Annotated in this window: 47 protein-coding genes and 1 riboswitch (2 of these 48 cut by a window edge); of the genes, 4 read left to right on the forward strand and 43 right to left on the reverse strand. The window is 51.9% G+C overall.

Features of this window, described 5'->3' with window-relative positions; genetic code table 11:
• From I2H39_RS02165 to I2H39_RS02245, 17 genes are all read right to left on the reverse strand, one after another.
• A protein-coding gene (locus I2H39_RS02165) for a TIGR03915 family putative DNA repair protein (RefSeq protein ID WP_195625705.1) crosses the window boundary here: on the reverse strand, window positions 1-84 show its 5' portion. The gene continues 702 nt to the left of window position 1, outside the view; the window shows 84 of its 786 coding nt (coding positions 1-84); the start codon lies at window positions 82-84; its stop codon lies beyond the left edge, outside the window.
• 19 nt (window positions 85-103) lie between these two features.
• A complete protein-coding gene (locus I2H39_RS02170) occupies window positions 104-1,651 on the reverse strand; it encodes a putative DNA modification/repair radical SAM protein (RefSeq protein WP_195625706.1) in 1,548 nt (515 codons plus the stop codon).
• A 284-nt stretch (window positions 1,652-1,935) separates the two neighbouring features.
• On the reverse strand, window positions 1,936-2,952 hold the full coding sequence (galE, locus tag I2H39_RS02175; RefSeq protein WP_195625707.1) for a UDP-glucose 4-epimerase GalE: 1,017 nt from the start codon (window positions 2,950-2,952) through the stop codon (window positions 1,936-1,938).
• 149 nt (window positions 2,953-3,101) lie between these two features.
• The gene (gene sigK, locus I2H39_RS02180; RefSeq protein ID WP_002564498.1) at window positions 3,102-3,731 is read right to left on the reverse strand and encodes an RNA polymerase sporulation sigma factor SigK; all 630 of its coding nucleotides are present in this window, start codon (window positions 3,729-3,731) and stop codon (window positions 3,102-3,104) included.
• A gap of 70 nt (window positions 3,732-3,801) precedes the next feature.
• Window positions 3,802-5,694: an LTA synthase family protein gene (locus tag I2H39_RS02185; protein ID WP_330640945.1), complete on the reverse strand. Its 1,893-nt coding sequence runs from the start codon at window positions 5,692-5,694 to the stop codon at window positions 3,802-3,804.
• 136 nt (window positions 5,695-5,830) lie between these two features.
• Entirely contained in the window at window positions 5,831-7,171 is a 1,341-nt protein-coding gene (locus I2H39_RS02190) for an MATE family efflux transporter (protein ID WP_138311091.1), read from the reverse strand.
• 185 nt (window positions 7,172-7,356) lie between these two features.
• The gene (locus tag I2H39_RS02195; protein ID WP_138311092.1) at window positions 7,357-8,535 is read right to left on the reverse strand and encodes a phosphoribosylaminoimidazolecarboxamide formyltransferase; all 1,179 of its coding nucleotides are present in this window, start codon (window positions 8,533-8,535) and stop codon (window positions 7,357-7,359) included.
• A gap of 16 nt (window positions 8,536-8,551) precedes the next feature.
• Window positions 8,552-9,265 carry an IMP cyclohydrolase gene (locus I2H39_RS02200; protein WP_138311093.1) on the reverse strand — a complete coding sequence of 238 codons (714 nt, stop codon included), beginning with the start codon at window positions 9,263-9,265 and terminating at the stop codon, window positions 8,552-8,554.
• Between the two features lie 70 nt (window positions 9,266-9,335).
• Window positions 9,336-9,425, reverse strand: a riboswitch (ZMP/ZTP riboswitch).
• 100 nt (window positions 9,426-9,525) lie between these two features.
• Window positions 9,526-10,914, reverse strand: coding sequence for an ABC transporter permease (locus I2H39_RS02205; protein ID WP_138311094.1), 1,389 nt, complete (start codon window positions 10,912-10,914; stop codon window positions 9,526-9,528).
• Window positions 10,901-12,739, reverse strand: a complete 1,839-nt coding sequence (locus I2H39_RS02210; RefSeq protein WP_195625708.1) for a CARDB domain-containing protein — start codon at window positions 12,737-12,739, stop codon at window positions 10,901-10,903. Before I2H39_RS02210 ends, I2H39_RS02205 begins: the two co-directional genes overlap by 14 nt.
• Entirely contained in the window at window positions 12,726-13,499 is a 774-nt protein-coding gene (locus tag I2H39_RS02215) for an ABC transporter ATP-binding protein (RefSeq protein WP_227146591.1), read from the reverse strand. The genes I2H39_RS02210 and I2H39_RS02215 overlap by 14 nt, the downstream gene beginning before the upstream one ends.
• A 291-nt stretch (window positions 13,500-13,790) precedes the next feature.
• Window positions 13,791-14,918 carry a mandelate racemase/muconate lactonizing enzyme family protein gene (locus tag I2H39_RS02220; RefSeq protein ID WP_227146594.1) on the reverse strand — a complete coding sequence of 376 codons (1,128 nt, stop codon included), beginning with the start codon at window positions 14,916-14,918 and terminating at the stop codon, window positions 13,791-13,793.
• Window positions 14,919-16,319 carry an alpha-glucosidase/alpha-galactosidase gene (locus I2H39_RS02225; protein WP_195625709.1) on the reverse strand — a complete coding sequence of 467 codons (1,401 nt, stop codon included), beginning with the start codon at window positions 16,317-16,319 and terminating at the stop codon, window positions 14,919-14,921.
• 30 nt (window positions 16,320-16,349) lie between these two features.
• The gene (locus I2H39_RS02230; protein WP_195625710.1) at window positions 16,350-17,270 is read right to left on the reverse strand and encodes an amidohydrolase family protein; all 921 of its coding nucleotides are present in this window, start codon (window positions 17,268-17,270) and stop codon (window positions 16,350-16,352) included.
• Window positions 17,271-17,275: 5 nt separating this feature from the next.
• Window positions 17,276-18,121: a carbohydrate ABC transporter permease gene (locus I2H39_RS02235; RefSeq protein ID WP_138311099.1), complete on the reverse strand. Its 846-nt coding sequence runs from the start codon at window positions 18,119-18,121 to the stop codon at window positions 17,276-17,278.
• A gap of 2 nt (window positions 18,122-18,123) precedes the next feature.
• Entirely contained in the window at window positions 18,124-19,017 is an 894-nt protein-coding gene (locus I2H39_RS02240) for a sugar ABC transporter permease (RefSeq protein ID WP_138311100.1), read from the reverse strand.
• A 53-nt stretch (window positions 19,018-19,070) separates the two neighbouring features.
• Window positions 19,071-20,426 carry an extracellular solute-binding protein gene (locus tag I2H39_RS02245; RefSeq protein ID WP_138311101.1) on the reverse strand — a complete coding sequence of 452 codons (1,356 nt, stop codon included), beginning with the start codon at window positions 20,424-20,426 and terminating at the stop codon, window positions 19,071-19,073.
• 210 nt (window positions 20,427-20,636) lie between these two features.
• Between I2H39_RS02245 and I2H39_RS02250 the strand changes: the two genes are divergently transcribed.
• The 4 genes from I2H39_RS02250 (at window position 20,637) to I2H39_RS02265 (ending at window position 25,475) form a co-directional block, all read left to right on the forward strand.
• A complete protein-coding gene (locus I2H39_RS02250; protein ID WP_138311102.1) occupies window positions 20,637-22,409 on the forward strand; it encodes a sensor histidine kinase in 1,773 nt (590 codons plus the stop codon).
• The gene (locus tag I2H39_RS02255) at window positions 22,402-23,919 is read left to right on the forward strand and encodes a response regulator (protein ID WP_138311103.1); all 1,518 of its coding nucleotides are present in this window, start codon (window positions 22,402-22,404) and stop codon (window positions 23,917-23,919) included. The genes I2H39_RS02250 and I2H39_RS02255 overlap by 8 nt, the downstream gene beginning before the upstream one ends.
• 207 nt (window positions 23,920-24,126) lie before the next feature.
• The gene (pyrB, locus tag I2H39_RS02260) at window positions 24,127-25,050 is read left to right on the forward strand and encodes an aspartate carbamoyltransferase (protein WP_138311104.1); all 924 of its coding nucleotides are present in this window, start codon (window positions 24,127-24,129) and stop codon (window positions 25,048-25,050) included.
• Window positions 25,044-25,475: an aspartate carbamoyltransferase regulatory subunit gene (locus I2H39_RS02265; RefSeq protein ID WP_138311105.1), complete on the forward strand. Its 432-nt coding sequence runs from the start codon at window positions 25,044-25,046 to the stop codon at window positions 25,473-25,475. The genes pyrB and I2H39_RS02265 overlap by 7 nt, the downstream gene beginning before the upstream one ends.
• A 98-nt stretch (window positions 25,476-25,573) precedes the next feature.
• Here I2H39_RS02265 and I2H39_RS02270 read toward each other — a convergent pair whose 3' ends face one another.
• The 26 genes from I2H39_RS02270 to I2H39_RS02395 all read right to left on the reverse strand — a co-directional run.
• Entirely contained in the window at window positions 25,574-25,948 is a 375-nt protein-coding gene (locus I2H39_RS02270; protein ID WP_138311106.1) for a VOC family protein, read from the reverse strand.
• A 67-nt stretch (window positions 25,949-26,015) separates the two neighbouring features.
• Window positions 26,016-27,305 (reverse strand): serine--tRNA ligase, encoded by a 1,290-nt coding sequence (gene serS / locus I2H39_RS02275; protein WP_138311107.1) that lies wholly within the window; start codon window positions 27,303-27,305, stop codon window positions 26,016-26,018.
• Between the two features lie 63 nt (window positions 27,306-27,368).
• Entirely contained in the window at window positions 27,369-29,060 is a 1,692-nt protein-coding gene (locus I2H39_RS02280; RefSeq protein WP_195625711.1) for an amidohydrolase, read from the reverse strand.
• 46 nt (window positions 29,061-29,106) lie between these two features.
• Window positions 29,107-30,024 carry a hypothetical protein gene (locus I2H39_RS02285; RefSeq protein WP_195625712.1) on the reverse strand — a complete coding sequence of 306 codons (918 nt, stop codon included), beginning with the start codon at window positions 30,022-30,024 and terminating at the stop codon, window positions 29,107-29,109.
• 398 nt (window positions 30,025-30,422) lie between these two features.
• Complete coding sequence (locus I2H39_RS02290) at window positions 30,423-31,289, reverse strand: pyridoxamine kinase (RefSeq protein WP_195625713.1); 867 nt, start codon at window positions 31,287-31,289, stop codon at window positions 30,423-30,425.
• Window positions 31,290-31,302: 13 nt separating this feature from the next.
• Window positions 31,303-31,926: an ECF transporter S component gene (locus tag I2H39_RS02295; protein WP_138311111.1), complete on the reverse strand. Its 624-nt coding sequence runs from the start codon at window positions 31,924-31,926 to the stop codon at window positions 31,303-31,305.
• A 165-nt stretch (window positions 31,927-32,091) separates the two neighbouring features.
• Window positions 32,092-32,742, reverse strand: coding sequence for a thiamine diphosphokinase (locus tag I2H39_RS02300; RefSeq protein ID WP_138311112.1), 651 nt, complete (start codon window positions 32,740-32,742; stop codon window positions 32,092-32,094).
• Window positions 32,739-33,404 (reverse strand): ribulose-phosphate 3-epimerase, encoded by a 666-nt coding sequence (gene rpe, locus I2H39_RS02305; RefSeq protein ID WP_138311113.1) that lies wholly within the window; start codon window positions 33,402-33,404, stop codon window positions 32,739-32,741. The genes I2H39_RS02300 and rpe overlap by 4 nt, the downstream gene beginning before the upstream one ends.
• Window positions 33,405-33,406: 2 nt before the next feature.
• Window positions 33,407-34,285, reverse strand: coding sequence for a ribosome small subunit-dependent GTPase A (rsgA, locus tag I2H39_RS02310; RefSeq protein WP_195625714.1), 879 nt, complete (start codon window positions 34,283-34,285; stop codon window positions 33,407-33,409).
• A 9-nt stretch (window positions 34,286-34,294) separates the two neighbouring features.
• Window positions 34,295-36,463, reverse strand: coding sequence for a Stk1 family PASTA domain-containing Ser/Thr kinase (gene pknB / locus I2H39_RS02315; protein ID WP_195625715.1), 2,169 nt, complete (start codon window positions 36,461-36,463; stop codon window positions 34,295-34,297).
• The gene (locus I2H39_RS02320; protein WP_138311116.1) at window positions 36,457-37,203 is read right to left on the reverse strand and encodes a Stp1/IreP family PP2C-type Ser/Thr phosphatase; all 747 of its coding nucleotides are present in this window, start codon (window positions 37,201-37,203) and stop codon (window positions 36,457-36,459) included. Before I2H39_RS02320 ends, pknB begins: the two co-directional genes overlap by 7 nt.
• A 2-nt stretch (window positions 37,204-37,205) precedes the next feature.
• Window positions 37,206-38,294, reverse strand: coding sequence for a 23S rRNA (adenine(2503)-C(2))-methyltransferase RlmN (rlmN, locus tag I2H39_RS02325; RefSeq protein WP_138311117.1), 1,089 nt, complete (start codon window positions 38,292-38,294; stop codon window positions 37,206-37,208).
• A gap of 23 nt (window positions 38,295-38,317) precedes the next feature.
• Window positions 38,318-39,685 carry a 16S rRNA (cytosine(967)-C(5))-methyltransferase RsmB gene (rsmB, locus tag I2H39_RS02330; protein WP_138311118.1) on the reverse strand — a complete coding sequence of 456 codons (1,368 nt, stop codon included), beginning with the start codon at window positions 39,683-39,685 and terminating at the stop codon, window positions 38,318-38,320.
• A 66-nt stretch (window positions 39,686-39,751) separates the two neighbouring features.
• A complete protein-coding gene (locus I2H39_RS02335) occupies window positions 39,752-40,453 on the reverse strand; it encodes a zinc metallopeptidase (RefSeq protein ID WP_330641157.1) in 702 nt (233 codons plus the stop codon).
• A 2-nt stretch (window positions 40,454-40,455) separates the two neighbouring features.
• On the reverse strand, window positions 40,456-41,442 hold the full coding sequence (gene fmt / locus I2H39_RS02340; protein WP_195625716.1) for a methionyl-tRNA formyltransferase: 987 nt from the start codon (window positions 41,440-41,442) through the stop codon (window positions 40,456-40,458).
• An 11-nt stretch (window positions 41,443-41,453) separates the two neighbouring features.
• Window positions 41,454-41,939 carry a peptide deformylase gene (gene def, locus I2H39_RS02345; RefSeq protein WP_195625717.1) on the reverse strand — a complete coding sequence of 162 codons (486 nt, stop codon included), beginning with the start codon at window positions 41,937-41,939 and terminating at the stop codon, window positions 41,454-41,456.
• A gap of 19 nt (window positions 41,940-41,958) precedes the next feature.
• Entirely contained in the window at window positions 41,959-44,325 is a 2,367-nt protein-coding gene (gene priA, locus I2H39_RS02350) for a primosomal protein N' (protein ID WP_138311122.1), read from the reverse strand.
• A gap of 149 nt (window positions 44,326-44,474) precedes the next feature.
• Window positions 44,475-45,266: a class I SAM-dependent methyltransferase gene (locus I2H39_RS02355; protein WP_195625718.1), complete on the reverse strand. Its 792-nt coding sequence runs from the start codon at window positions 45,264-45,266 to the stop codon at window positions 44,475-44,477.
• A 36-nt stretch (window positions 45,267-45,302) separates the two neighbouring features.
• Entirely contained in the window at window positions 45,303-45,740 is a 438-nt protein-coding gene (locus tag I2H39_RS02360) for a hypothetical protein (RefSeq protein ID WP_330640946.1), read from the reverse strand.
• 554 nt (window positions 45,741-46,294) lie between these two features.
• Window positions 46,295-47,617, reverse strand: a complete 1,323-nt coding sequence (locus I2H39_RS02365) for an MATE family efflux transporter (protein ID WP_138311125.1) — start codon at window positions 47,615-47,617, stop codon at window positions 46,295-46,297.
• A 212-nt stretch (window positions 47,618-47,829) separates the two neighbouring features.
• Window positions 47,830-49,152, reverse strand: a complete 1,323-nt coding sequence (locus tag I2H39_RS02370) for a M18 family aminopeptidase (protein WP_138311126.1) — start codon at window positions 49,150-49,152, stop codon at window positions 47,830-47,832.
• Window positions 49,153-49,224: 72 nt separating this feature from the next.
• Window positions 49,225-50,631: an amino acid permease gene (locus I2H39_RS02375; RefSeq protein ID WP_195625719.1), complete on the reverse strand. Its 1,407-nt coding sequence runs from the start codon at window positions 50,629-50,631 to the stop codon at window positions 49,225-49,227.
• A 106-nt stretch (window positions 50,632-50,737) separates the two neighbouring features.
• Window positions 50,738-52,174, reverse strand: coding sequence for a UDP-N-acetylmuramoyl-tripeptide--D-alanyl-D-alanine ligase (murF, locus tag I2H39_RS02380; protein WP_195625720.1), 1,437 nt, complete (start codon window positions 52,172-52,174; stop codon window positions 50,738-50,740).
• A gap of 1 nt (window position 52,175) precedes the next feature.
• The gene (locus tag I2H39_RS02385) at window positions 52,176-53,690 is read right to left on the reverse strand and encodes a UDP-N-acetylmuramoyl-L-alanyl-D-glutamate--2,6-diaminopimelate ligase (RefSeq protein ID WP_195625721.1); all 1,515 of its coding nucleotides are present in this window, start codon (window positions 53,688-53,690) and stop codon (window positions 52,176-52,178) included.
• A 97-nt stretch (window positions 53,691-53,787) separates the two neighbouring features.
• Window positions 53,788-55,458, reverse strand: a complete 1,671-nt coding sequence (locus tag I2H39_RS02390; protein WP_138311130.1) for a formate--tetrahydrofolate ligase — start codon at window positions 55,456-55,458, stop codon at window positions 53,788-53,790.
• A 176-nt stretch (window positions 55,459-55,634) separates the two neighbouring features.
• Window positions 55,635-57,671, reverse strand: the 3' portion of a protein-coding gene (locus tag I2H39_RS02395) for a DNA translocase FtsK (RefSeq protein ID WP_138311131.1). It continues 1,017 nt past the right edge of the window; the window shows 2,037 of its 3,054 coding nt (coding positions 1,018-3,054); its start codon lies beyond the right edge, outside the window; it ends in the stop codon at window positions 55,635-55,637.

Raw genomic sequence — 57,671 nt, forward strand, 5'->3', positions numbered from 1 at the left:
TTCATGACCAGCCGGGTCCGCCCAGGCATCGTATACGCCGCATAGAATCCCTTCAAGCCAGTCCTCGCACATATAAACCGTCATATCGCCACCTCCTGTATCCTTACAAGCTTCCTGTCACCGCAGCATACTGGTCATCGCCTGTCACAGGCATCTCCAGATGCATGTCGTCAAACAGGGATAACTGGCGGAAGCTGTCCCTGTTCTCAATGTCCCAGGCTTTGCGCCTCTCATCTCCCACAAGACAGGCCGTGATATAGTCCTGGTCCAGTCTGGCGCCTTCCATCATGCGTCCTTTGCAGGTGATGAAATACCTGGCCCGTTTCAGGACCACCCCCATCTTCTTTAAATCCTCAAACTGCAGCCCGCCCTGCTTCCTGGCGTTTATAATCCTCTGGGCCGACTTCACCCCCATGCCTGGAACCCTGAGAAGCTCACCATAGGAGGCCCTGTTGATTTCCACCGGAAACTGCTCCAGGTGGCGCAGGGCCCAGTCGCACTTGGGGTCCAGAAATACATTGAAATTGGGCTGTTCCTCAGATAATAGCTCTTCTGCCTTAAATCCATAGAACCGCAGCAGCCAGTCCGCCTGGTAAAGCCTGTGTTCCCTTAACAGGGGAGGTCTTGCAGTCACGGAAGGAAGACAGCTGTCGTCGTTGACCGGCACATAGGCGGAATAGAATACCCGTTTAAGGCCGTAATTCTCATACAGGGCCTGGGTGACAGCCATCATCTGGTAATCGTTCTCCTGGGTGGCTCCCACAATCATCTGGGTACTCTGGCCCGCAGGTACAAAGGGCGTCCTGGCATACTGCCAGTCGGGAAGGTTCCGGCCTCCGCCCCCATCCCCCTGCCTGTCCTTCTCTCCATTACCCGGAAAATAATCTCCCCCGCCGGACATCCCGTGGCTGCCAGACAGCAATGCGCCCGGCTCTGCCAGCTCCGGCCGAATCAGGGCAGCGCCTCCTGCAAAACCAGCCCGTTCCGTGGCATAGGGTTTCTTAAATTCCCTGTCATATCCCAGGAGATGGCCGGACACCGTAATGCCCTGCTGCACCTGGCGCATGGGCTTTAATATCTTATCCCTGGTCTTCCCTGGAGCCAGGTTCTTAAGTCCCTCTGCCGTGGGAAGCTCCAGGTTGATGCTCATACGGTCAGCCAGGAAGCCCATGCGCTCCACCAGCTCAGGGTCAGCCCCAGGTATGGTCTTCACATGGATGTATCCGTTGAAATGCCACTGGTTCCTGAGCTTGTAAAGTGTCTCATAAATCTGTTCCATGGTATGATTGGCCGTATACAGGATGCCTGAACTCAGAAACAGGCCCTCAATGTAATTCCTGCGGTAAAATTCAATGGTAAGCCTGCACACTTCATCCGGTGTGAAGGCAGTCCGCACCACGTCATTGGAACAGCGGTTCACACAATATTTGCAATCATAGATACACTGATTGGTAAACAGAATCTTAAGAAGGGAAATACATCTGCCGTCCGCCGAAAAACTGTGGCAGATTCCGGACTCCGAGGTGTTTCCTATGCTGCCCGCCTTTCCCTTCCTCCTTACTCCGCTGGATGTACAGGCCACATCATACTTGGCTGCATCCGTAAGTATCTTTAACTTTTCCTGTACGCTTAGATTTTCCTGTATCAGCATGTTATCACCATCCAGAACATATGTTTGTTCTGACAGTATAACACAATGCCGGGATAAATGCAACCAAAAACGAACATTTGTTCTTTTTGGCTGCATCCTTTTATCCTTCCCGGAATTACATACCCGGAAATTCTCAGCCCCGGGCAGCGGACACAAAACCATAATAAAAAGGCCCGGAGCCGTTCACGCCGAATTTTTCGACATGAAACCGGCCACAGGCCTTCTATATATTCATAAAATCAATGCATGCATCAATGGAACCTGATTCTGTCCCCGTCCTGTCCTTAATCCCTATACCCATCCGGATTCATGGACTGCCACTTCCAGGAATCAGCACACATATCCTCGATGCCTTTCTCTGCCACCCAGCCCAGCTCGCGCTTTGCCTTGGCTGAATCGGAATAACAGGTGGCCACATCCCCTTCCCGGCGGGGCTGAATCTCATATTTTAAAGTCCTGCCGCAGGCTTTCTCATATGCATGGAGCACATCCAGCACACTGTAGCCAACGCCGGTTCCCAGGTTATAGATGCTGACGCCCTCTTTATCCTTAAGCTTAAGCACTGCCTTTACATGGCCCTTTGCCAGGTCCACCACATGGATGTAATCCCTGACCCCGGTGCCGTCCGGCGTGTCATAATCATCGCCAAATACATTCAGATGATCCAGCTTTCCCACTGCCACCTGGGCAATATAGGGAACCAGATTGTTGGGGATTCCCTTGGGGTCCTCTCCAATCAGTCCGCTCTCATGCGCGCCGATGGGATTGAAATAGCGCAGAAGCACTACGTTCCACTCCGGGTCCGCCGTATGTAAATCGGTCAGTATCTGCTCCAGCATTCCCTTGGTCCGTCCGTAGGGATTGGTAATCTCTCCCTTGGGGCAGTTCTCGGTAATGGGTATCTCAGCCGGGTCCCCATACACGGTGGCCGATGAACTGAATACAATGTTCTTGACTCCATGGCTGCGCATCTCATCGCAGAGAATCAGGGTGCCGGTGATATTGTTGTGGTAATACTCCAGGGGCTTGCGCACAGATTCACCTACTGCCTTAAGGCCTGCAAAATGGATGACCGAATCAAACTCTTCCCTGTCAAACACTTCCTTAAGGGCAGGCTGGTCCAGAAGGTCCGCCTCATAGAATTTTACCTTCCTGCCTGTTATCTTCTCCACTCGTTCCAGTGCCTTCTCGCTGGAGTTATAAAGGTTATCTACTACCACCACATCATAACCCGCTGTCAGCAGTTCCACACAGGTATGGCTTCCGATATAGCCGGCGCCACCAGTCACTAAAATAGCCATGGTATCTCCTCCTTACGAACAATTGATTGCTGCAAAAAGGCGGAACAGGTTAAGCTGCTCCGCCTGCTATGACTAGTATAAAGGGAAAGCTATCATAAAACAATGCACAATTCTTCTATCTTTTTACAATATTTTTTGAATGGCACCCTTTAACCGTGTTTTGCAAACTCTGTCCGTATCTTCTCTATGGCCTTTTTCTCAATCCGGCTCACATAGGAACGGGAGATGCCCAGTTTACCGGCAATCTCCCGCTGGGTATGTTCCTTACCACGGTACAATCCGTAGCGCATCCCCAGAACTGTCTTCTCCGTCTCTGTCAGACAGGACTCAAAGGCCTCATACAGCTCCTTTACATCCTGTTTTAAAATCATGGTATCCAGCGTCTCTTTATTGTCCATCTCTATCACATCCACCAGACTGACGGTTTCCCCGTCCTTGTCTACTCCGATGGGCTCAAAAAGGGACACTTCCTTGGAATACTTCCTGCTTGCACGCAGAAGCATCAGTATCTCATTTTCCACGCATCTGGCTGCATAGGTGGCCAGTCGTGAGCCTTTATCTACGTTAAATGTATTCACTGCCTTAATAAGGCCTATGGTTCCCACGGACAGCAGGTCCTCCATGTCGTAATCAGAGCCCTGATACTTTTTTACCACATGGGCCACCAGACGCATATTATGCTCAATCAGCATATCCCTGGCAGACTGGTCGCCCTCTTTGCAGCGTTCCAGATACTCTTTTTCCTCTCCTGCTGATAATGGTTTCGGAAAAGTCTTCAAAGAAAGCCACCCTGCATATTCTTAATCTTATTCTATGCGGGGGCAGCTTGCCAAGTGCTTTTACAAGTTTTTATTGGCTGGTACTATTTTCAGGAGCAATGACGAACAACTCCTTTAACTTCTTCCGGTCCAGGCTGTGGTTGTACACAAGGGCCTCATAATCCAGTATCATGTCCTGATAGGGACAGCGCTCCGACTCTGCCTTGGCCCAGTAATAATAGGTTCCCTCCCTGTCATAGCAGCCCAGGAAATGAACCACGGGAAGGTCCTCCTTCATGGCAAGGAGGAACCGGTTGTATGGCGTCAGCTCCAGATTGGCCCTGAGCAGGACCTCAGAGGACAGGTAGACCGCCCCAAGGCGCCCCATGTCCTCAGAAGGCATGCTGTAATTGGTCCATATGATGAAAGGAGTCTCATACCACATGAGATGGTCCTGTACCGGAACCTCGGAACTGGGCATACCGGCTATGTCATCGTAAAATTCATCCTCAATGCTGGGCTGGTGGTCCCCGAACATGACAATCATAGTGGGCTCATCCAGCCCGCTGAAATACTCCACCAGGTACTGGAAAGCCTGGTCTGACCGCTTCATAAGGGACAGGTATTGGTCTGTCTTGGGATATTTACCCTGGTACCCTCCGGTAAGCCATACCTCCTGCTCAAAGTTTTCATAGGTTCCCTCATATCCGCCGTGGTTCTGCATGGTCACATTGAATATAAACAGCTTGTCCTCAGGATGTTCCTTTGCCTCCACCATCTGGACCAGCTTCTCGTAATCCGCCTGGTCGCTTACATAATTGCGCAGTTCCCCGCTGCCTTCATAGAAGTCCTGGTCCAGGAACTGGTCAAATCCCATATTCTGATAGCATTCCACCCGGTTCCAGTTCTGCCCGGGATAAGGGTGCATGGCCACGCTGTAATACCCCTGGTCCTTCAGGGTGCTGACCAGGGAATAGGTTCCCGGCTTTACATTGAACTGGTAGGCAATGGAGTTGGCAGGCAGCAGGGCCATGGAGTCCCCTGTGAGGAACTCAAACTCGGAATTGCTTGTCATGGACCCAAACACAGGCATACACAGGCTTCCCCTGACCGTATTTTCCTCAAGGCTGTCCATAAAAGGGAAATATTCTGTATTGGTGGTAAAATCGCCTGCTGTTTTCAGCTCTGACAGACTCTCGTTCATGATGCATATCAGATTGACCGGCGTCACCGGCTGTTCGTCCTCCGGCTGGTTTTCCGTATATGTCCGGGCATTTCTCCGGCCCGCATATGCGGTTTCCTCCTCCAGGCGGCTGTATATCTCCTTAAGCCTGGCGCTGCTGTATCCCTGGGGCGGCTTCTTTACCACATACTGGAGTGAAACCGCTGTGGACAGCACATAACCGTATTCCTGGTATGTCCCATTGATGGCCCACATGTTGATGCCAAGGCCCCAAGAAGGAACCAGGAAGGCAAAGAACCAGGCCCCATAACCTGCTATGGCTGCGGCCATGCCTCCTCCCACAGCCAGGCGGAGCTTCCAGCCCCTGACCCGGCGCGGCGCAAACCACAGAAACACGTTCATAGCCAGGAGCAGGACAAAGGCAGTCTTCATCTGGTGAGTGATAAAAAACTCATAGTTGCCCGATACGGTCATGGCTGTCCTGAATGCCATCACATCCCAGAGCATGATGGGGCGTCCCCTGAAGGCCACCACAAAGGTCTCTGCCAGGGAAATGACATAGAGAGCACAGGAGGCTGCAGGCACAGCGATTCTGGTCCTCCCTGTGACGGCAAATAAAGCCAGGTACAGCACGTAATTCCAACCTATATTCAGAGCCGCCATATAAGAAGGAACCGTGGCCAGGTTCCCCGTGACGTACTCAAACATGAAGTATGACGCCGCTGGGGCCATTAACAGACACACGGTTCCCGCTATATACCATATATTTTTTATAATCTTAATCTTATTTTCCTTTGTCACTATTGTCGCCTTTTTGTCAGAATTTTGTTCATAAATCTTAATAAACTTATCCTAACATAAAGGATTTGATGATTCAAGAGTCAAATGCTTCCAAGAAAGACATTTCACAAAACCTTCACATTTTCCGTCTTAATATTCATCCGATACGTATACGGAATTTTCCCGTTACAATCCTTCTGTAAAATATCACGGTCAGCAGAGTCGCCGCAATCCATCCAAAGGGCCAGGCCATCCAGATACCCGTGCTTGCGAAATGTTCCGTAAGGATATTTGCCACGATAATACGGAGAATCAAATCCGGCACAGTGGCCAGCACAAAATAGGTCATGGCTCCGGAACCCCGTATAATGCCGTCTGTCATGAGTTTAATGGAAATCATAAAATACATGGGACTTACAATGCGCAGGAACTCCATGCCGGACTGTATGGCCTTGGTGCTTTCCGCCCCCAGGAACAGTCCCATCATCTGGCGGCTGAACACAAAATACAGCAGGAAAAACGGAACCGTGGCATACAAGGACAGTTTGACGCCTGTCTTAAAGCCCATGGGAATCCTCTCCCTCTTTCCCGCTCCCAGATTCTGGGCCGTATAGCTGGACAGGCAGCCTCCCAGGGACATAAATGCATTAATGGCAAAGGTATTGAGCTTGATGGCGCCGGAATAGCCTGCTATGACAGCGGAGCCGTACCGGTTCACGATTTCCTGGACAAACATGTTTCCCACAGACAGCACACTCTGCTGCATGATGCTGGGCACTGCGATGGCTGCTATCTGCCCCAGCAGAACAGCGCTGAAGAGCACTGTCCTTCGGCCGGTCTTAAGAGCGCCCAGACGCCTGGACAGGGTACCCAGAGCCAGGATGGCGGAAACGCCCTGGGCAATAAAAGTAGCCCATGCCACTCCGGCCACTCCCAGGCCCAGCCGGGCCACGAACCAGTAATCCAGCGCTATATTTCCCAGGGATGAGCCGATAAGGAAATAAAGGGGCGTCCTCGAATCCCCCAGGGCTGTGAAAATGCCTGTACATACATTGTAGAGGAACAGGAATGTCAGCCCGTATACGTAAATCTTAAGATACAGCTCCCCGTCCTGGAATATGTTGTCCGGGGTATGGATTACCCGCATCATATCCCCGCAGAAGGCATATCCCAGCACAGTCAGAACCAGGCTCATGGCGCCGCAGGCAATAAATGCTGTGTAGACGGCTGTCTTCATCCTGCCTATGTCCTTTGCCCCAAAGAGCCTGGACACCACCACGGAAGCACCCAGATTGCTTCCCACCGCAAATGCCATGAATATCACCGTGATGGGATAGGATGCCCCCACGGCCGCCAGTGCATCCTCACCTGCAAACCGGCCCGCAATGCTGCTGTCCGCGATATTGTAAAACTGCTGGAACATGACGCTTATGAACATGGGCAGCGCAAACCGCCACAGCGTCTTTTTCGGATGCTCCGCCGTCAAATCTGTAATCATGATACCCTCTTTCCTCCCAATGACAATTTATGTTCCATTATACCCTTGGTCCGCCATTAGGGCAACCGGAAATATAGAGGGACTGCAAAGAAAAATACGGCAGAAAATTGGTAAAAGAAAAGCGCCCGGGGCTTTCCCTTTTAGGGGATTTGCCGCAGGCGCAGTATTTTTACCTGATAAAACCATTAGTGGTGGAACAGACGGATTCCCGTAAATGCCATCACCATTCCGTACTGGTTGCAGGTCTCGATGACCTGGTCGTCACGGACAGAACCTCCGGGCTGCGCCACGTATTTCACGCCGCTCTTGCTGGCCCTGTCAATGTTGTCACCAAAGGGGAAAAAGGCGTCGGAACCCAGGGCCACGTCTGTCATGGTGTCCAGCCAGGCCCTCTTTTCTTCAGCGGTGAATACAGGAGGCTTTACCTTGAAAATCTTTTCCCATCTTCCGTCAGCCAGTACATCCATGTAATCATCCCCCATATACACATCAATGGCATTGTCCCTGTCAGCTCTCTTGATGCTGTCCGCAAACGGAAGGTTCATTACCTGGGGAGCCTGGCGCAGATACCAGTTGTCCGCCTTGCTGCCTGCCAGGCGCGTACAGTGTACCCTGGACTGCTGCCCCGCGCCGATGCCGATGGCCTGTCCGCCCTTTACATAGCATACGGAGTTGGACTGTGTGTATTTCAGGGTGATGAGGGAAATCATCAGGTCAATCTTGGCAGAATCCGGAAGGTCCCTGTTCTCAGTGACTATATCCTCCAAAAGGTCCCTGTTGATTTCCAGGTTGTTGTGTCCCTGCTCAAAGGTAATACCGAATATCTGCTTGCGCTCCAGGGCCTCCGGCTCATAATCCGGGTCAATCCGGATGACATTGTAATTACCGTTTTTCTTGGACTTGAGGATTTCCAGGGCTTCCGGTTCATATCCCGGAGCAATAACGCCGTCAGACACCTCGCGCTTAATGATTCTTGCCGTGTCAGCGTCGCACACATCGGACAGGGAGATAAAGTCCCCGAAGGAGGACATGCGGTCCGCTCCCCTTGCCCTTGCATAGGCGCTGGCCAGAGGTGAGAGTTCCCCCATGTCATCCACCCAGTAAATCTTCCTCAGCGTCCCGTCAAGAGGTAGGCCCACTGCTGCCCCTGCAGGAGATACATGCTTGAAAGAAGCCGCTGCCGGAAGTCCTGTGGCTGCCTTCAGCTCTTTCACCAGCTGCCAGCCGTTTAACGCGTCCATGAAATTGATATAGCCAGGTCTGCCGCTCAGTACTGTGATGGGCAGTTCCCTGTCACCTTCCATGAAGATTCTGGAAGGCTTCTGATTTGGGTTACAGCCGTATTTAAGTGCCAGTTCTTTCATAATGATACCTCTCTCCTTATTTGTTTTTATTTACGATTCTTGTCTCGTACGTACCGTCGGAAATATTGATAAAGCGCACGAACAGTGACACCTTATTATCCTGGTTCAGGCTGTTCCAGACCAAATCCGTAAAGGCGCCGATATCCCCGCTTATACCCACCTTCTTAGGTTCTCCCTCAAAGCTGGGGAGGGGATTGCCGTCATGCATATAGGTGTGGATAAAACGTCCCTCTCCCGCTGCCGGCGACTCGTAGGCATAGGTAAAACGCAGGCAGGAATCCGGATTTCCGTTATCGCTCTTTAAAATGGACATGGCATAGTTATAATTGCTGTTTTCAATGTGCATGATACCGGAGATTCGCGGTGTATAGTTAGGCGCATCAGGCTCGAATTCCCTGCATCTTAAGGACTGCTCAAAGGTCATCTGGCGGTCCATTCCGCCGTAGATGGTGTCGGTCTGGTCTCCGTTGGTCACAATGGTCTTGTTTCCAAGGACCCGTACAGGGGCATATATAATCAGGCTTGGATCCTCCAGCTTGGCGGGATCGAATGCCTGGGTGCGGATTCCTTCCCCGTCCTCCACAAATACGCGGTTGCGGCTGTTGGCGCTTCTGCCCATGATAAAATAAGCGGTTACTGCCTTTGTTCCATCATCAGAGCGCCCGATGACGATTCCCCGTCCGGGATACGCATTGCCTTTCAGTTCCTGTTCCAGTGACATCTGATTCATACTGATTCCTCCATTCGGCTTAATAGGCTGCTGAAACTCAAAAGAGCCGGCTCCCGGACACGCAAAAAAATATGCATGCCCAGGCGGTCGGCTCAAACTAGTTCATGGTACTGCGTGCTCCCTGTGGTTGCTCCACTATCCGCCAGTCACACGCCCTACCATTAATATATATCTTTTTTTCTAATATTGCAACCCTTTTTTAGAAGTTTTACTAATCAAGAGTGTTGAGGAAAGCAGTCTCCGGTGCCGGCATATTTCCCCTATTCATTCCGGATGGCTGCCAGGGGACTCAGCTTCATAGCGCGCATGGCCGGCATAAATCCGGCTGCCATGCCCACAAATATGGCAAAGACCACGGCTGCAACGGAAAGCCAGGGCGGTATTCTGGAAAGATTGCCTGTCAGGCCGTTCATTTCCTCCAGGTTGACAAACCGGTTAATGACCACCGAAATACCGTAACTGAGCAGGATTCCCACAACGCCTCCCATGAAACCGATAAAGCCGGATTCAATGAGGAACATGTTCCGGATATTTCCCATATCGCAGCCCAGCACCTTCATAACTCCGATTTCCTTGGTCCGCTCATAGATGGACATCATCATGGTGTTGGCAATACCGATAGCCGCCACAAACAGGGATACGGCTCCGATTCCGCCGAGAACAGCCTGTATCATGCTGGACTGCTGTTTCGTGCTCTCCATCCAGTCTGCCTGGCTGCTGACCTGGAATCCCATGTCCGCTATCTGCTTCTGGACCTCCTGGACATATTCCATATCCTCCACAAATATCTGGGCCCGGTTGTAGGTCAGATAGTTCAGGGGCTTTCCCTTTTTGTTGGTGGGCTGGCCCGGTATAACGGTTCCCTTTTTAAACACCTTGCGCAGCTGGGCCTTCAGGCCGTCGATATCCGTGTACACGTTATAGGAATAGGAATTCCAGTCATCCGGACCGCCCTCCACCATTCCGGTTGCATTCATCATATACTTTTTCGGCGGTTTCACCGGAGTCTGGCCGTCCTCCGAGGAACTAACGGAACCATTTCTGGTCTGGAAATAGGCATCCACGTCAAAAATTACGAAAAGGGGCTTATTCATAAAGTCCACATCCGGCATCTCGCCTGTGTCCCAGTATCCGCGGCCTGTCTTGGAATTGTAAAAATTCTGCTGGACCGTGTTGCCCACCACCATGCCCATCTCCCCCGGTTCAGGAAGCCTGCCCTCCCCCAGGGGTATCTGTTCCAGAAAGGACTGGCTTACGCCCATAAGGGACAGATACTGGGCCTCATAGGCTCCCTGGCGCATAACCACATTGATTTCCAGGACCGGTGATACGCCGGACACATGGGGCAGACGGCTAAATTGTTCTATGACATCGTCCGTGATGTAGGTGGGGTCCGAGGATTTACTGCTCCCGCCCCCTCCAATCATCACTGCATTGCCATAGGAGGAACCGGAGTACACATTGATGGTGGTCAGGCTTCCCCAGGAGGAAATCTGTTCCATGAACATCTGGTCCAGTCCGATTCCCAGGGATACCATGACCACGATGGATGCCGTACCGATAATAACGCCCAGCACGGTCAGTACTGTCCTCAGCTTCCTGCGTCTTAGGTTGTTAATGCTCATGATTACGAGGTCATGAAATCTCATCGTCCCCATCCTCTTCCCTTGCTGCCTTGCGTTTCTTCCTGATTCGGAGGACAACTGCAGCTGCAATACCGGCTGCCGCCACCGCACCGGCAATTATCAGGAACTTATATCTGCCCCAGAAGGAAGGGGCCGCCTCCGCATCCATGCTGCCTGCATCCATAGCCATTCCCATGTCATCCCAGTCCTGTTCCATCTCCTCCATAACCATGAGGGTCAGCTCCTTTTCCACCGGTTCAGCGGGCACGCCGTTTTCATCCTCATATTCAATGCGGATGCGGACGGTTCCCTCATCCTGGGTGGGAGCCACTCCTGTCAGCATGGTATCCACGTTGCCTATTTCACCCGGCTTGATGTTTCCCACATAGGCGTCCGTGGTCTTGATGGAATCCGCCTCAAAGGTTACGGTCACATTGTAAAGGATGACCTTTCCCGTGTTGTTGATTCCGAACATGACATTGGACTCAGACCCAACGGTCATGCTGTCGGGCATAACGTCAATGGTGCTGGTGCTCAGACGGGCATACTGTTTCACAGGTATGTCCACCACAATGCTTTCCTCTGCGTTCTTGAACTCAGGGCTGTCATACTTCTCCTTCACCGTGATGGCGTAGGAGCGCTGGTCCACTCCTGCCCTGGCCGTGAATCTGGCCCTGACCTCGGTGGTCTGGCCGGGAGCCATATTGTCCACCACCAGGGAGGATGTTCCTGACTCCGTGGTAAACACAGCGCTGTCCGATACCTTTTCCGACTCCAGGTTAAAGAGGATATTGCTGGCAGGAACCGAGGTGGATGCATTTTTCATGTTGAGAATCAGTTCAAACTCGTCCCCTGCATAGATTTCCTCCGGAACCGTGTGATAGCTCTCCACAATCAGCCTGGCCCTGGTCCTGTCATTGGCGTTAAAATCTCCCAGGTCGTCCTCTTTATCCTTGGACACAATATGTACATAAAAAGTTCCCTCCTCCGTGTGCAGGTCTCCCTCTGAGCTCAGGCGGAAGGTAATGGTGTATTTGATTGGATAATAGCCTGTGTAGGAATCCTTGCGGATAGCCATGCTGTAAGGAGCGGACACAGTCTCTCCGGGCTGCACCCGTTCAAACGTGCGGTCATAGTTGCCGTCATTGATTTCAAAGGGGAACTTGGCGTCGTCCTCTGACAGCTGCATGCTGACCGTCACATCCTGGGCAGTGGTCTCCCTCTTGTTGCGGAAATTCACGCTGTAATCCATGACATTGGGATAGACGCCCCTGGGCGTGGGCTGGCCCTCACCCACCACAAAATAATTGCCCTCCTTCTTATCCTCCTCATCATCTGCACCGGAGGTGGATGAGGTGGAAATCCATACATTGATGTAGTCCGTGTCGGAACCGCCGTCCCATTCAAGCAGCACAGGGATGCTGTAATATCCCTGAAGGGCGTCGCGGCGCACTCTGGCTGACAGGGACACACTCTTTACATTTCCTTTCTTGATGGTCCCCACGCTCTTGGCCACAAAGGTGGTCTCCATGATTTCAAAGGGGTAATAGTCCACAGAGTAATCCCCGTTTCCCCTCTCCTCTATCTGCTGGAACTCATTGGTCTCCAGGAGACTGATGCGCAGGTTCTCCATGTCCTCGTCCGTTGCCCTGATACGGAAAGGAATGGACATGGATTTTCCTATGGTTCCTTTCGGTGATTTTGTAGTAAATACATAGTCATTTTCACTGGCATTGGTGTTATAGCCCAGTTTATAATCGCTGGCCGCTGCGCTGGACGGAGACATCCCGGCCAGCATACAGGCCGCCATAAACGCCGTCAGGCCTTTGCACCACTTATTTGCTCTCATTCTCATTGCACTCCTTTTTCTCTGCATTCCCCTCATCTGACGCTTCCCTGCCGCCTGTCTCGATTCCCACAATCCGGCCGTCCATAATCCGGATTCTCCGGTCCGCATAGGAGGCCAGATTGTTGTCATGGGTTACCATAACCAGCGTCTGGTTCTGCTCCCTGACAATCTTCTGCATCAGGCGCAGCACCTCCATGGTAGTCTTGGAATCCAGGTTTCCTGTGGGCTCGTCGGCAAATATAATCTGAGGGTTCACAACCAGGGCTCTGGCAATCCCCACCCGCTGCTGCTGTCCGCCGGACATCTGGTTGGGCATATGCTTAGCCTGTCCCCCCACTCCTACCAGGTCCATGAATTTTCTGGCTTCCTTAAGACGCAGTCTCCTGGAAACACCCCGAAAGGAAAGGGGGAGGGCCACATTTTCCAGGGCATTCATGGTATTGAGAAGGTTGTATGCCTGGAAGATGAATCCCACCTTTTCACGGCGGAAGCTGACCAGCTGCCGCTCCGTCATCTTCTCTATATGGACCTTACCAATCTCAATCTCTCCCTTAGTCGGCTTCTCCAGCCCGGCCAGCATGTTGAGAAGGGTGGATTTGCCGGAACCGGAGGCGCCTACTATGGCAACGAACTCACCCTTATATATGTCAAAATCCAGTCCGTCCAGGGCCCGGACTTTGATATCTCCTACCTTGTATATCTTATATAAATTCTTGACCCGTATGACCACGGGCCGGTTTTCCAGCTGTTCCTCTGCCAAACCCAGGCTCCTTTCCGGGGCGTAAACGCGCTCCAATCTGGATAACAGCCCCTATGGACAGACTGTTACTAATTTTGTTCAGTATAGCACAGAGACGGTGTTTTGTTCTTCTGTTTTTCTTTAATCTTCCTTTAATAATTCCTTACACCCCACCTGTTTTCAGTAGCAAATGTAACACGAAAACAGGTAATTGTAAAGTAAATCAGACCAGAGTACGGCAAAAAGACCGGACTCCCGCTGCTTTTCAGCCGGGGTCCGGTCCTGGATGTTTCCAGTGTTTTAAAATATGATTTAAGCGTACCTGACATAGGACAAAAGATATCCCTTTTTCTTCAGCCATTTCATATCCAGCCGGAAGGGAAGGCCCGGAATGTCCGGCAGGTAAAAGCGTCCCTCCCTGCGCTCCACGGTCACTTCCATGCAGTCCAATACAGGCTGGTTGCATACCTCCAGGAATTCCTCCATGGCCTCATCCCCTGCCGTGGCAATCAGCGGACAGGCAAGAAGGGGAAGTCCGCCTGAAGAAAAACGTATGTTGTTTTGGACCGCCATGTCCCGCACCTGCATCCATTCCCTTACTCCTGCAAAGGAGGAGGGAACCGGCTGAAAATGGCGGACTCCTGCATCCAGATAAGGTGTGAACATATAGTGGTTGCGCACCGACTCACCGGCGGCCACGGGAATGGGACAGCTTTCTGCCAATTCACCGTAGCCCTTAAAATCAAAACCGTGAATGGGTTCCTCAAACCATGCAATATCATATTTCTGAACCTTATCCGCAAATACAAGTGCCTCCCGTACCGTAAAGGAATGGTTGCCGTCAATGGCCAGCTCCGCATCCGGACCAATGGTCTCCCTCACCAGCCGGACGCGCTCCACGTCATACTCCTGCTTCGTGGCAAAATCCGTGCCCACCTTCATCTTCACCGTCTTATGTCCGCAGCCCATGAAATGCTCCATTTCCCTGGCAAGACCGGCGCCGCTTAGGTGTGTGCTTCCGCCGCTTCCGTATACCGCAACGCTGTCCTTCAGAGCTCCCAGGAACCGGTGGAAGGGCATCCCTGCGCGCTTTGCCAGGATGTCGGTGAGAAGGTACTCAAGCTTTCCCACCTCCCCGGCTGTCTCGCCGTCAAAACCGGAATTGCGGCACGCCCAGTATACCTTGTGCATCCATTGGCCGAAGCTCTTTTCCTCCCCGGTCATGATGAGGGGAAGTATGGTCTTTTCCATGATGGATGAGCAGGGACACACGCCCCTCACCCCGTCCTTCGTATAAAGCTCCACATATTTACTTATCTTGGAATGGGTAAAGGGCCCTCCGGTTGCATCGTAAAATGGCTCCTTCTGGGGTACCGGCGCAAGGTTGATGATAAATGCATCTGTGAAGGCAAGCAGTTGGCTGTCATACTCCATGTCCATCTATTCCCATCCTTTTGGAAGATATGCAAGCGTGTTCTTCAGCATGTCGTCCACCAGAAGCCTGACATCCTCTTCCCTGCAGTTCTTTCCCTTTACAAGCGGGTCGTTCATAAATGCCCTGACCACCTTCTCCTTATCCGGCTTAAGGGCTGCTTCCATAATCAGCTCATGGTTTTCCAGATGGGGCATCAGAAGTTCCTTTACTTGTTCAGGCACAGCTCCTGCAACCACCGGGTAAATGTGGTCCTTTTCAAAGACAGCATTGGTCTCCACCAGGGCGTCTGCCGGCAGGTTGGTAATCTGGCAGGCCGTATTGGGGATATTTACATTGCTGACAACCCTTGTAAGGCCGCAGAGGGCCTTGATTAAAAGAATCCCCTCTTCACCGGTGGGCTCCAGCTTCACTTCCTCACTGCCGGAAGCCAGTCTGCTGCTTCTCTCCAGCCTTTCCTTCAGGTCATTCTTCCTCCACTGCACCGTGGTCAGCCCGAATTTCCAGGATGCAACTGTCTCCGGGTCATTCAGGTACTCATTTCCAGGCATGAACTCAGCCAGATGCCGGTCGCCTGCAGCAGCAATGAGGCCGTACCTCTTAAACAGGTCCATTTTAACCCGGTTGGCGCATTTAAAGGAGGAATTCATCCAGTTTTCCCCTTCCACCTCATACCCCTGGTCAAAATGCCTGTCAATATAATCCCTGTACACAGGGAATAAATCAATTCCCTTATAGGATGCGCTTGAAAACCAGGTGAAATGGTTGATACCCAGCACATTCACATGGATGTCATGCCAGTCAATATCTGTCTCTCCGCAGCTTTCCTCGCAGATTCCTTTAAGGACCTTCTGTGTGCCAAATACCTCATGGCAGCACCCGAATGCCTTAATTTCCGGAAATACATGATACAATGTCTTTACGCACAGCGACATCGGGTTGGTATAATTGATTACCCATGCCTTTGGCGCGTACTCCTTTATGGCCTCGGCAATGTCCACGAACATGGGAATGGTGCGCAGGGCCCGGACCATTCCGCCTGGTCCCGCCGTATCGCCTACCGACTGGTAGATTCCCAGGCGCTCCGGAAGATGGACGTCGGACTCCATCTCGTCAAAGGTACCCGGAAGAATGGAGATGACAACGAAATCACAGCCGGTCAGGGCGTCCTTAAGGCTTAAGCTGGTCTCAAATTTCCAGTCCCCCTTGGCGTCATCCCTCTGCATCAGGCGGTTGCCGATAATCTCATTGTTCTTTGCCGCCTCACTGTCAATATCATACAGCCTTATGGTGCCGCTGATTTGGTCCTCCAGGGCCAGGTCTGTCATAAAGGTCCAGGCCCATCCCCTGGAACCGCCTCCAATGTATGCAATCTGAATATCCGTCACCTTATTATCACTATACTTCATATTATCCTCCTTGTTATGAGCACTTTATTCTTACTGAAAATACACCTTCTCAGCATTTCTGTACATGATTTGTTCTTTTTCCTCCCTGGAAAATGCATCACTGCAGGTAATATACTGAATCAGATGCTGATAGCTGTCCTCCTTCAGCACCGAAGGTATATCTGTTCCAAAGATGAGACGGTCTGCCCCTGCTATCTCGATTCCATGCCTCAGATACCGCACCGCATTGGGATAGGGGTAGGCGTCAGGGCCGCAGTTATGGGGCAGGGCCGCCAAATCAAACCACACATTGGGCAGGGCCAGCTTCCTGAGCCCTTCCACCAGCTTATCCTCATCCCTCATGGACACGGCCAGCAGATGGCAGACCACAAACTTCATGCCCGGATGCTCCATTATCACAGTTCTGAGCCGGTCAGTCTGCCAGCTCTCGCTGCCGCATTTGCCGATGTCAATGACAAACACCAGACCATGCTCGTCCGCATAATCATATTCAGCCTTCATGATATCCCCGTCCAGGGGCAGCGTAAAGTGACTGGCCATGAGCCCGGAACCCGTGCTGACCTCAAACTTTACAATGGAAAAACCCAGTTCTTCAAACAGGTGTCTGCGTATCTGTTCCCTGCTCCGGCAAAAGGGGTCGTAGGAGGCGGCTGCCCGGAACCGGTCCGGATATTTCTTAACCGCATCCATGGAATAAAGATTCTGGAAACCAAAGTAATTTCCCTGCAGCAGCACTGCCTTCTCCACTCCGTTCTCATCCATCTTCCGTAGAATATCCCCGGCCGTCACCACTCCGCCGGAGAATTCATCCGGAAGCATCCTGAACCGTTCTCCCGAAGCATATTCCGCCATGCCGTCTCCGGCATAACGCAGCTCCCCGCCTGCCCCTGTTCCGGCTATGTACTGTACCAGATGGACGTGTCCGTCTATTATCTTCATTTCATGTTCCATATGTATTATCCTTTCAGGCCGGAAGTACTGATGCCCTCAACCAGATATTTCTGGAAAAACAGGAATATAAGGATGGACGGCAGGATGGATAGGGTAGCCATGGCGAACATGGCGCCGTAATCCGATGATGAGCCCGGGTCGCAGAAAAGCTTAAGCGCAAGGCTGACCGGGTACATGCTGGATTTGCTGACATACAGCAGGGCCGACAGGAAATCATCCCATCTCCACATGAAGGAGAATATACAGGCCGTAACCAATGCCGGCTTAATAAGAGGCAGCATAATGCGTGTAAAAATACCTGCATAGGAACATCCGTCAATCTTGGCCGCCTCATCCAGCTCCGTGGGAATGCCGCTGATGAAGTTGGAAATCAGGTACACGAAGAATCCCTGTATGGCAAAGAAATACGGAACAGTCAAAGGCATGTAGGAACCCACCCAGCCCAGCTTCTGATACCACAGATACTGGGGAATCATCAGCACCTGGGCGGGAAGCATCATGGACAGCAGCATGGCTGCAAACAGAATGCCCCTGCCCCTGAACTTGAACCTGGCAAACCCGTAGGCCACCAGGGCGGATGAGGCTACGGTTCCCAGGGTGGCTACCACTGAGATAAAGATGGAATTCTTAAAGAACGTGGCAAAGGAAATCTTTCCAAACCCTTTCCATCCCGTGGAATAATTGCTGACTATGAATTTCTCCGGTATCAGGCTGCCTGCTGTGGAGAATATGGTGCTGTTCTCCTTAAAGGAACTCATGACCATCCATATGAGGGGATAAATCATGATAATTCCGATGACGAAAACAATCACATGGTATACTGCTTTTTTCACCACTCGCTTCTCTTTCATGATTAAAGACCTCCTTCATATACCCAGAACCGTTTTGTGGCAAACAGGAACAGGGTTATCAGGCCAATCACAGCCAGCATGACCCATGCCAGGGCTGCACCGTATCCTGTGTTGTAGAATTCAAAGGACTGCTTATACATATACACGGTATAGAGCAGAGTGGAATTCATGGGTTTTCCCTGGGTAATGATATAGCACTGGGTAAAAGCCAGGAATCCGTTAATCATCTGCATGACCAGGTTGAAAAATATGGTAGGTGTCAGCAGGGGCAGGGTAATCTTAAAGAACTTTGCCGGAGCGCTGGCGCCGTCCACCTCAGCAGCCTCATACAGGGACTGGGGAACCTGCTTTAAGGATGAGAGGAAGATAAGCATGGATGAACCAAACTGCCAGACCACCAGTAATATAAGAACCCATATGGCTGTCCTGGTATCGCCCAGCCATGAAAAGCTGGTCTGGATTCCCATCATTCCCAGAAGCTTGTTTACCACGCCGTCCATGGCAAACATCCTCTTCCATAAGATGGATACTGCCACGGAACCGCCGATGATGGAAGGAAGGTAATAGGCGGCCCTGTAAAAACCGGACATTTTGGAATTTTCCAGCAAAAGCATGGCCACAATCAAAGCAAACAGAAGTTTGAGCGGTACAGACACAAATGCAAAGAAAAACGTCACCTTCAGTGTTTTAAAAAACGTCTCGTCCTGGAACATGGAAATAAAATTCTTAAGGCCTGTAAAAACAGGCGGCGACAGGATATCGTAGTCGCAGAACGAATAATACAATGAAATTCCCATTGGAACAATCATGAACAGCAGGAATCCAATGGTAAAGGGCAGTGTAAACAGGACACCGGCCACACTTTCCTTGCTGAGCTGCTGCTTTAATTCCTTCATAGCCTCTCCTCCTGGTAAAAGAGCGGCCGCCAGCAGCCGCTCTTTTTAATTTGTTAATTTTTCTTGGACTCCATGATTTTTGAACCCTCTGTAAACAGCTGCTGTCCGGCATCCTCAGCCGTCATCTGGCCGTAGCACACCTGCTCCTCCAGCTTGTTGAGAAGGTCGTTTACCTCGCTGGAGCCGTCGGCTGCCGGCGGGTTAATCTGGGAAGAATTATCGGATACTACTTCATTGATAAACTTAATTACTTCCTGGCTGGTCTCATCCATCTTAGGCGCAATGGAATCAGCTACGGATGAAGACAGAGGAATACCTCTCTCGCCTAAAAGGATTTCATTACACTCAACTGAATTGGTGATAAAGTTCAGGACCTTGGCTGCCTCGTCCGGATTTGCACTGTCCTTTGTAACTGCGAAGAACTGGCTTGGCTTCAGATAATCGGACTTAACAGGGTCTGCTGACGGCCAGGTGGTCATGGCAATCTCCACGCCTTCAGGCGCAGCGCTTCGGATGGCTGTAAGCTGGTTGGTATAGTTGAATGCGCACCAGGACATCGTCTCAGGATTGGAACCATATACCATTGGGTCCTGCTCCACGGAGCCGATGGTTCTCTCTGCAAATATGGAAGGATCCACAACCCATCCGTCCCTAATGCCTTCCTCGTAGAGCTTGAAATAGGACACATAATCCTCTGCTGTTCCGCCCAGCTTTCCTTCCTCGAACATGACTACATCATTGGCACGGAGGAAATATTCGATGAAGTTCTCGCCGTTGTTATATGCGATGTTGGTCTTATACCCTGTCTTTTCCCTGATTTCCTTGCAGAGGGCAATGAACTCGTCCATGGTCATGTTGTCTTTTACCGTGATGCCTGCCTCATCCAGGGCTGTCTTGTTGTACAGCAGGGCCGGCGCGTTGATGCCGTTGCAGATAGCGTAAAGCCCCTCTCCCACCTTACCGGAGTTCAGTACATCCTCATTGCAGTTTGACACGTCGATGGTGCCGTCTTCAATATAAGGTGTCAAGTCCACCAGCAAATCATTGTTCACATACTGCTGGATGTATTTGTAATCCATCTGGACAATGTCAGGCATGGAATGTCCGGCAGCAGCGGTTGCCAGCTTGTTCCAGTAATCTGCCCACTCTGAGAACTGCCCGTCAAATGTAACGCCTGGATTCTGTTCCGAGTACAGCTCCAGAATGGCCTGAGTGCGCTCATTTCTTACCTGGTTGCCCCACCAGGCAACCACCATTTCAGAACTGTCTCCGGCTGCGGCTGTTTCCCCGGAAGCCCCCTCTGCCTGTGAACCGGCTGCCTTGGTATCTGTTGTACCGGAACCGCCGCATGCTGTCAGGCTTGCTGCTGCCAGGGCAGCTGTGAGCACCAATGCTAATTTCTTTTTCATGATTAAAACCTCCCTCGTTCTTCAATTGCTTTTGATGAACTGATTATACCTGCTTTTTTCTTCCAAACCAATCAATAAAACCGATGTCCATGATTAATTTTCCGACTTTTTTACACCGTTTATACGGATGAAACTTTCCCTTGTCCTGTTGGAGGATATGGTATATATTAAATTAAGACAGGAAATTTCCACTGAAAACAGGAGAAACTTATGAAATACCTGAAACGGATAAAACATGACTTTGAAAATCTATCCATGAAAAACAAGCTGCTGGCCGTTGTATTGTCCAATGTGGTGCTGATTCTGATTATAGCGCTGGCAGGACTGCGGATTTCCTCCAATGCATACAATGAACAGCTCTACAAGGCCATTGCCGGAAATCTGTCCTTTTCATCCCGGACCATTTCCAGCAACTTAAAGAGCATCGAGACCCTTTCCTCTGTCATTATCTCCTCCTCTGTGATTCAGGATTCCTTAAACAGCATTGACAGTACGGATGACCCTCTTGTATGGTCTGACAACAACCCGCTCATCAGCACAGCCATCAACAATTACCAGCAGGCATATAAAAATAACGGCGTATCCGCGATTGCCTTAAACAACCGGTATTTCCAGAACCTGACGAACTTCGTGGTCATAAACAATGCAGATGGGGACACGGTGCAGGACGCGGTGGACAGGGCCAGGCAGCGTGAGGGAGCCATCACCTGGACCATCGACTATGACCACGGCCTGTATATACTCAGCCGCAGTGTCAGGAAGGTGTACAACCTGGAGCTGGACCACCTGGGCGATCTGCTGGTATTTGTGGACCTGGACCGGATTGTAAGGGATGCCAACCGGGCGGTGACCACCTATGATGATTCCAGCTATATCCTCTTTGACGGGGACCAGCTCATTTACACCTCTGCCGGAATCGACCCTGAAACCGCCAATGGCTTTATGAAGCAGACGGGCCAGCCCTACAGCATTGTGCACCATGACGGGCACAGCTATTTTGCAGTTAAGAACACCATTCCCCATTACAACTGGACTTACATAAACCTGGTCCCATATGACCAGATTGCCAATTCCACAGGCATGGCCTACCGGCTTATCCTGGCCATGCTCATTGTGGGCTTCATCATTGCCATGGCATTTTCCAGACGGCTGACCCGTTACATCTTAAAGGACTTCAATCTTTTAATCAAAAAGATGGAATTCTTCAGCAGCACGGAGCTTAAAATGCCTGAGGTGGAGGTGGATTACAGTAAACGGACCGATGAAATCAGCCGGCTGCACCAGCATTTTGACACCATGGCGGGGCGCATCCAGTACCTGGTCCAGAACAATTATGTGAATCAGATTTTAAGCCGGGACGCCAAGCTTAAGGCGCTGGAATCCCAAATCAATCCCCACTTTTTATACAACACCCTGGAAACCATTAACTGGAGGGCCAAGGCGCTGAAGGACCAGCAGATTTCCTCCATGGTGGAATCCCTGGGAACCCTGCTCCGCGCCACCCTCAGCAACAAAAAACCCCTGGTGACCCTGGACTATGAGATTGGGCTGGCCGGAAGCTACATGACCATCCAGAAAATACGCTTTGAGGACCGCCTTCTCTTCCATGTGGAGTGTCCCGAAGAACTGGGCAGGGCCCTTATCCTGCCCCTTACCATCCAGCCCCTTCTGGAAAATGCCATCCGCTACGGCATGGAAGAAATGATGGATACCTGCGAAATCAGCATACGAACCTATCGGGAAGGGGAGCTGCTGATTGTGGAGGTGTCAAATGAAGGCTCTGTATTTGAGGACGGACTCCTTGAAAAGCTTCAGGACGGCACCAAAAATGCCCATGGCTTTGGCATCGGCCTGGTCAATATCCACCAGCGCATCCAGATGTTTTTTGGGGAATCCTACGGGCTGTCCTTTAAGAACCTGAATGAAAAGGCCATTGCAGTCATCACAATACCATACAGAACAGAGGAAGAAGACTATGCTTAAATTAATCATTGCAGACGATGAACGCATCATACGAGAAACCATATCCACCATCATCAACTGGAAGGAGTACGACATCGAGGTGGTGGGCCTGTGCAAAAACGGCATGGAAACATATGACATGATAATGGACGAAACGCCGGATATCGTGCTGACCGACATCCGGATGCCCGGCATGGACGGCCTGGAGCTGATTCGCAGGATTTCAGGCACGGATTTAAATGTACAGTTCATCATCCTCTCCGGCTACGGGGAGTTTGAGTACGCCAAGGAAGCCATGAAAAACGGGGTCAAGTACTATCTCCTTAAGCCCTGCAATGAACTGCAGATTATTGACTGTATTGAGCAGTGCAAAAAGGACTGTTACCAGCAGAAAATCATGGAGCGGATAGTGTCAGACCGCTTCATGGCAATCAACAGCATGAACCACAATGTCATTTTCAGTATTATCAATGACAGCATATGCCAGAACCGCAGTTTTCCCGACATCATACGGTCCTATGAATCCTACATCGACTTTAAATTCACAGGCTACAGGCTGTATTACGTGTATTTCCTGTCCTTTGAACACCTGGAGGAGTTTCTGGATGATTTAAGGCTGTACTGCGGGGAAAACATCTCCTCGGTCATCATCCACGGCATATACGTAAATAATACCCTGCTTCTGTTCTTTAAGGACTTTGCCGCAAACTACCGGGACCTGGAACGTTTCATCTGCCAAAGGCACTACCAGGGCCAGGCCGTTACCCTGGAAACCGAATCCACCCTGTATTCCAACCTGGAACAGCTTCTGGTGGTGGTCCTTAAGAAAATCAGGCGGTTTGGGATGATTTACTATATCAATAATTTCCATCTGCTCTACACCTGCAATTACAACACCCATATAAATGAACTGGAGCAGCTGTGCCAGTCCATCCTGAACAGGCACCAGGATTCCATGCAGAAGCTGACCGAGCTTATTAAGGATATAAATGACATCACCTTTTTAAAACAGATTGCCAGCAACCTGTTTATGAAGCTTACCCTGAACATCCCTTCCCTCTCATCCACCCAGCTGACCGAACTGCTGGTCCGGATTGAAAATGAACAGAGTCTGACAGACCTTAAAAACCTTGCCATTGAACGGGTGGAGGATATACTGAGGGAGCCGGACAGCGGCCAGTCCGTCAGCACCATGACCCAGCAGATATTTGATTATGTAAGCCGGAACCTGCAGGATGACAACCTGACCCTTAAATATATTGCCAAAAACTATCTCTTTATGAATGTGGACTATGTCAGCAAAAAATTCCTGAAGGAAACAGGCACCAAGTTTTCCACCTACCTGGCTGACATGCGGATTAAGACCGCCAAACAGCTGCTGGCATCCAGAGGACTTGATAAGATACAGGACGTGGCCCAGGAAGTGGGACTCGGAAACAATCCACAGTATTTTTCCCAGCTATTCAAGAAAAAAACAGGTATGACCCCCAGCGCCTACATCACACAGGTCTGCGGAAGACCAGGCAGATAAAGGGCAATCCCCTTTGCCCCAGACAATCTCCGCAGACAATTTTTTAAAAAGCCTGTAATTTTTACTTGACTTATACCGCATTCTATGTAAGAATATGACGAGGCACAAATCAGTGCCATATCTGGCTGGTCCGGCTATCGCACTGGTAGAGTGTGAACTATTTCCCAAAATCAATATTTTACAATATAATGCGCAAAGGAGACTCCCATGAGACATTTATTGAATCCCTTAGACTTCTCTGTGGAAGAAATTGATGACCTTCTGGCCCTTGCAAGGGACATTGAACAGAATCTTCCAGGATATGCCCATGTATGTGACGGCAAGAAACTGGCCACCCTTTTCTACGAGCCAAGTACACGGACACGTTTAAGTTTTGAAGCTGCCATGCTGAACCTGGGCGGCAGTGTATTAGGTTTTTCATCCGCCAATTCCAGTTCTGCTGCAAAAGGCGAAAGCGTAGCCGATACCATCCGCATGATTTCCTGTTATGCTGATATCTGTGCCATGAGGCATCCAAAAGAAGGCGCTGCATTCGTAGCCGCCCAGAAGGCCCAGATTCCAGTCATCAATGCCGGAGACGGCGGCCACCAGCATCCCACCCAGACCTTAACTGACCTTATGACCATACGCTCCATGAAGGGACGTCTGGACAATCTGACGGTCGGCTTCTGCGGAGACCTGAAATTCGGCCGTACCGTACATTCCTTAATCAACGCCATGGTCCGTTATCCCAACATCAAATTTATACTGATTTCCCCTCCTGAGCTGCGTATCCCGGACAATATCCGCGACGACGTGCTCATTGCCAACCATGTGCCTTTTGAGGAGGTGGGCAACCTGGACGACGCTCTGGGGCAGTTAGACATCCTTTACATGACACGCGTACAGAAGGAGCGCTTCTTCAATGAGGAAGATTACATCCGTTTGAAAGACTGTTACATTTTAGATAAGAAGAAAATGAAGCTTGCCAAGGAAGACATGTATGTGCTCCATCCTCTTCCCAGGGTAAATGAAATATCCGTGGAAGTGGATGACGACCCAAGGGCTGCCTATTTCAAGCAGGCACAGTACGGCGTATACGTGCGTATGGCATTAATCATGAGATTACTGGAGGTGCAGAAGCCATGTTAAACATCAGCGGATTAAAAGAAGGCATTGTCCTGGACCACATTGAGGCAGGAAAAAGCCTGGACATCTACTATCACCTGGGCCTGGACAAGCTGGAATGCCAGGTAGCCATCATCAAGAATGCCCGCAGCAACAAGATGGGACGCAAGGATATCATTAAAATCGAGGGCGGACTGGATACGGTTGACTTAAAGGTACTGGGCTACATTGACCACAACATTACGGTGAACATCATCCGCGGGGACAAGATTGCCGAAAAACGGGCATTAAAGCTTCCCAAGAAAATCACCAATGTGATTCAGTGCAAGAACCCCCGCTGCATCACATCCATTGAGCAGGAGCTTCCCCATATCTTCTACCTGGCAGACGAGAAGGCAGAGGTTTACCGCTGCCAGTACTGCGAAGAGAAATACAGCGAATTTAAATAAAAAGGTTGTGGGACATTCCCATAAATACATGAAAAGGCAGCCCGGCGTCAATTCCCTTTGGAATTCGCCGGACTGCCTTATCTTTTTTCCCAGACCCATTATCTCTGCTTATCAGCCGGCACGATTTCCAGCCAGTAACCGTCCGGATCCTTGATGAAATAAATGCCCATGCCCGGATTCTCGTAGCAGATGCATCCCATCTCCTCATGGTGCTTATGGCAGCTCTCAAAATCATCCACATGGAATGCCAGGTGGAATTCGCACTCTCCCAGGTCATAGGCTTCCTGCCGGTCCCGCAGCCATGTCAGCTCCAGGGTAAAGCCAGTTACGCCGTCTCCCAGGTATACCAGCTTAAAGGAGCCGTCCGAAGCATTTTTCTCTCTCACCGGTTCCAGGTCCAGCGCCTCCTTATAAAAGGCCAGGCTCTTTTCCAAATCCAATACATTAAAATTAAAATGGTTAAATGTAATCATAGTTCTCTCCTTTCTTTGTACAAAACCGGCCTGCACCGCAGGATGCAGACCGGTACATGAAACATGTTTAATTCTTGGGAACCATCACTTCCATGCCGCCCATGTAAGGACGCAGCACCTCCGGAATCTTCACGCTGCCGTCCGCCTGAAGGTTGTTCTCCAGGAAAGCGATCAGCATACGCGGAGGAGCCACCACAGTATTGTTCAGGGTGTGGGCCAGGTACTTGCCTCCGTCCTCCCCCTGTACGCGGATTCTCAGACGGCGGGCCTGGGCGTCTCCCAGGTTGGAGCAGCTTCCCACCTCAAAATACTTCTTCTGTCTTGGGGACCATGCCTCCACATCCACGGACTTCACCTTAAGGTCAGCCAGGTCGCCGGAGCAGCACTCCAGTGTGCGGACCGGAACATCCAGGGAACGGAATAAATCCACGGTGTTCTGCCACAGCTTGTCATACCACATAGGGCTTTCCTCAGGCCTGCAGACCACAATCATCTCCTGCTTTTCAAACTGGTGGATACGGTAAACGCCTCTCTCCTCAATGCCGTGGGCGCCCTTCTCCTTGCGGAAACAGGGAGAATAGCTGGTCAGGGTCAGGGGAAGCTGCTGCTCCGGCGTGATGGTGTCGATGAATTTGCCAATCATGGAGTGCTCGCTGGTACCAATCAGGTACAGGTCCTCCCCCTCAATCTTATACATCATGGCATCCATCTCGGCAAAGCTCATAACGCCTGTTACCACGTTGCTGCGAATCATGAAAGGAGGCACGCAGTAGGTAAATCCGCGGTTAATCATAAAATCCCTTGCATAGGAAATCACTGCTGAATGAAGCCTTGCAATATCTCCCATCAGATAATAGAAGCCATTGCCCGCCACTCTTCTGGCCGCGTCCAGGTCAATGCCGTTAAACCGCTCCATAATGTCTGTGTGATAGGGAATCTCAAAATCCGGTACCACGGGCTCGCCAAACCGCTCCACTTCCACGTTTTCACTGTCATCCCTGCCAATGGGTACAGTTGGGTCGATGATATTGGGAATGGTCATCATAATCTTTGTAATCTTCTCAGAAAGCTGTCCTTCTTTTTCCTCCAGCTCCGCCAGACGTGCTGAATTGGCGCTGACCTCCTGCTTCACGGCCTCTGCCTCGTCCTTCCTGCCCTGGCCCATGAGCATGCCAATCTGCTTGGACAGTTTGTTGCGGCTGGCCCTTAAATCATCGGCCTCCTTCTGTGTAGTCCTTGCCTCTGTGTCCAGTGAAATCACTTCGTCCACCAGCGGCAGCTTGCTGTCCTGGAATTTATTCTTAATGTTCTGCTTTACAATCTCCGGGTTCTCTCTAACAAATCTTAAATCTAACATGGTATTCCTCCTGGATTTCCTTGATATACTATCTTCCATTTCTGGACAGGTATTCCTGTACTGTTAAAGAGTATATAACATTTTCCCAGGAAATAAAAGCCCTTTTTCTGTTTTTTCCTGCTGCCGTTTTCCTTCTGTCTGTCTGCTGTACCGGCATACGCCGTCCACATAAGTGGCTTCCACCGGAATGCAGGCCAGCTCCTCCGGGGCGGTTTCAAAAGGATTTGCCCCCAGTATCACAAAATCCGCCAGCATTCCCGGAGCAATCCGTCCCTTTACCCTCTCCTCAAAGGAAGCCCAGGCGCCTTCTGCGGTATAGGAATCCAGGGCCTGCTTTATATCCAGGGCCTGTTCCGGAAGATAGGGGCCTGTATGGTCACTCACCGTTGTCCTGGTAACCGCGCATTGTATTCCCTTCATCACATCCGGCAGCTCCACCGGACAGTCTGAGCCATTGGAGGTATGGGTAATCTCATAGAGGGTCCGGAAATGATAGCTGGATGCAGCCCTCTCCTTTCCAATGCGTTCCTCCACAATGTGGATGTCATAATCCAGAAAAATGGACTGGATGTATGCATGGAGGGACAGCCTTCCAAACTGCTCCAGCTGGTCCGGCCGTGTAATCTGGCAGTGGACAATGCCGTGGCGGTGGTCCTCTCTGGGATTCTGTGCAAGGGCCGTTTCATAGGCTGCCAGGACATCATCCAGAATGCCGTCCCCAATAGCATGGACAGCCACCTGCATTCCCTGGGAATTGGCATAGCCCACCATATCCTTAAGCTGCTGTCTTGTAAAAATAGGGATTCCCCGGGTGGATGCGTCGTCCGCGTAGGGCTGGCTGAGATAGGCGCTCCTGGCTCCCAGGGAACCGTCTCCCAGCATTTTAAGGGGGCCAATCTTAAACCATTGGCTGCCCCAGCCCGTATTATACCCCTTTTCCACAAATCCCTTAAGCTCCTCCAGGGTGGTGAACTGGGACTGCTCACAGACCCGGACCGTCATCCTTCCCTCTGCTTCCAGTTCCCTGTATGCCTCCAGCACCCTCTCATAAGGCACGTTGTTAAAGGCCAGCAAATCATCTGTCTGGGAGGAGGTGACACCGTAACGGTTCAGCGCTTTGGACGCTGCCCGTATCATTTCCTTTATATCCTCCTTTGCCGGCTCAGGCAGGCATCCATAGATTAGGTCCATTGCATTTTCCCGGAATATTCCGTTGGGCGTCCCGTTTTCATCCACCTCATAGAGGCCGCCTTCCGCCTGGGGCGTGTTCCCAGTGACGCCTGCCAGATTAAGGGCCATGGTATTCACCACACAGGCGTGGCCGCATGTCCTTGTAAGACAGATGGGGTGGTCCGTGGATATCATATCCAGGTCATGGCGGTCCGGAAACCGCTTTTCGTCCTGAAAATAATCGTGGTTCCATCCCCTTCCCATTACCCAGGTACCGGGCTTTACGGACTGTTCCCGGATAAATTCCTTCATATACTCCTTCATTCCGGCCAGGGACCGGGTGTGCAGGGATAAATCCGCTGCGCGGAGGGCGTTTCCATAGCTCAGAATATGCATGTGGGAATCATTAAATCCGGCGCACACAAACCTCCCCTTTAAATCCTTCACCTCATCCCCTGCATCCCCCATGGCCAGGGCGCCTTCATCAGTGCCTGCATAAATAAACTTACCCTCCTCCACCACAAAGGCCCGGCACAGGGGAAACTCCCCTGTGTACACAACGCCATTCCGATAGATTGTTCTCATGCCGTCCCTCCCCTTATTCAGTCTTATCCTGCCCCGCTTACAGCTGTCACAGACCAAACTCATGAAATAACCGGTCCTGATACTGCCGGTCCGTGGCCGCCCGTATAATATCATCTGTCCTGCCAGCCTCTGCCAGCCTTGCATTCAGGGTATTTACACGCTCAAGCGCCTGTACGGCCCCTTCTCTTTTGCCTTCCCTCATACCCTTCTCAATACCTTTCTCAATACCTTGCTCAATACCTTGCTCCAACAGCATTTCACCTAGAACAGTCATTCCAATCCTCTCCTTTATCTGACCTAATTCCTCCCGGTTCAAGAACTTGACTGCCAGTGCATACAGCACTGACTGCATCTTTTTTCTCTCGTCATCGTCTATATCAAGTTCCTTCCTCTGTAAAAACTCCATCCCCTGATAAATGCGTTCCGCCGTGCCCATGGTTCCCGACATGAACGGAGCCAACAGCAGCGGAAACACATCGCGGCGTTTCAGCGCCTTACCCTTGCGAATCTTCCGCCCCAGCTTTTCAAAAACCTTATCCCCACTCCTGTCTCTCAGACGCACCAGTTTTATTCTGTAGACACTGTCACCATTCATCAGTTCCCTCATCAGGACCTTTACCTTTGATGTGCACAATACCACGGTCGTAACCTGGACATCATACGCAAATCCTATGTAGGCCTCGTATTCACGGAACCGCCTCAAGTCTTTCTGCGTAATGCTGTCGCTCTCAAACTCCAGATGCCTCCATGAATCGTCTGTCATGATGAAATTAAAGTCCTCCTCCAGCCTGCGCATCTCCAGATGAATGTGTTCAGTAGGCGCAATTCCGGCTATCCTGCCCTCTACTCCCACATACGGCAGTAAATCCTCGCCAAAAAACTGGGCCGCCGTCTTCATCACCCGGTCCTCTATCTGGCTAAAGCCCATGTTTTCCGCCTGGTCAGACTGGTTTCTTTTTCCCATACAGCCTCCTGTTCCGGCAAGCCATATAAGACCCTATCCCCATTATAGCGTTTTCTCATAAACCAGACAATAGTTCCTTTGCCTTTCGTGTATTAAAACGATACTTAATAATGGAATAATTGCCCGACGTATATGTATACTGGGCTGAATAATTAGATGAAAGCTAAAAAACAGATACATTCAGATTTCTTAAAATAGGATAATGAGCGATAGATGCTTATATTTCCCTATTGTCTGGTTTCTATAATATAACACCATCCCGGGAAAAACGCAATGGATAAGCTTTTTTATTCTGCCGCCTGAACTGTGGCCTGCATACAATCCAGGCGGCCTTTCCGCCTCATGTCAGCTTCCCCGCCTTATACCGGTTTTCCCGCGCCGCATCAAGCTTCCCCGCTTTATACCGGTTTTCCCGGTTCATGCCTGCTGTCCACTGCACGGACAAGCACCTCCATCAGTTCCTCAAAGCACACGCCGTTGGCTATGGGTATTTCCAGCTCCTCGGACCTGGCAATGCAGGCTTTTACGAAAGAGGCCGCCAGGCGCACCGCGCGGTCCAGACTCCATCCCCTTACGGCGGCAGCCGACACCACGGAGGAGAACACATCCCCGGTTCCCGGCCTCTCATGGCCCACACGCCTGGTTCTGGGGAAGGCGGTCCGCTCTCCCTCAGCCACCACATTCATAATAAAACCGCCCTGGTTCACACCTGTGATAACCACGCATCTGGGTCCCATGGCCTGGATTTCCCCTGCCAGCTCCTTAAGTTCCGTCCTGCTCCAGCCATCCCTGCGGTAAGTCCTGCCGGTCAGGATACACGCTTCTGTCAGATTGGGGGTAACAATATCCCCCATGGACACCAGCTCCTTCATGCGGCTGCACATGGCCGGCGTATAGGTCGCATAAGTCTCCCCGTGGTCCCCCATAATAGGGTCTATAATTACCTTGGTATCTTCCTGGCCGAACTGCCGTATCACATCCATCACAATCTCAATCTGCGCCTCGGAACCCAGAAAACCGCTGACAATGCCGTCAAAGGTCAGCTCCAGCTCCTTCCACTTGCGGATGAACTCTCCCATCTTCGCCGTGTAATCGTCAAAGAAATAGACGGGAAACCCTGTGTGGTTGGACAGGATGGAGGTGGGTATGGGGCAGCACTGGACCTTCATGGCGGATAAAATGGGAATAGTCACTGTCAGGGAACAGCGGCCGTATCCGGATAAATCATTAATCATGGCAATCTTTTTCTGTCGGTAAGCACTCATGTCAAATCTCCTGTCATCTGAGCCGGTCAAAGAGCCCAGTCCTTATAAGTGTGCTGCGAAGGGGCATGTAGATGGCCACCGCCGCAATGGCAGATGTAACAGCATTGATGGAGGTGGAGGCAATGTTCCAGGCCAGCACCAGCTCTGCCGCAGGCTTGCCCAGAATGGCCAGCTTATAATAATATCCCACCAATGGGTCAAAAATAACATTGAATAGCAGCCCGCAGACAGAGGCAGCCACCACAAAACGGAATACATGGCGCTTATCGGAGCTCTCATTAATCCTGCCAAGCCTGTGGGCCACCAGACCGGTTATCAGGCCGATGCAGAGTTTTAACAGAAAGGTCTTCGGCGCATACACAACATAAACAGGGTCGAACAAATCCCCGATGGTCATGCCCAGAGCACCCCCTAATCCGCCGTAAAAACCTCCTAACATCAGGGCTCCCAGGACACAGACCGCATTGCCCAGATGGATGGAGGTGGCATCGCCTCCCGGAAGGGTAATCTTTATCTGCAAAAATGTAAAAACCACATAGGATAATGCCGCAAACAGGCCGGTCAGGGCCAGCTTGTAGATACGGCTGTCTTCCAGGCCCCTGTTATGACCTGCTGTCACTGCACTGGATGTCTTCATACTAACACTCTCCTCATATTGTATATTTCTTACTGCATGGAATGCATCCATTCATGTCACCTATGGTATCACTAAGGTGGAATGTTTTAAATATCCAGTTTGAGAAGTTTTGACCAGGCCAGTTTTGTAAGAATTCATGAAAACAAACATCCGGAATCAATTTTGTCAATCATGGGATTCCACCACAATCAGCACCCCGTCCGTAAAGGTAATGGTCCCTTCCTCCCCCACAAGTTCATTGCTGATACAGAGGCTGGTGCCTATTTCTATGTCCTTCTCATGGAGCGGGTACTTAAAGCCGGTAAGGGTAATGCCCCTGACCTCCCCGGTAAGCGGAAGGAAGGAAATGTATTTCCCCCAGGTCTCATTCCTCTTAAAGGTCCTCTCCCCGTCTATCAGGTAAATACGGTTCTGGCTGTCCAGGATATATGCCTCCATTCCCTTTTGCAGGCATGGAAACAGCAGATGGATATTGCCCAGCATATGGTCCATGCGTCCGCCTGTGGCACCCAGCACCACCACCTGGGTGCATCCCGTTGCCTGGGCTTTTAAAAGGGCCAGCTCTGTGTCCGTTTCATCCTTTTCCGGCTGATGGGTATCCCAGACAATATGTTCCATTCTCCTGTAATATGCCAGTACCTCCGGCCGCACCGTGTCAAAATCACCTACAATCATATCCGGCTCCAGGCCCAGGGCCTTTACGGCCTCCAGTCCTGCATCCACTGCAATGACTTTATCAAATGTTTCCTGTCCCAAAAAAGAACCGGCGAAGGACAGGTCCAGTTTTCCGCCGGTTATAATCAGACAACGCTTCATTTCTCATATTCCTTTAAAATATCCATGAATTCCCTGGTTCTGGCAGAGGGGTCCTGGCCAAAGACAGCAGAGCCAGCCACAAATATATTGGCGCCCGCCTCAATGATTTCCCGGACATTGCCTGCATTTACACCGCCGTCCACCTGAATGTCCGTCTTAAGCCCCTGGTCATTTAGCATGTCTCTGAGCCGGCGTATCTTGTTCAGGGTATAAGGAATAAACTTCTGGCCTCCGAAACCAGGATTCACGGTCATTATAAGCACCATATCCAGAGCACCGAGGATACACTCCAGGGATTCCACGGGTGTGGCCGGATTCAAAGCCACGCCTGCCTTCAGACCGGCTTCCTTAATCTGGTTCACCACACGGTCCAGATGGGTACAGGCCTCAGCCTGGACTGTTATAATATCCGCTCCGCAGTCCTTCATATCCTCCACATAGCGTCCCGGCTCCTCTACCATCATGTGCACATCAAAAACAGCCCTTGTACATGGGCGCAGGCTCTTGATTACCGGCATGCCAAAGGAGATGCTGGGCACAAAAGCCCCGTCCATCACGTCCAGGTGAAGATACTCGGCCCCTGCCCCGTACACCTCCTTCACCTGTTCTCCCAGGCGGGTAAAATCAGCCGCAAGAATCGACGGCGCTAATTTATAATACATGTCTAGTACCTCCTTTTATTTTTCAGGTCCTCATACATGAGGATGTAATTGTCATACCGGCTGGCGCTCAGCTCACCCCGTTTCAGGGCCTCCTTCACACCGCAGACCCGCTCACCCACGTGGACGCATCCCAGGAATTTGCACTCGTCCTCATATGGCCCGAACTCAGGAAAATAATCCTTCAGCTCTCCCGGCTCCAGGGTATCAATGAACATGGAGCTGAATCCCGGCGTATCCATCATGTAGGTGTCCTCTTCCACATAAAACAGTTCGGAATGCCGGGTGGTATGGCGTCCCCTCTCAATCTTATGGCTGATATCCCCTGTCTCCATGGCTGCCTGAGGCTGGATGCAGTTAGTCAGTGAGGATTTTCCCACGCCCGACGGCCCGGCCAGTACTGAGGTTTTTCCTCTGAGGATTTTTCTCATTTCTTCCAGTCCTGTGTCGTCGTAGGTACTGACAAAATGGACCTCATACCCTGCCCTCTCATAGATAGCCCGGTACTTATCCACAAGACCTGCCTCCCCCAAATCAACCTTGTTAAAGCAGATGATGACCGGCACCCCCTGAATCCCCATCATCACCAGAAAACGGTCCAGAAGGTTCAGATTCGGTTCCGGATGCGTGACGGCAAACACGACCAGAGCCTGGTCCACATTTGCCACGGCCGGCCGGCTAAGGGCGTTCTCCCGGGGAAGGATGGCGTCGATATTCCCCTCCTTCTCCCCCTCATCCAAAACAGAGAACTCCACATTGTCCCCCACCAGGGGCTTGATCTTGCGGTTGCGGAACACGCCCTTAGCCTTGCACTGGTACACATGGTTCCTGCCGTCATTGACATAATAAAAGCCTGCAATTCCTTTGATTATCTTACCTGTCATATACTCCTCTTATCCCACCGGGAAAAATGACACCGGATAGGACTTGATTACTGTTAAATTATCTGCATCCACCACTTCCACCATACCACTGTCCACACCGTAGGCCCCCTTGATTCTGGGGAATACCACGGGCACGGTCTGGGCTCCCACTACCAGCCTTGGACTCATTAGGGTGGTGTAAACAGAAGCACCCTCATCGTTGGTCTGGTTGAGGCGAATCAGCACGCGCACGCTGCTGGTCTGGGAAGCCGGTCCTATATAGTTGCTCAGGGAACATGCCTCGTCAATAGAGCCGATATAATACCTCTCATCCTCCGCCTGGGTCTGTGCAGGCTTGCCGCTGACCACATAATCCACTGCTGAGCCCGGAGGAAGAATGGTTCCCGGCGACTCTGACTGATTGATAATCAGGCCCTCCTCCACCGTATCGCTGGCCTCCATGGTCACATTTCCTGTTAAAAGGCCTGCGCCTGCCAGCAGGGCGTCTGCTGATGTGGGCGGCTGTCCCAGAAGATTGGGGACCCGTCCCTCCACATTCTGGGAGCCCTTGCTTACATAGAGGCTGACGCTCTCGCCCACCTTCACCACCTGGGGGCTGAACCGAATCACATTGCCCTTTATGACAGTGTCGCTGTTCTCCTCTGCAACCTCCACAGCCAGCCCTTTCTGCTCCAGCAGAAGCTTGGCGTCCTCTCCGGTCATCAGGGTCAGGTCCATGGCATTCAGGTCCACCTTATCGCTGCCCTTGCTGATTGTCACTCCCACGGTACTCCACTTCTTGACCACGGTGCCTGCCAGAATATCCTGGCCCATGACCTGTCCTTCCGTATAGTTATCAGAGTACTCGCTGCCCATGACCTCCATCACCAGGCTGCTTTCCTTCAGCTTTTCCCTGGCCATATCCTGGGGCAGCCCCAGAACACTGGGCATATTTATCTGGTCCTCTGTGTTAATGTCCACAATGGTGGGGGCGCCTTCGGTGGTCACAGCAACTGTCTCTGTGGACGGCTTATTGCTGCCCTGCCTGAAGAGCCCTGTAAGACGTGAAAATACAAACAGCACCACCGCCACAATAATGATGGCCGCCACAATACCGAAGGCCGTAATGATGCGCTCAAACTGAGTGCTCACATCGTCTCCGTCGTTCTTTTTCCTGGTATGGAGGCGGCCTTCTTTTTTGTGCTGTTTCGGCTTGTTCCTGCCCTGGGGTTCAGTTTTCTCTTCCTCCGGTTCATCCAGAACCTCCTCGGGATAGTTTTTCCTGCCGCCCTGGATGCTGTTCAGTTCTTCCCTTGTAATGGACCTGGTCTTGCCAAGCTCATCCTCTTCCCCGTCCTTGCGGGCATAGATATCCCCCTCCGGGTCCATCAGAGCCTTACGAAGGTCCTCAATCACATCCGCCACACAGGAATAACGGCGGTCAGGACGTTTTTGCGTACATTTTAATATAATCTGTTCCAGCGCATGGGACATGTCAGGCACATACTGGCTGGGCGGCGTAACCGGCTCCTCCAGATGGGCCAAAGCCACAGTGACCGTGTTGTCCCCCTCAAAGGGCACACGCCCTGTGACCATCTCATACATGGTAATGCCAAAGGAATAGATGTCGCTGCGCTCATCGCAGTAGCCGCCCCTGGCCTGTTCCGGTGAGATATAATGGACAGAGCCCACTGCCGTGGCGTTCATGGTCTGGGAGGACACGGCCCTGGCAATGCCGAAGTCAGCCACCTTCACCTTGCCGTCCCTGGATATAATCATGTTCTGGGGCTTGATGTCACGGTGTATGATGTGCTGTTCATGGGCCGCCGCTATGCCCTGTCCCACCTGGAGTGCGATTCCGATGGCTTCCTTGCTCTCCAGATACCCTTTATTCTCGATATAATTTTTAAGAGTGATGCCCTCAATCAGCTCCATGACAATATAATGGTATACATCCTCATCCACAACATCATAGACACTGACAATATTGGGATGGGACAAACGGGCTGCTGACTGGGCCTCCATCTTGAATTTACTCACAAAATTCTCGTCAAAGGCAAATTCCTCTTTTAATACCTTAATGGCAACCAGACGGTCCAGGGTATGGCACCGCGCCTTGTACACCACGGACATGCCGCCAGAGCCAATCCGTTCCAGAATCTCATAGCGGTTCTGAAGATATGTTCCGGGAGTTAACATATGCCCGCCTCCCTTCCCGACGGATTCACAAGAACCACCGCAATATTGTCAATGCCGCCCTGACGGTTGGCTTCCTCTATCAAAAGGGCTGCCTTTTCCTTAAGACTTCCCTCTCCTGTGACGATTTCATACATGGCCTGGTCCTCCAGCATATTGCTGAGGCCGTCGGAGCAGAGCAGGATATAATCCCCATCCTCCAAATCCACTTCAAAGAAATCCGGCTCCACTTCCCTGCCGATTCCCAGGGCCCTGGTGATGATGTTCTTGCGCCTGTTATAATCCTCGCTTCCCCTTTTCATCTGTCCGATGGCCACCATCTCCTCCACATAGGAATGGTCCCTGGTAACCTGCCGGATGGAATCACCGTGTATGAGATAGAGACGGCTGTCGCCCACATTGGCCACATAGAGGATGTTGTCCTCCACCACGCCGGCCACCAGAGTACATCCCATCCCTTTCAGTTCTTCCCTTTTTAATGATTCTTCATACAGCATTCCATTCACTGCCTCAATGCCCTTTTTTAACTGCATCACAGGAGAGCCGTCCCCTGCCCTGTTTATGTATATCACCAGATTCTCCACCGCAAACCGTGAGGCATAATCACCGGCCCTGTGGCCGCCCATGCCGTCTGCCACCAGAAACAGGTTTGGCAGGGAGCCCACCTTTTCCGGTGAGGCATAAATATAGTCCTGGTTCATGGTCCTGACCCGGCCAATGTCTGTCAAAGCATATGCTTCCATGGTCATCCCTCTCCTTCCGTGCATTGTGGTGCCGCAGAAGCTTCCTTATAGCTTCTGCGCAGCTGGCCGCAGGCTCCGCCTATATCCCGGCCCATTTCTCTTCTAATAGTAACATTTATACCGTTTTTTTCAAGAAGATTTTTGAAATCCTGTATGGCCTTCTGGCCGGACTGGACGTAATCCCGTTCCTTGATGGGATTCACCGGAATCAGGTTCACATGGCCGTGCTGGTCCTTTATAAGCTTTGCCAAAGCCCTGGCCTCATCCAGATTGTCATTGACCCCCCGCACCAGACTGTACTCAAAGGTAAGACGGCGTCCGGTCGTTTCGTAGTAATAACGGCATGCCTCCAGCACGTCCTGTAATTGATAGCTGTTGGCTATGGGCATCAGGGTTTTTCTTACCTCGTCATTGGGAGCATGAAGGGAGAGCGCCAGTGTCACTGCCATGCCCTCCTGTGCAAACTTTTGAATACCCGGAACAATGCCGCAGGTGGAGATGGTAAGATTCCGCTGGCTGATATTCAGCCCCTTGTCATGGGAAATAAGCCGCAGGAAACGGATGACATTGTCATAGTTATCCATGGGTTCTCCTGAACCCATAACCACCACATTGGAGACACGCTCCCCTGTAATGGACTGAATCCTGTATACCTGTTCCAGCATCTCGGAGGGACGCAGGTTCCGTTCCAGGCCGTCCAGGGTGGAAGCGCAGAACCTGCAGCCCATGCGGCAGCCCACCTGGGAGGAGATGCAGACGGAATTGCCGTGGCGGTACTGCATCCACACGCTTTCAATCACATGGCCGTCCTCCAGGCCGAACAGATACTTCCTGGTACCGTCCACCTGGGAAATGCGCTCTTCCACCATCTTAAGGCAGGTAAGTCTGTACTGCTCCTTCAGTTTCTGCCGCAATTCCTTAGAAAGGCTGCTCATATCGTCAAATCCTTCCGCCAGCTTCACATGCATCCAGTCATAAAGCTGTTTTGCCCTGAAAGATTTCTCTCCCAGGGCCGCCATCTCCGCTGTCACTTCTTCCAGTGTCATGGATTTTATATCTTTCTTTCCATTGCAGTCCAATAAATCCAGCATAAAAACTCCTTCCAAAACCACCTCTAAATACCATCCCGGCCCGGTTCACTGTCCATGCGTCTGAATACGCTGATAAAGAACCCGTCATAGGGATGCACTCCCGGAAGAAACTGAACCCATCCCTCCTTTAATGAGGGCTCCTTGGGCAGTCCGTCAAACCGGTCCGTCAAATCCACCGGTTCAAGAGGGAACTGTTCTCTTAACCAGGCAGCATTGTCCTGGTTTTCCAGCCTGTCAATGGTACAGGTGCTGTAACAGAGAAGCCCTCCCGGCTTTACATACTGCCAGACAACAGACAGAATCTGCCGCTGGAGTCCTGCCAGCTCCTCCAGCTTTTCCGGCGTCATATTGTACTTAATGTCCGGCTTTCTCCCTATGATGCCCAATCCGGAACAGGGCAGGTCGGCTATGACAATATCCGCCTTTTTAACAGCCGACAAATCCGGCTCCAGGGCATCCCATACCAGGGTCTTCATGTTGGTCACGCCGCAGCGGGCCATGTTTTCCTCAATCAGGGCTGTTTTCTGATATGTAAGGTCCCTGGCTTCCACCATCCCGGTGCCCCTAAGCTTATCCGCCAGATGAAGGCTTTTGCCTCCCGGGGCAGCGCATACGTCTATGATATAATTTCCTTTTTCAGGGGATGCAATCTCCCCCACAAAGGCTGAGGTCACATCCTGTACCTGTATCCAGCCCTTTCTGAAGGCATCCAGTCCCTCCAGGTAATCATACCCGTCAATGGCTATCATGGACTCCATGAAGGGCAGCTCCGAGACCAATGTTCCCTGGTCCCTTAGGGAGGCCAGGATACGCTCCCTGTCCGCCCGGTGCAGGTTGCATCTGACCCAGGTTGGCTTATCCTCAAGAAAAGAGGCGGCAATCTTCTCCGCCTTCTCTTTTCCAAACTCCTTTTCCCACATGCCGTACATCCACTGAGGGATACTGTAGCGCAGGGAGGGAGTGTCAAAGGACAAATTCTCCTTTTCCCTGGAAATGGTCCGCAGTACGCCGTTCACAAATCCCTTAAGCCCGGAAAAGTGACGTTTCACCGCCAGCTTCACCGCCTCATTGCAGACAGCGGAATCCGGTACGCGGTCCATATATAAAATCTGATACACGCTCATCCGCAGAAGACTGCGGATAAAGGGTTTCATCTTATTAATCTTAGTCTTGGAGTACCTGTTTATGACCTCATCAATCTGAATCAGGTATTCCAGGGTTCCTTCCACGGCACGGGTGATAAAGGACCGGTCCGCCTTGCCCAGGTACTGGTACTTCTGCAGTGCCTGGTTTAAGACCAGATGGACAAAAGCCCCCTGTTCCAGCACCTCCGTCAATATGTCCAGGACAATTTCCCGGTTTTCCAGTCCTCTGTCTAAGGTCTTTGCCATCTGAATTTTCTCCTCTCAGGGCCTGTCTGAATATAAATCCCCATAAATTCTCCCGGACCCTGCGCCTTAATCATTCCTGCGGTTGCCGAATAATATGAGCAGGCGGAGAAGCTGGAGAACGGATGCCGCCGCTGCCGCCACATAGGTAAGGGCCGCTGCGTTCAGTACCTTCCTGGTCTGTCCCACTTCCTGCCCGGCCAATATTCCTGTGGAATCCAGAAGAGCCACCGCCCTGTGGGAAGCATTATACTCCACCGGCAGAGTCACCAGCTGGAACAGCACTGCCAGGCAAAACAAAAGGATACCCAGATTCAAAAGAACAGAGCTTCCTCCCAGCAAAAGGCCGATGATAATCAGGGGCCAGCTCAGCTGGGCGCCCAGGTTGGCTGCCGGCACCAGGGCCGCGCGTATCCTCAGCGGAGAATAGTCATTGGCATCCTGCATGGCATGGCCGCACTCATGAGCCGCCACTCCGATGGCCGCGATGGATGTGGAATTATACACTGCATCGGACAGGTTCACCGTCTTGCTTCTGGGGTCATAGTGGTCTGTCAGGTTGCCTGCCACACGGCGCACGGTCACGTCATAGATTCCCTGATTGGCCAGAAGCCGTTTGGCGGCTTCAGCGCCTGTCATGCCGCACATGCTCCTGACGGAGCTGTAACGCTGATACGTGGAGTTAAGCTTGGCAGAGGCTGCCATGGATATGATAACGCCAATCAATATCAGCACATAGGTGGGGTCAAAATAAAACATAGGGTAAAACATCATCAATCACTCTCTTTCTTTACAAAAACGTCCCCCTCCGGGATAGGATATCCGCGGAGAAAAGCTGGGGTATCCATGCGTTTCTTTCCTTCCATCTGAAGCTCCCTGACGGACAGCAGGCCGCTGCCCGTGGAAACCACCAGGCTGTTCTTATCCGAACGCACCACGGTGCCGGGAACCATCCCTGTTTCTGCCGGTAATCCTGATTCAGCCAAAAAGCCATCCGCCTCCCGGCCTGTAACCGCATCCGCCGACCATATCTTTATTGTCTTCCCATTCCACAGGGTATATGCACTGGGCCATGGATTTAATCCCCGAATCAGGCGTTCAATGGACACCGCGCCCTGATTCCAGTCAATGTCGCCAAGGGACTTTGTCAGCATCCTGGCGTAGCAGGTGCCCTCCTCTGTCTGTGGGGTACGGACCAGTGTGCCCTGCTCCAGCTTTGCAAGGGTGGATAAAATCAGTTCCCCGCCTGCCTGGGAAAGCTTGTCATGCAGGCTGCCGCCCGTTTCCTTTTCTTCAATGGGGATTACTGTCTTTTCCAGCATGTCCCCTGTATCCAGGCCAGCGTCCATCATCATGGTAGTGATGCCTGTCTCTCTCTCACCGTCTATGACGCACCACTGGATGGGTGCAGCGCCCCGGTACTTCGGAAGCAGGGACGCGTGGATATTGATGCAGCCGTACTTAGGAAGCTCCAGCACTGCCCTGGGAAGAATCTGTCCAAAAGCTATGACCACATACACATCCGCCTCCATGCCCTGAAGGACTTCCACAAAGGAGGCATCACGCACCTTTGCCGGCTGATACACCGGAATGCCGTATTCCATGGCCTGTATCTTCACAGGCGTCATCTGGACTTCCTTTCCCCTGCCCCTGGGCTTATCGGGCTGGGTCACCACGGCAATTACCTGATGACCAGCTTCCACCAGTGCCTTAAGGGCTGGCACGGAAAAATCCGGTGTTCCCATAAATACAATGCGCATAAACCTCACTCCTATTCTGTGATTTCTTCCTCATCGGCAGCGGTATCCACCAGTTCTCCCTCCACCAGCTCCACATACATCTGGCCTTCCAGATGGGCGCATTCATGGCAGATGGCCCTGGCCAGCAGGCCCTCGCCTTCCAGCTCAAACGGCTCCATATTTTCATTCAGGGCCCTCACCTTGGCATAGTTGGGGCGGGTGACAATACCTGACTTGCCCGGCAGGCTTAAGCATCCCTCATAACCGGTCTGGCTGCCTTCGGTGGCTATGATTTCCGGGTTAATCAGTACGTACTGGTTCCCGTCGTCCACGTCAATGGTTACAATCTGCTTCAGCACTCCCACCTGGGGTGCTGCCAGGCCGCAGCCGTTGGCCTGGTACATGGTCTCAAACATATCTTCAATCAGCTCCATGGTGCGCTCATTCATCGCTTTCACAGGCTTACACTTCTTTGTCAGAATATCGTCTCCCATAATCCTTATCTGTCGAACTGCCATCTCTTCTCAATCTCCTTCATCATGTTAAATCGTACTGCACAGTCAGTCCATCACGGCCTTCTAATCCCTTCAGGCCCTCTTCCGTCATTTTCCTAATCTGTATCAGTATATCATAATTTTCATGCTTTATATATAAAATTTTTCTATAAATATCATTAACTTTGTATACCGCTGCATTGACCGGCCCAATGAGCCGGAAGGACCTGTATCCCTGTATTTTTTCCTGCTCCATGCGGTCCGCCCACTGCTGCACCCATCCTGCCGCCAGGTCCGCTGTCTGTTCCAGCGTCCCTTCCAGAGGGCAGGCCAGCTGGATGGTAAGCAGTGCCACTGCGGGAGGATATCCCAGCAGCCGTCTGTAAGCCATCTCCTGGCCGTAGAAGCTCTCATAATCCTGGGTAGCTGCCGTGCGGATGCTGTAATGCTCGGGCTGGTAGGTCTGAATCACCACATTTCCAGGCAAATCCCCTCTTCCGGCCCGGCCGGCTGCCTGGGTCAGAAGGGCAAAGGTCTGCTCCCCGCACCGGTAGTCCGAGGCGTAAAGGGACAAATCCGCTGCCAGGGCTCCCACCAGGGTCACCTTTGAGAAATCATGCCCCTTGACAATCATCTGGGTGCCTATAAGTATATCTGCCTCTCCCCTGGCAAATGAAGATAGTATCTCCTGGTGCCCGCCTTTTTTGGAGGTGGTATCCAAATCCATCCTTAGTATCCTGGCCTTAGGGAAAAGCTCTGCTGCCATGGCTTCAATCTTCTGGGTCCCTGTGCCAAAGGGCGCAATATAAGGCGAGCCGCACACAGGGCATTTTTTCGGCTGGGGAATGGTATACCCGCAGTAGTGGCACATCATGCGCCCGTCCCGGTGCAGGGTCAGGGTCACATCGCAGTGGGGACACTTGACAGCCTCGCCGCAGGAACGGCAGGACACAAAATTCGCATAGCCCCTGCGGTTGATGAACAGCATGACCTGCTCCCTTTTTTCCAGGCGTTCCTCTATCAGCTCCTTAAGACGCCTGCTGAAAATAGAACGGTTCCCCTCCTTTAATTCTTCCCGCAAATCCACGATTTCAACCTGGGGAAGGCAGGCGTCCTCCTTAGCCCTCTCCTTCAGGGTAAACAGCCCGTACTCTCCCCTCAAAGCCCTTGTATAGGACTCCAAAGAAGGGGTGGCCGAACCCATGACAAGGGAAGCATCATTCATCCGGGCCCGCCTGGCGGCTGCTTCCCTGGCATCATAGCGTGGGGACAGTTCGCTCTTATAGGCATTTTCATGTTCCTCGTCAATGATAATCAGCCCCAGGTTTTCAAAGGGGGCAAACAGGGCGGAGCGCGGTCCGATGACAATATCGATGTCTCCTGTCCTGGCCCGTTCATACTGGTCATACCGTTCCCCTGCAGACATGCGAGAATTCATCACCGACACCCGGTTGCCAAAGCGGCTGTAAAACCGCATAACGGTCTGCCAGGTAAGGGAAATCTCCGGTATCAGCACAATCACCTGCCGCCCGGCTCCCAGCACATGGGCAATCAGCTCCATGTAGACCTCCGTCTTACCGCTTCCCGTCACCCCGTGAAGCAGATAAGTCCGCCGGATTCCCCGGTCATACTCCCCTGTAACTGCATCTGCAATCTCCTGCTGGAAAGGATTCAGGTCCGGCGGGGCGCCCCACAGGCCGGTTCCCTCTGCCGCCCGGCTATCTGCTGCCGTCCGATTATCCGTCGCCCGGTTATCCGCTGCCCGGTTATCTGCCGCCGCACGGCTCCTATCACCGCCCCCCATAAGCAGCTTCATTTCCTCCAAAGGATTCCGGTATTTCTCCACCACCTCCACGGCAATGATTCCGGCCTCCAAAAGAGGCTTAATGGCTGTTGCTGTCAGGCTCAGCCGGTTCATGGCCTCCTCATAGGGAATGGCTCCGTTCTGAAGCAGGGCTTCTAAAAGCCGCAGCTTAGCCTTATGCTTCTTCCGTCCGGCCTCCTCCGCCAGCTCCTCCAGCACGCCCCTGCCAACCAGGGAACGGATTCTCCGTTTAGGCGCCTCCCTGACCTTCTGCTTCACAGGCAGAACTGTTTTCAGGGCCTGATTCATGGTGGAGCCATACCGTTCCTTCATCCACCAGGCCAGCCAAATAAGCTGGGACTCAGCAGGCACGCTTCCCTGCACAATCCCAGCCACATCTTTTAATTTATGGACATCTATCTGAGCCTGGTCTGTCAGCTCCACCACATATCCCTTACGCTGCCGGTTGCCCTGTCCAAAGGGTATGTAAACCTGCTGCCCCACCTGGATTTTCCCCTGCAGCTCCTCCGGTATTTTGTACTGGAACGTTCTGTCCACATTTTCGTGGGAAATATCTATAATAATACTGGCATATCTCTGCGCCACTCACTTCACCTGTCTGTCCTGATATTTTGTACTTTGGTTATTATACATGAGAATTCAGCAAAATGCAAATGGGACGGGGAGATAGGCAAACACGGACAGGAAATTTTATCCGAGGGGAGAAAGGCCGACATGGATTACTGTATTGCATTTTACTTTTGGAATATGTCAATTGCATGGCTTGTGATGCCTGTCAGGTCCCCGCGTTCACAGGTGGCATAGTGGTATTTCAGGTATAATTCAAATGTCTCATCGTCCATCTTATCAATTGCTTCGCGCATGAGCAGGGCGCAGCCGTCCGCTGCGGCATAGTGCAGGCGCGTTGTGGGGAATACGGACATCAAATCGTCAATGTCTTCTTTGCGTACAAGTTCAAACAGGTCCTTTGGTTCGGATTTTGCGGCAAAGGTTTCGGGGTCAAGCAATCCCCTTTTAATGTATTCAGATACATGGATGCTGCTGCGGTTGAATCCTTCGTCCAGGAGACATCCGTCGGATATAACGTATGCGGCTATGATTACGCCTCCTTGTTTTGTGACGCGGATAGCCTCCCCCAGCGCCTGGCGCTTATCTTCCTGATTATAAAGGTGATATAAGGGTCCTAACAGCAGCGTAATGTCATATTGATTGTCCGGAAAGGCGGATAAATCCAAAGCATTGCCCTGTGTAATTGTTACATGTTCCTCGGGCCGTGTGTGTTTGCGGAATACTTCTATATTATGGGGGACCAGTTCCACTGCGTCAACCTGATAACCCTGACGTGCCAGCGCATGGGAATACCGGCCGGTCCCTGCGCCGATTTCCAGCACCCGGCTGCCGGGGGGTATGTATGCTTCAATGTAGCGCATGGTGGTAAGAAATTCAACGGCGCCATGCTTCATGCTCAGACGGCTGTCCTCGTCATAGTTATTATAAAAATCAATGATGTACTGATTTGTTGTCATAATGCACCTCTGTTTCAACCTGATTGTGATATACCGCTAAGCAGATAAGCTCCAGTCCGGCTTTTCCTGTCTGATGAGAGCTGTCAGCATATTTGCGACCATTCTTTCAATGCCGGTATTATCTAATAATATCTTCTGCCCTGCTGCCAGGACCGCTATGCCGTGGGAATAAAGGAATAAATCTATAAATATTGCCCTTGCCCGCTCCGGCTCAACTCCAATTATCTCTGCAAATTCCCCTGCCCGCTTTTCATTGCCTATCTCCTTATAGAAATCACCGGGCTCAGCCATGTTCAGATTCATATCGCTTATAAAGAGCAGCTTGAACAGATGCGTCTCTTCCTTCGCAAATTCAATATAGGAAAGCGGAAGAACCAGGCAGGGTTTTACGCCTTCAGACCTGTTAAAGCCAGCAACATACTGACTGTAATAATCATAAGCAAAATCAAGAAATTCTTTTTTTAATTCTTCCATGTTTGCATAACATGTAAAAATCGGACGCGTAGAACATTGTAATTTACCCGAAATGCTCCTGGCATTGACACACTCAAATCCCGATTCCCTCGTAATATCTAAAACCGTTTTTAATATCATTTCCTTTGTTATCTTTGCTTTGGGCGGCATATGGTTACCTCGTTCATCTCAAATCACAATAGTTATACAACATATGTTACATAACTATTGTTACATAAAATGCAGCAAATGTCAACCGGTTTTACAACAAAAACAGCACAGCCAGTAAGGCTGCACCGTTTCACAAAAGACAATCATACCACTTAATACTGTTTTACAACTGTCCCTCCTGCCCTGTCCCAGGCAATTACCTGTCCCTCAACCCCATAAGAAAAGGGCAATAACTCCCTTACTGCAATCTTTTTCAATTTCCCGTCCACTTGAAGAATCACATCACATTCCGGCGTATCATCATTTTAAATCTGACGGCAGTTACCGCAGGGAGGTATGATTTCCCCGCCCTCCTTACCGCGGACCGCCGCAATGGTTATCAATTCCCTTTCACCATGCGAATCTCACTCCACAACCCCCGCTCTTCTCTCAAACCCCTTAAACCGTCCTGAAAACAAGATTGCCCGGAATATCCAGTCAATGAACATGCCGTACCATACCCCGGAAAGTCCCAGGCCGAATATGTATACAAAGAGGTATGCAAATCCGATTCGGAATACCCACATGGAGAACACGGACACGGCCATGGTGAATTTGGCGTCCAGGGAAGCTCTCAGTGCATGGGGGATGGTGAAGGCCAGGGGCCATATAATCATGGCAATGCTGTGAATCAGAATCAGCTCCCGCGCCATGGCGGCTGCCCGGGAGGACAGATGATAGATTCCCACCAGTTCGGCGGACCAGATGACCATGGCTGTGCTGAATACGGCCAGGATTCCATATACCACCAGTATAAGGGATTTCGTGTAATGCTTGGCCTCCTTTAAACGTCCGGCGCCCACGCACTGGCCTACTATGGTTACCAGTCCCAGGCCAATGGCATTTCCCGGCAGATAGAGGACCGTCACCAGGTTGCTGGCAACGGCAAAGCTGGCTATGGATACCGTACCCAGGGAAGACACCAGGCTCTGGAGGAATATCTTGCCGAACTGGAACATACCGTTTTCCAGCCCGTTGGGAATCCCGATGGACAGAATGTTCTTAATCATATGACGGTCCGGAATCAGGAACTTCCAGCTGTTGAGACGGATGGAGTTGTTCCGGTTCTGGATGAGGACAAACATCATTAAGGCAGCTGCCACACGGCTTATAAAAGTGGGCCATGCCACGCCGGACACGCCCATCTTAAGGCCGAATACACAGATTGCATTTCCTATGATGTTAATCATATTCATGACAAAGGAGGTCATCATGGATACCTTTGAATTGCCCATGGAGCGGAACAGGGCTGTACAGGCATTATAGAGCCCGATAAAGGGATAGGACAGGGCTGTAATCCAGAAATAGGTCTGGGCGTTGTCCATCACATCCTGTTCCACTTTTCCAAATATGCCTCCCAGCAGATGGCGGCCCCCTATCAGGGCTATCCCGGCAATGACAACAGACAGGAGCATGGTCACCAGCACCAGCTGTCCGGCCGCCTTCCTGGCATCCCTGGGCTGTTCCTTGCCCAGGTACTGGGCCGATATGACGGCTCCTCCCGTGGCCAGGGCTCCCATGATTTGTATGATTAAGACGCTGATGGAATCCACCAGGGCAACGCCGGACACTGCGGATTCCCCCACCGCGGCCACCATCACCACATCCACCATGCCCACCAGCACCGCCATGATTTGTTCCACAATAAGGGGGGCCAGCAGCTTTATCATTTGTTTTCTGGAAAACATATCTTACCTTCCTCTTTCTCTCTTAATTCCAATAAATACCCAGCCGCGGTTCCTAAAAGGGATTTCTCCCTCTCAGGGCTGTGGCTGGGTATCCGGAGGACAGGCTCCCGGCCCGTCCTTTATTATCTTTGCGCATGCCTGCCTTGTGCCTGTCACCGCCTATTGGTTACCGCAGTTACCGCATATCAGCCGCCTGCTTCCCAACGCACCTGTCAGCCCATTTCATAGCTTCCGGAGCCCATGGCCCTCATGGAGGTGCTGTAGAACCGCTTTGAAGCCCGAATCAGATAGCAGGTATCCTTGATTCCCACTGTCTCGTACGGGGAATGCATGGACAGCTGGGGCAAACCGATATCCACGGTGTTCAGGGCCACATGGCTGTTGGAGATATTGCCCAGGGTGGAACCGCCCGCCTTGTCGGAACGGTTGGTAAATGCCTGGCAGGGCACGCCCTCTTCCCGGCACAATGTCCTGAACACAGCGGCTGAGAGTCCGTCTGTGGCATACTGTGTGCTGTATTTAATGACAATTCCCTCATTCATATAGGGACGGTTTACCGGGTCTGATTTGTCACCGTGGTTGGGATGGGCCGCATGGGCATTGTCAGCGGAAACCATGAAGCTGGAAGCAATGGCCATCAGGTATTCTTCCTCACTTCTTCCCATGGCGCTGTTTATCCGTCTCAGCACATCCTCCAGGAAGGTGGAATCAGCCCCCTGTTTGGTCAGGCTCCCTGTCTCTTCATTGTCAAATACAGCGTGTACGCTGACACAATCACTGTGGCCGCCTTCCAGGAATCCCTTCAGGGTGGAGAATGCACACTGCAGGTCGTCTAAATGGCCGCAGGACAGGAACTCCCCGCCTGCGCCCCAGATGCTCCCGGGTACACGGTTGTAAAGGTACAGGTCATGGCCCAGGATATCCTCCTTTTTGACCCCGGCGCTCTCAGCCACGGTTTCCATGAAGGTTCCCTTTGCGTCCGCACCGCCGTATAAAGGCAGCATATCCACCTGTGCGTTATACTTATATCCGTCATTGACCTCCCGGTTAAAATGAATGGCCAGATTCGGTATCATGAGCAGGTCACGGTCCACCTTTACCAGCTTTGTCACAATGCGGTTTCCGTCCCTCACTGCCAGACGGCCGGCCACGGAAAGGGGACGGTCAAACCAGGGAGCGCACAGCATACCGCCGTACTTTTCCACGTTCAGCTTCACATAGTGGTTTTCAGCCTCCATCTCCGGATTTTCCTTGATTTTAAAGGAGGGGGAGTCGCTGTGGCTGGCCATGATTTGGAATCCGGAAAATGCTTTTCCCGGTACCTTAAAGGATACGATGGAGGAACCGTTTCTGGTCACATAGTAGGAACCGCCCTCCTTAAGCTCCCACTTCTCTCCCTCATGGAGCTGCGTGAAGCCTGCCTCCTTTAGATAATCCGCAATGGACTGTACTGCGTGGAAGCAGGTGGGGCTATTTTCAAGAAAACCGATGAGTTCTCTGGCTGTACTTAAACAGTCTTCTCTGTCTATATTCATATGATATCTCCTTTGTCTCTTTATTTCTCCTCTACTGTACCATAAACGCACCCCCGGGGCAATGCAGGCAGCCTAACTTTTTTTCTCCTTTGCTGCCATCCATGGCATAATAAATCCAAGTCCTACCAGTACAAAGGGGGTTACAATGTTGAGGGCCAGCTGGAAGGGGTCTTCTGAGTATATACCGGTGAGGCATGCAAAGGCCGTAAATATAAAACACCAGCCGCCCACCAGGATACCGGCTGTTTTATCCTTCACAAACCGGTATTCACCGCAGAATGCATCTCCGGCCCGTTTCAAGGCAATATATGCCACAAAAACCCACAGATAACGCAGAGGCATGCACACGGAGTTCACCTTGACAAGCCAGCGCACCAGGGCGTCCACGTTCCGGATGCCAAAGGCAGGAACCACAATCAGTACGCAGACAATGAGCGTCACCAGCCGGTGGCCGTTCACATAGGTGCCGTGTTCATTTTTCTCAAACATCCTGCTGGGGATGAAGCGGGAATCCGCACTGTCCAGAAGCATGCGCAGAGGCGCGTCCACGGACAGGACCATGACAGAGAACTGTCCAATCAGATTGGTCAGCGCATACACCACCACAAAGAAGTTGCCCGCATGGTAATATTCACCCAGCTTCTGAAAGGCGTAGTAAGCGCCGTTGGTCATCAGGTCCTGGGGGATATGGTCGGAGTCAAACATCATGCCCAGGGCAATGGTGCCAAGGATGGCTGTCACGGCCACCATGGCTGCAAGGGCTACCATGCCCTTTGCAAAGTCCCGGGAAGGGTCCTTCATCTTGTTTACATAGGGGGATATCTTCTCGCATCCTCCCACTGCAAAAACAAGGATGGAAAGGCTGAGAAAAAAATTGGCGTTAAAGTCCGGTATAAAGGAGGACGGGGACCAGTCAATGGCTAAAAAGGAGCCGTCTGTCAGAACCGGGGCAGCCACCATCATGACAATAAACAGCATGGACATGATAAACATGGCCGAGCCTGCCAATGTGGCAAGACGCTTTAACACGCTCATCCCCTTTCCGGACAGATACATGGCAAACAGGAAGATGACCAGGCACAAAATCTGCATCACCGTGGTGTTCATGCCGCTGGCCCTCTTGTCCTGAAACAGGGCCCAGCTGGCTGCAATCACTGTGGAATTGGGCTTCTGGGATATATAGGGCATGTGGACCACCCAGTAGGTCCAGCCCGCGTAATAGGCCATCTTAGGCCCTATGGTCTCATGAATCCAGGAGCTGACCCCGCCTCCGGCATGCTTAAAGGTAGAGCCCAGTTCCCCCACCATAAGGGCATAAGGCACAAAATAAATGGCAAATATAAGAATCCAGGATACAATGGCCTTTAATCCGCCGTACTCAGAGAATCCGTTTATTACATTTCCAAATCCCCAGACCGTTGAAAAGGCCATGAAAGCCAGGGTATGCCAGAGAATCTTCTTATCATCTTTCTGCTGCATCACAATGTTACTCCTTATCTCATTCAGAATGTACTGTCTGTGACATTTCTGTCCATGAAATACATTCTTCCCAAAATGAGGGAAAGATATGAGTGTGCAGTTTGAATCATGCCCTGGTTTCCTTCAGATGCTTCACTGCACCGGACAGCTTCATGCTGTTGGAGCCTTTAAACAGGACGCAGTCGCCCTCCTTAAGGTTCTCATCCAGCCACCCTTCTATCCGGGCCAGACTGTCCATTTTGAAATAGGGCGTCGCTGCATGGGATGCTTCCATTCCGCTGCCAATGGCGGCTGCCAGTTCTCCCAGCAAAAGTACCGTGTCCAAAGGATGCTCTCCTATGTACCCACCTATTTCCCGATGGAATCTGACCGCGTCAGGACCCAGCTCCTTCATGTCTGCCAGGACTGCAATCCTGCGGCCTTCTCCTGCCACGGAGGACAGCACCTCCAGTCCGGCCTTCATAGACACGGGGCTGGCATTGTAGCTGTCGTCAATAACCGTGACTCCGCCCCACTTAAATATCTGCTGGCGTCCCTTATAGCCCTTAAACTGCCCCAGGGCAAGGGCCGCCTTCTCCATGGAAAGCCCGTATGTATCCGCCACTGCCAGGGCTGCCATTGCATTGCTTACCATATGGCTTCCCATAACCTGAAGCCGCACCCGGGTCCTGCTGTTCCCGTGGACCGCTGTGAACACAGGATAGCCGTCTTCCAGGTGCAGGTCCTCTGCCCTGTAGTCACAGTCCTGTCCCAGTCCGTACAGCACCTTCCTCCTGCCTTCTCCGGGAACCACGGAGGCCAGAAGAGGGTCGTCGCCGTTTAAGAACAAGGTGCCCTCTGAGGGCATTCCGTCCTGGATGTGCAGCTTTTCCTCCAGGATGCGTTCCTGGGACCCAAGCTGTTCGATATGGGTCACCCCTATGTTGGTCATGACGGCGCAGTCCACCCTGGCCACCCTGGCAATGCGCTCCATCTCCCCGGGCTCGCTCATTCCCAGCTCAATGACGCCAATCTCAGCGGACTCCGGTATCTCTGCAATGGTAATGGGCACGCCCACCTGGCTGTTGCTGTTGCCCGGCGTCTTATACACCAGGAATCCGGCGCCCAGGGCCGCTGCTATCATCTCCCTGGTAGTGGTCTTTCCCACACTTCCCGTGATTCCCACCAGGGGCAGGGTAAGGCGGTTCCTGCAAAAGCTTCCCAAATCCTGAAGCGCTCTTTTTGTATCAGGCACCTTAATCCAGGCCGCCCCAAGGGCTTTCTCCTCCTGCTCCCGGTTGCCCGCGCACTGCTGCCGCACAAAAGCCTCCACTGCCTCACTGCTGCAGTGTTCACTGGTAAATACAACTGCCGCCCCGCTCACGATTGCCTGGCAGAGAAAGCCGTGGGCATCTACCTTTTCACCGATAATGGGTACAAACAGGTCGTTCCCTTCCATTTTTCTGGAATCCAGACTGATGTGTTCTGCCTCAATATCCTCCCGGCCCAGCAAAAGGATTCCTCCTGTGGCCTCAAGGAGCTCCTTAACCGTTATTCCTGTCATACTATGCCTCGTCTCCCAACTCTTTTATGGTTTCTTCAATGACTTCCCTGTCCAGGAAGTGATGGCGCACGCCGTTGATTTCCTGATAATCCTCATGGCCCTTGCCGATGACAGCTACCATATCCCCCGGCACTGCGTGCAGGATGCTGTGGCGGATGGCATCCCGCCTGTCGGGAATCTCAATAAAGGCCCCGCCTGTTTTCTCTATGCTTCCCCGGATATCCGCCATGATATCCTCCACCTTTTCATATCTGGAGTTATCTGCCGTAATTATGCTTAAATCGGCCAGCCTGCCTCCAATCTCACCCATAGAATACCGTCTGTCCTTGGAACGGTTGCCGCCGCATCCGAACACCACCACCAGCCGTTTGGGATGGTACCTGCGCAGGGTGGTGAGAAGACTCTCCATGCTCACCGCATTATGGGCGTAATCCACCAGAACCGTACACCTGGATGAGGTGTGGACAATTTCCATGCGTCCATTGACCCGTATATGCTCCAGGGCGTGTACTATCCTCTCCTTTGGAAGTCCCAGAAAGCTGCACACGCACAGGGCTGCCAGGGCATTATCCACATTGAAGAGGCCCGGGATTCCCAGGCGCACATCCAGGTCCAGTTTTCCCGTAACGTCAAACTCCGTGCCCACAAAATCCGGCTGTGACACATACCGGATATTGGAAGCTTCAAAATCAGCTTTCTTTTCCCCGTCTTCCTTTACGCGGTAGGTATAAAGCCTGCAGGACGCATCCCGGACAATTTCTGCAAAATGTCCGTCGTTTAAGTTCACCAGGCCTATCCTGCACATGCTCAGAAGCCGGGATTTGCAGAAAAGATATTCCGCAAAATCAGCGTGTTCATCCGGCCCAATGTGGTCCGGGGAAATATTGGTGAAAATACCGTAGTCAAAGGCAATGCCGTCCACCCGGTGCATCTTGATTCCCTGGGACGACACCTCCATAATCATATACTGGCAGCCTGCCTCCGCCATTTTGGCAAAGGACTGGTGCAGTTCATAGGATTCCGGAGTGGTGTTCATGGTAGGCGTCACCTGGCCGTCAATGACTGTTCCCGTGGTGCCTATCATCCCCACCTTTTTTCCTGCTGCCTCAAGAATGGCTTTTATCATATGGGTGGTGGTGGTCTTTCCCTTTGTCCCGGTCACGCCAATGGTAATCATTCTGGAGGCCGGATGGCCGAACCTGGCTGCTGAGAGAAGGGCCAGGCTTCTCCTGCCCTCCGCTGTCTTAAGTATTGTCACCTGTCCCATTTCCTCCTCCGTAAGTCCGGAGGCCGCCAGTTCTTCCTCAACATCCCGTTCCGTCACAAGCACGCGGACGCCTGCCCGCAGCACATCCGGGACAAAACGGTGGGAGTCCACGCGGGTCCCCGCCATACACACAAACACAGCGCCGGGCGCTGCCTTCCTGGAGTCATAGACCACCTCCGTAACTTCCACGTCCAGGCTTCCCCTGACAAGTTCATAATCCAGCTCATTTACCCAGGTTCTAAGTATCATATAAATTCCTCATTTCTTTTTCATGCAACTTATTTTATGCCCAAACCTATCCTGGCCCGGCGCTCCTTTCTTGGATGCGCCGGGCCAGGCCGATTTCCTAGAAGAGTCCGGTAATCTTACCGTTCTCATCCACATCAATGCTGTCTGCCGCCGGTTTCTTTGGAAGTCCCGGCATGGTCATGATGGAACCTGTCAGCGCCACCACAAAGCCTGCGCCTGCTGACACATAGGCATCCCTTACATTGATGGTAAATCCTGTGGGACGGCCCAGCTTGGTCTGGTCATCCGACAGGGAATACTGGGTCTTGGCCATGCACACCGGCAGGTTTCCAAAGCCCATATCCTCAATGCGCTTTAACGCCTTGGCTGCGGCCGGTGCAAAGGATGCGCCGTCTGCCCCGTAAATCTCCCTGGCAATGGTATTAATCTTATCCTTAAGGCCCATCTCATCCGGATAGAGCACATGGTACTGGGTGGGCTTGTTCTCCAGGGTCTCCATTACCTTTTCAGCCAGGGCAATACCGCCCTCGCCGCCCTTTGCCCATACCTCGGACAGGGCGAATTCACATCCTCTGTCCTCGCAGAACTTCTTGATATAAGCATATTCTGCCTCTGTGTCTGATATGAAGGAATTGAGCGTAACCACCACGGGTACTCCGAACTTCTGGAGATTCTCAATGTGCTTCTCCAGATTGACGATACCCTTCTCCAGAGCTTCCAGGTTCTCAGTTGAAAGCTGGTCCTTGGGCACGCCGCCGTTGTACTTAAGGGCCCTGACTGTTGCCACCAGAACCACTGCGTCAGGCCTCAGTCCTGCCTTGCGGCACTTGATGTCAAGGAACTTCTCCGCCCCCAGGTCAGCGCCGAATCCAGCCTCTGTCACCACCACGTCAGCCAGCTTCAGGGCTGTCTTGGTAGCCCTTACGCTGTTGCATCCATGGGCAATGTTGGCAAACGGACCGCCGTGTACCAGGGCGCCTGTGTGCTCCAGTGTCTGAATCAGGTTAGGCTTTAAGGCATCCTTCAGAAGGGCTGCCATGGAGCCTACTGCATGAAGCTGCTCAGCAGTCACAGGCTCTCCCGCAAAATTGTAAGCCACGATAATCTTGCCCAGGCGGTTCTTTAAATCTTCCATGTTGTCAGCCAGGCAAAGGATTGCCATGATTTCGGAAGCCACTGTAATAACAAAGTGGTCCTCCCTGACCATACCGTCTCCCTTGGCTCCCAGGCCTACCACGATATTTCGCAGTACACGGTCATTCATGTCCACGCAGCGTTTCCACTGTATCTGCCTTGGGTCAATCCCCAGGACGTTGCCCTGCTGGATATGGTTGTCTAACAGTGCTGCCAGCAGGTTATTGGCGGATGTGATGGCGTGGAAATCACCTGTAAAGTGCAGGTTTAAATCCTCCATAGGCACAACCTGGGCATAACCGCCGCCGGCTGCACCGCCCTTAACGCCAAAGCAGGGACCCAGGGACGGTTCCCTGAGCGCTATGATGGCCTTTTTGCCCATCTTCCCAAATGCCTCGCCCAGACCAACCGTGGTGGTTGTCTTTCCCTCTCCTGCCGGAGTGGGGTTAATGGCTGTCACCAGCACCAGCTTTCCGTCGGGACGGTCCTTTACCTGCTCCCAGAGTTCATCTGTCAGCTTTGCCTTGTATTTACCGTAAAGCTCCAGGTCATCCTCCCCGATTCCGTAAGCAGCAGCCACTTCTTTGATGGGCTGCATCACGGCCTCCTGTGCAATTTCAATATCTGATTTCATGTTTTTGTTCCTCCTCTTATATTACGCCCCGCGGTTCCCTGCCTTTGCAGGTCCGTCAACGTTTTATTCAAAAGCACCGGCCGCTGCTGCCCTTGCCGGCAGCCGCTGCTCTTGTTTCCCCATACACTCCTGTTTCCCGGTCAGGCCATCTGTACCGCCCTGCCGGGCAGCAGGCTTTAATATCCCTGCTCCAGCAGTTCCTCGAATTCTTCCATGCTCATAAGCACCTTCCTGGGCTTTGTCCCCTCTTCCTCGCCCACCACGCCGGCTTCGGCCAGCTGGTCCATGATTCGGGCCGCCCGGTTAAAGCCAATCTTAAACATCCTCTGGAGCATTCCGATGGATGCCTTTTCCTTCTCAATGATGAACCTGCCCGCCTGGACAAAGTATTCATCCCGTTCAGCTGCCCCGCTGCCCCCATCCATGGACGGGGATGAGACGCGGCTCTCCACTTCCGGATTATATTCAGCCACCATGCCCTGTTCTGTCAGGAACTCCACTACGCGGCCCACTTCCTCATCGGACACAAAGGCGCCCTGCACACGCTGGGGCTTGGGGAATCCCGCCGGATAAAAGAGCATATCGCCCTTTCCCAGCAGCTTCTCAGCCCCGTTCATATCAATGATAGTCCTGGAATCCACACCCGAGGACACTGCAAAAGCAATTCTGGACGGCACATTGGCCTTAATCAGACCTGTGATGACGTTAACCGACGGCCTCTGGGTGGCAATAACCAGATGGATTCCCGCTGCACGGGCCAGCTGGGCCAGGCGGCAGATGGAATCCTCCACTTCTCCCGGGGCAACCATCATAAGGTCTGCCAGCTCGTCGATGATTATGACAATCTGAGGCATCTTTGCCGGCTTCTTATCATCCTCAATATCCTTTATCTTCTCAACTCTTTCATTGTAGCCCTTTAAATCCCTGACATTGCACTCCGCAAACTTCTTATAGCGGTCCGTCATCTCAGCCACAGCCCAGTTCAGGGCCCCTGATGCCTTCTTGGGGTCTGTCACCACAGGGATGAGCAGATGGGGGATTCCGTTATATACACTGAGTTCCACCACCTTGGGGTCCACCATAATCATCTTCACGTCCTCTGGTTTGGACTTGAAGATAATACTCATAATCAGGGTGTTGATGCATACCGACTTACCGGAGCCAGTGGCGCCTGCAATAAGCAGATGGGGCATCTTTCCTATGTCCGTCACCACCACCTGCCCGCCGATATCCTTGCCCACAGCAAAGGCCAGACGGGACTTGTGGTTTTTAAAAGCCTCCGCCTCCAGCAAATCCCTCAGGTACACCATATTATTCTCTTTGTTCGGCACCTCGATTCCCACTGCCGACTTGCCGGGGATGGGTGCTTCTATACGGATGTCCGCAGCAGCCAGGCTCAGCTTGATATCATCGGTCAGTCCCACTATCTTGCTGACCTTCACGCCCTGTTCCGGCAGAAGCTCATACCGGGTCACGGCAGGGCCGCAGCTGATGTTGGTGACCGTCACGCCCACCCCGAAATTGTGCAGGGTCTGCTGCAGCTTTATGGCAGTGGCCTTGTACTCATCCCCAGAGAAGGCTCCGGCATTCTTGGCCCCCTTCTTAAGCAGGGTGGTGGGCGGGAACACGTATTCCTTCTTGACCGCCTCTTCCTTTTCCTTGATTTCCTGGGCCACCGCCAGATTTGAATCTGACTGTTTAGCCTCCTCCCGCTTCTTCTCAATCTTTTTCTGGAGAAGCTCTGTCTCAGTCTCTATGACCTTGCCTGAAGCCGTAACCACCCGCTTAGGCTCCTCCGGCACAAATACGCTGTCATAATTGATCCCCTGCTCCGAGGCGTCTGTCTCATAGATATCTGCTTCACAGATATCTGGCTCACAGATATCCGAATCACCGGTATCTGGTTCACGGTCCCCTGCTCCGGACCTTCCTGCTGCATGAGCACCGGCCGCACCTTCTGCAGCCATGGCATCCGCCTGCGCCATATTCCCAGAGGTCCCATACTCCTCCTCCCAGGGAACCGTATCCTCACGGCCATGGCCGCTGTCCGCATCCCGGCCCGCGGATGTCCCAATGCCCAGCTCCATCTCTTCCAGGGTCTTTAAATCCTTTTTCACATGGATGGTGTCATAATCATATGCATCGTGTGTCCCATACTCGTCCTCCACCCGGATACCGGTAACCACCGGTGCATCATCCCTGCGCCCGGTACG

Origin of the sequence: Clostridium sp. 1001283B150225_161107_B6 (assembly GCF_015556325.1) — a bacterium.
Lineage (GTDB): Bacteria > Bacillota > Clostridia > Lachnospirales > Lachnospiraceae > Enterocloster.

Excerpts from the sequence above, each read along its gene's own strand:
- I2H39_RS02195 (WP_138311092.1), bottom strand. The coding sequence starts at position 8,535 with ATGAAAGAACTGGCACTTAAATACGGCTGTAACCCAAATCAGAAGCCT.
- fmt (WP_195625716.1), bottom strand. The coding sequence starts at position 41,442 with ATGCGCATTGTATTTATGGGAACACCGGATTTTTCCGTGCCAGCCCTT.
- I2H39_RS02250 (WP_138311102.1), top strand. The coding sequence starts at position 20,637 with ATGAAATACCTGAAACGGATAAAACATGACTTTGAAAATCTATCCATG.
- I2H39_RS02280 (WP_195625711.1), bottom strand. The coding sequence starts at position 29,060 with ATGAGAACAATCTATCGGAATGGCGTTGTGTACACAGGGGAGTTTCCC.
- I2H39_RS02255 (WP_138311103.1), top strand. The coding sequence starts at position 22,402 with ATGCTTAAATTAATCATTGCAGACGATGAACGCATCATACGAGAAACC.
- rlmN (WP_138311117.1), bottom strand. The coding sequence starts at position 38,294 with ATGCTGGATTTATTGGACTGCAATGGAAAGAAAGATATAAAATCCATG.
- I2H39_RS02190 (WP_138311091.1), bottom strand. The coding sequence starts at position 7,171 with ATGATTACAGATTTGACGGCGGAGCATCCGAAAAAGACGCTGTGGCGG.
- I2H39_RS02210 (WP_195625708.1), bottom strand. The coding sequence starts at position 12,739 with ATGAGAGCAAATAAGTGGTGCAAAGGCCTGACGGCGTTTATGGCGGCC.
- I2H39_RS02245 (WP_138311101.1), bottom strand. The coding sequence starts at position 20,426 with ATGAAAAAGAAATTAGCATTGGTGCTCACAGCTGCCCTGGCAGCAGCA.
- I2H39_RS02360 (WP_330640946.1), bottom strand. The coding sequence starts at position 45,740 with ATGGAAGAATTAAAAAAAGAATTTCTTGATTTTGCTTATGATTATTAC.
- I2H39_RS02205 (WP_138311094.1), bottom strand. The coding sequence starts at position 10,914 with ATGAGATTTCATGACCTCGTAATCATGAGCATTAACAACCTAAGACGC.
- I2H39_RS02240 (WP_138311100.1), bottom strand. The coding sequence starts at position 19,017 with ATGAAGGAATTAAAGCAGCAGCTCAGCAAGGAAAGTGTGGCCGGTGTC.
- rsmB (WP_138311118.1), bottom strand. The coding sequence starts at position 39,685 with ATGGCAAAGACCTTAGACAGAGGACTGGAAAACCGGGAAATTGTCCTG.
- I2H39_RS02170 (WP_195625706.1), bottom strand. The coding sequence starts at position 1,651 with ATGCTGATACAGGAAAATCTAAGCGTACAGGAAAAGTTAAAGATACTT.
- I2H39_RS02375 (WP_195625719.1), bottom strand. The coding sequence starts at position 50,631 with ATGCAGCAGAAAGATGATAAGAAGATTCTCTGGCATACCCTGGCTTTC.
- I2H39_RS02385 (WP_195625721.1), bottom strand. The coding sequence starts at position 53,690 with ATGATACTTAGAACCTGGGTAAATGAGCTGGATTATGAACTTGTCAGG.
- rsgA (WP_195625714.1), bottom strand. The coding sequence starts at position 34,285 with ATGACAGGTAAGATAATCAAAGGAATTGCAGGCTTTTATTATGTCAAT.
- I2H39_RS02270 (WP_138311106.1), bottom strand. The coding sequence starts at position 25,948 with ATGATTACATTTAACCATTTTAATTTTAATGTATTGGATTTGGAAAAG.
- serS (WP_138311107.1), bottom strand. The coding sequence starts at position 27,305 with ATGTTAGATTTAAGATTTGTTAGAGAGAACCCGGAGATTGTAAAGCAG.
- I2H39_RS02230 (WP_195625710.1), bottom strand. The coding sequence starts at position 17,270 with ATGGAACATGAAATGAAGATAATAGACGGACACGTCCATCTGGTACAG.
- I2H39_RS02235 (WP_138311099.1), bottom strand. The coding sequence starts at position 18,121 with ATGAAAGAGAAGCGAGTGGTGAAAAAAGCAGTATACCATGTGATTGTT.
- galE (WP_195625707.1), bottom strand. The coding sequence starts at position 2,952 with ATGGCTATTTTAGTGACTGGTGGCGCCGGCTATATCGGAAGCCATACC.
- I2H39_RS02370 (WP_138311126.1), bottom strand. The coding sequence starts at position 49,152 with ATGAATATAGACAGAGAAGACTGTTTAAGTACAGCCAGAGAACTCATC.
- I2H39_RS02265 (WP_138311105.1), top strand. The coding sequence starts at position 25,044 with ATGTTAAACATCAGCGGATTAAAAGAAGGCATTGTCCTGGACCACATT.
- I2H39_RS02320 (WP_138311116.1), bottom strand. The coding sequence starts at position 37,203 with ATGGAAGCATATGCTTTGACAGACATTGGCCGGGTCAGGACCATGAAC.
- I2H39_RS02225 (WP_195625709.1), bottom strand. The coding sequence starts at position 16,319 with ATGAAGTATAGTGATAATAAGGTGACGGATATTCAGATTGCATACATT.
- I2H39_RS02220 (WP_227146594.1), bottom strand. The coding sequence starts at position 14,918 with ATGGACATGGAGTATGACAGCCAACTGCTTGCCTTCACAGATGCATTT.
- I2H39_RS02285 (WP_195625712.1), bottom strand. The coding sequence starts at position 30,024 with ATGGGAAAAAGAAACCAGTCTGACCAGGCGGAAAACATGGGCTTTAGC.
- I2H39_RS02295 (WP_138311111.1), bottom strand. The coding sequence starts at position 31,926 with ATGAAGACATCCAGTGCAGTGACAGCAGGTCATAACAGGGGCCTGGAA.
- murF (WP_195625720.1), bottom strand. The coding sequence starts at position 52,174 with ATGACAGGAATAACGGTTAAGGAGCTCCTTGAGGCCACAGGAGGAATC.
- def (WP_195625717.1), bottom strand. The coding sequence starts at position 41,939 with ATGGCAGTTCGACAGATAAGGATTATGGGAGACGATATTCTGACAAAG.
- I2H39_RS02355 (WP_195625718.1), bottom strand. The coding sequence starts at position 45,266 with ATGACAACAAATCAGTACATCATTGATTTTTATAATAACTATGACGAG.
- I2H39_RS02390 (WP_138311130.1), bottom strand. The coding sequence starts at position 55,458 with ATGAAATCAGATATTGAAATTGCACAGGAGGCCGTGATGCAGCCCATC.
- pyrB (WP_138311104.1), top strand. The coding sequence starts at position 24,127 with ATGAGACATTTATTGAATCCCTTAGACTTCTCTGTGGAAGAAATTGAT.
- pknB (WP_195625715.1), bottom strand. The coding sequence starts at position 36,463 with ATGTTAACTCCCGGAACATATCTTCAGAACCGCTATGAGATTCTGGAA.
- I2H39_RS02290 (WP_195625713.1), bottom strand. The coding sequence starts at position 31,289 with ATGAGTGCTTACCGACAGAAAAAGATTGCCATGATTAATGATTTATCC.
- rpe (WP_138311113.1), bottom strand. The coding sequence starts at position 33,404 with ATGTATTATAAATTAGCGCCGTCGATTCTTGCGGCTGATTTTACCCGC.
- I2H39_RS02365 (WP_138311125.1), bottom strand. The coding sequence starts at position 47,617 with ATGTTTTCCAGAAAACAAATGATAAAGCTGCTGGCCCCCCTTATTGTG.
- I2H39_RS02200 (WP_138311093.1), bottom strand. The coding sequence starts at position 9,265 with ATGAATCAGATGTCACTGGAACAGGAACTGAAAGGCAATGCGTATCCC.
- I2H39_RS02300 (WP_138311112.1), bottom strand. The coding sequence starts at position 32,742 with ATGAAGCGTTGTCTGATTATAACCGGCGGAAAACTGGACCTGTCCTTC.
- I2H39_RS02335 (WP_330641157.1), bottom strand. The coding sequence starts at position 40,453 with ATGTTTTACCCTATGTTTTATTTTGACCCCACCTATGTGCTGATATTG.